The sequence below is a fragment of the Sphingobium sp. EM0848 genome (genome assembly GCF_013375555.1).
Classification (GTDB): Bacteria; Pseudomonadota; Alphaproteobacteria; order Sphingomonadales; family Sphingomonadaceae; genus Sphingobium.
This window is the reverse complement of the sequence record NZ_JABXWB010000005.1, coordinates 1-57,671: the sequence shown is the minus strand read 5'-3', so window position 1 is coordinate 57,671 and position 57,671 is coordinate 1. Positions and strand designations below refer to the sequence as shown.

Genomic DNA, 57,671 nt, shown 5'->3' with positions numbered 1-57,671 from the left:
TGACCAGGAAATAGGAGACATCATGTGCCCAATGCGCGACCTGCACGCACTGCCAGTCGAGCAGCCGTACCTCGCCGTCGGGCAAGGCATAGACCTGCCCGAAATGCGCGTCGCCATGGCACAGCGCCCATGGCGCGCAGGGCCAATAGTCATCCTGCAACTTCGTATGGGTGCGGAACAGGAGATCGCGGTCGCGGATCGAGGGATCGACCAGTGCGAAACGCTGGCGGCTCGCATAATCCTGCCAATGTTCGGGGTTCCAGACCCAGTCGAGTACGTCGGCCGCGCGGTAGGAGCCGCCATTGCGCAGCCAATCGATTTCGGCCAGTTCCGGCGCCATCCAGGAAGCAGCCTGATAACGGGCGATGCTGCGCAGGCCGCTGGCCACCATTTCGATGCTGCCGCCCTTGACCGGGTCAGCGAATTCAGCGCCGATCTTGCACAGATCGTCCAGCACCAGCGCGCTGTTCCCCTCCGAATCGGTGTCGGCGAACAGGCAGTCGGGTGTACGTGTTTCATATTTGCCGCCCAGCATCCGATAGAACAGGGTTTCCCCGGCATAGACCTGATCGGAGCCTATTTCATGGCTGTGCGGTTCAAGACCCGTTTTCACCCATACGACCTGTGCGGGGGTGCCATCGCCATAAGTGAGTTCGGCCTGTACCTTCGTCGCCGTGCCGTGAATGACGTTCAGGATGCGGGCGTTGGCAACGGGCCGGTCGAGCACGGAATCGAACCAGCCCGTGTCGATCTGATCGATGGCGGTTGGAATTCTCCTGATCGCGTGCATATCGCTCTCCCTTGATATTCAGGGTTATGGGATGTGCCTTCGTTAATCGAATGATTATGTCTTTGATGTGGGCGTGGCAAGGGGATATTTAAGGGAATAATGGTACGTCAAAACCATTGCCGCATCGTAGACCAGCCGCTAGGGACATGGCATTTATGTCGAGCCTGTTTCCCAATCCGCACGAAGGCGCCCCCTCATGAGCGCGCCCACACTTTCGCTCCGGGGTGAGCCTTTGCCGGAATTTGCTGTCGCGCCGCGTCAGCCGGCCGGGCCATCACCGGTCCGCCGTCCAGGTTCCGTCCGCCGAACCTCCACCCTCTATGTGGACTGGCCGGATGGGCGTGGCGGACGCGCTTTCCTGCACGGTCGGGCGCGGGACATACTGACCCCGGTTTCGGGCGGTGTTCCCATCGCGCTGGCCGAAGACGCGATGGAGGCACAGGCGGAAAGTCGCGTGATCTGCAGCGTTGCGGCCGACCCGCCGCGCACCGGGCTGGAGGCGCTCGTCGGAGCGCGGGCAGGCGGCCATCTGCGGCAAGCGATCGACGATGTGCTGCATGAGGAAAGGGTGGCCGGATCGCCGCTCTATCTGTTGCTGGATGACATGGCAGGCACTACGCTGATCGCGGGCTGGGCATGGACGCAATGGCGAGACGAAGGGGTGATTGCCGAGCAGCGCGCGCATCGTCATGAGCGTGTGCCGCAGATGGCGAGTGTGTGCATCGGCTTCCGCCCCGGATCTAGCGCGCTCGATCTGAGCCGGGCAGAGGATATCAGCCCCACGCTGGTGCCGCCAATGGAGCGGGCCGATGATCCGGCGGGCTGGCATGACTTTCCGGTACTCCAAGGACCCAATCTGCGGCGCGCTCGCCGGATCGATGTGTGGCGCGAAGCGGGGCAGGTGCAGATCGACGCCACCTTTCAGGACAGTGGCGCGCTGCCCGAAGGCGGACGCAGCGGCCTGCATGAATATCGCATCCGTGCCGTTGCGGACAGGGCGGGCGAGAAACTGCTGTCCATTGAAGCCATCCCACAGATATTGCCTTTTCCGGAATGCCCGGCGGCAACGGTGAACCTGTATACGCTGCTCGATACACCGCTGGTGGAGATGCGGATGACCGTGCTGTCGATGCTGCGTAAGACGGCGGGCTGTACCCATCTCAACGACGCGCTGCGTGCACTGGCGGAGGTGCCGCGTCTGGTGTCGATGCTCCCGGCCGAGATTTAGCGCATTTTGAGGACGATGCGGCCCGCAACCTGACCGCTGAAGGCAGCGTGGAGGGCTGCGACATAGTCGGTCAGCGGGTAAACTTGCGCAATGGGCGGGCGCAGCTTCCCCTCGGCATGGAGGGCGAACAACGCCTGCATGTTCGCGGCCTGCACGTCCGGCTCATATTCGCCGAACTGACGGACGTCGACCCCGATCAACGCCGCACCCTTGAGCAGTGCCAGATTGACCGGCAGTTTCGCGATGCCGCCGCCCGCAAAACCGATGACGAGCAGGCGGCCTTTCCACGCCAGCGAACGGAAAGCCGGTTCCGTGGCCTCGCCGCCGACGGGATCGAGAACGATATCGACCGGCCGTCCATCGTTGGCGGCCTTCACATCGTCGCGCCAGTTGGGCGAACGTGCATCGATCGCCGCATCTGCTCCGGCGGCCAACGCCAGGGCGCGCTTTTCCGGGCTTGAGGCCGACGCAACCACCCGCGCGCCGAGCGCCTTGCCGAGCTGGACAGCGGCGCAGCCAACAGCGCCGCCCGCGCCCAGTACCAGCAACGTTTCCCCCGATTGCAACTGTCCGCGCTGGACCAGTGCGTGATAGGCGGTGCCGTAGCTGACGCGGAACACCGAGGCCTCCTCGAAGGACATGGTTTGCGGCAGCACCGTGATCGAGCGTGCGGGGAAATTGGTTGCCTGCCCAAAAGCACCGATGAAGGCTGCGGCGCATACGCGCTGACCGATCAGGGCGGGATCGACCGCGTCACCCACAGCTTCGACCACGCCCGCGCATTCAGTGCCGAGAACAAAGGGCAAAGGCGGCTTGAGTTGATATTCGCCCTTGCCAACCAGCACGTCGACATAGCTGATGCCTGCTGCCTCCACTGCGATTCGAACTTCACCCGCTTGAGGTGCGCCGGGATCGTGTGGGCGCAGCTCCAATTGCTCGGGCGCGCCGAAGGCGGTGACGGTGATGGCAAGGGGGGCATCTGTCATGCGACGGAACTCCGGGCGCGGATGGGGCGATGTTGGATAGAAGAAATTAATCAATCGTTGCAAGAATTAAAGTGCAATGGAGGCTTGTGACCGCTATCGATCAGCCTTTGAACGCCGAGGCCCAGCCTCGCATTTCGCTGACGAAGATTTCCGGCTGCTCCCAGGCGGCGAAATGGCCGCCTTTCGCCGGTTCGTTCCAGTAGATGAGATTGGGATAGAGCCGCTCCACCCAGCGCCGCAGCGGACGGATCGATTCATGGGGAAACAGGCTGATCCCGACCGGCAATTCGAGCGCGGGGTAGCGGACCTGATGAAAGCTTTCCCAATAGAGCCGGGCGGAGGATGTGCCGCTGTTGGTAAGCCAATAGAGGGTGACATTGTCGAGCAGAGCGTCCAGACTCATGGCCTTGCGCGGGTCGCCGTCGCAATCCATCCAGAAGCGATATTTGTCGTAAATCCACATCGCCTGCGCGACCGGGGAGTCGGCAAGGCCGTAGCCCAGCGTCTGTGGCCGGGTCGATTGTTGCGTGGAATAGCCGGTGTTCCATCGTTTGTGGTCGGCGATGGCGTCGAAAATCACCTGCTCCTCTGCCGTGGGATCGGTGATGTCCTGCGGTACGGCGGCGATGAGGTTGAGGTGGATCGACTGGACGCGATCAGGATGGCGCTGCGCCAGCATCACGGTGACGGGCGACCCCCAGTCGCCGCCCTGCGCCAGACAGCGGTCATAGCCGAGGCGGTCCATCAGCATGGCCCAGGCATCGGCGATCCGTTCCACGGTCCAGCCGGTTCCGCTCGGCTTGTCCGAAAAGCCATAGCCTGGCAGCGCAGGAATGATGACGTGAAAGGCGTCGTTCGCCGTGCCGCCATGGGCTTCGGGGTCGGCGAGGCCGGCGATGCAGTTCAGAAATTCCAGCACTGATCCGGGCCAGCCATGGGTCAGCAGCAGGGGCTTGGCCTGGGGGTGGCGGGAGCGGACATGGAAGAAATGGATGCCGAGGCCGTCGATTTGGGTGCGGAACTGCGGCCATGCGTTAAGCGCAGCCTCGCAGCGGCGCCAGTCATAGGCGGTCCGCCAGTGATGGACGACCATCTTTGCCGTTTCCAGCGGCACGCCTTGCTGCCAGTCCTCGACCGTTTCCGCGTCGGGCCAGCGGGTGCGCTCCAGCCTTGCACGCAGGTCGGTGAGGTCGGCCTCGGTTATGGCGATGGTGAAGGGGGTGATGGCGTCGGTCATGAAGGTTCGCGCCTGTGATCATCGTCCTCGCGCAAATGGGAACCCCTCTCCGTAGCTCGCACTTGGAAAGATGGCAGGAGATGGGTCCCCGCCTATGCGGGGACGACGGTGATTATTTCTTAGGCCGGGACTGCCTGCTTGGTCCCGCTGCCCTCGCTGGCCGTGGCGGGCGTGCCGTCCAGCACCGCCTTCACTTCCAGGAAGGCCTCGAACCCATGGTCGCCCCATTCGCGGCCATTGCCCGACTGTTTGTAGCCGCCAAAGGGCGCCATCGGATCGGGGCGGGGCTGGTTGATCAGCACCTGACCGACGCGCAGCCGCTTGGCAACGCTGGCGATCGTTTCATGGTCCTTGCCCTGGATATAGCCCGCAAGCCCATAGGGCGAGTCATTGGCGATGGCGACCGCTTCGTCGATATCCTTATAGGGGATGATCGAGATGACCGGCCCGAAGATTTCTTCGCGGGCGATGGTCATGTCGTTGGTGACATTGGCGAAGACGGTCGGCTGGACGAAATAGCCCTTGTCGATGCCTTCGGGACGGCCGGGGCCGCCCGCCACCAAAGTCGCGCCCTCGGCTACGCCCTGTTCGATCAGGCCCTGAATCTTGTCGAACTGCGCTTTCGACGCGACCGGGCCGACATCGGGATTCTGGGTCGGATCGCCCACGCTGATCTCCCCCGCAGTGGCGCGGGCGACCGCGATCACCTCGTCCATCCTGTCGGCGGGCACCAGCATGCGGGTGGGGGCGTTGCAGGACTGGCCACTATTGGCCGTAACCGCGCGAATGCCGCCGCTGACCGCCTTTTCGATATCGGCGTCCGGCAGCAGGATATTGGCGGACTTGCCGCCCAGCTCGGTGTGGACGCGCTTGATCGTGGGCGCGGCGTTGCGCGCGACCTCGATCCCGGCGCCGGTCGAGCCGGTGAAGGACACCATGTCGACATCGGGATGGCTGCTGAGCGCCGCGCCGACCACCGGGCCAAGGCCATGCACCATGTTGAACACGCCCGCCGGCACGCCCGCCGCTTCCATGACTTCCGCCCAGATGGTGGCGGAGAAGGGCGAGACTTCGGACGGCTTCAGGACCATAGTGCAGCCGCAGGCGATGGCGGGCGACACCTTGGCCGCGATCTGGTTGATCGGCCAGTTCCATGGGGTGATGAGCGCGCAGACGCCGATGGGTTCCAGCTCCACGCGATGGCCGCCGCGCTCATGGTCGAAATGATAGGTCTTCAGCACTTCCAGCGCAGTCTTGAGGTGCAGTTGCCCGACCATGGCGTGCAGATTGGCGGCCAGGTGGCTGGGCGCCCCCATTTCCTCGGTGATGACCTTGGCCAGATCATTGCGGCGGGCCTTGTACGCGTCGATCATCCGCTCCAACAGGTCGATGCGTTCTTCGCGGCTGGTCTGGGAAAAGCTGTCGAACGCCTTGCGCGCGGCCTTGACGGCGATGTCGACATCCTGCGCATTGCCGAGGTTGATTTCGCCCACCGGCGCTTCGGTGGCGGGGTTGATGACCTGGTGGCGCTGGGGGCTGACCGGGTCGACCCACTGGCCGTCAATGTAGAATTTCAGCGATTGATGCATGGTCATCCTCCTTGCGCGCCGGACATGTCGTTTGTCCGGGGCGGACCTGTCGATGTTCTGGATTCTGTTTGCCTAACATAAATAGGTTCTTTAGGTCCGTAAAGGGGCAGCCCGCATAACTGCGTGCATCGTGCCGCCTGATCCTCTATCAGGGCGGTTGCAGACGAAGAAAGGGAGTGGGGATGGCGCGGCCATCGAAGCCGTTAATATCGAGGGAAAATGCGGTGGAAGCGGCGCTGGCCGTGATCGACGAGCATGGTTTGTCCGGTTTTGGCCTTGCTGCGGTGGCGCAGCGGCTGGGGGTCAAGGCACCCTCCCTCTATCATCATTTCGCCAGCAAGGAGGATTTGCTGTCCGAAGTGTCGCTGGCGCTGTTGATCGAGGGTGAGCTGCCGCCGTTCGAGCCGGACCCCGACTGGATCGAGCAGATCGTGCGGATCAGCACGTCGAGCTGGCGTTCGGTGCTGCGGCATCCCAAGGCCGCGACCCTGCTACTGCAATATATGCCGACCTCGCTGCTGATGGGCGCCTATGAGCATTGGGCACATTATCTGGCGGTCAATGGCGTGCCTTCGCGTTTGCATATCGTCATTCTCGACGGCACCGACAAGCTGACCTTCGGGTCGGTCCTGTTCACAGCGCAGCGCTGGATCGAGGGATCGGGCGGCATGAAGGTCGCGAAGACGGAACGGCTGCCCTATCTGTCGGAGGCCAGTGCGGCCATGACGATGAACGATGAGGAGCAGTTCTCGCGCTCGATCCGCGACTATGTGCGGGGCGTGCTGGCGGGCGACAGCGAGTCAGGAACCGAAGCGCTTGGAAAGGCGCAGCAGGATGCGCCGGCCGGGGTTGATCAGCGCAAGCGTGTCCGACGGGCGCGCTGAGGCCGTGCCGGTGCCAGAGCCAGTGAACACCTGATCGAGCGAGCGGTAGAAGCTGTAGCGGTTGGTGATGTTGCGGGCGATGAACTGCACCGACACCCCTTGCCGATCATCGTTGTAGAGGATGCCGGCGTCGAGCATCGCGTAGGGAGACTGCCAGCTGTCGGGCTTGCTCGTGCTTTGCGCATAATAGCCGCTGGTGAAGCTCAGGTCGGCGGAGAAGGACAGGCGGCGTTCGGCCGCGACCGGGAGCGTGTAGACCGCGCCGCCCTGCATATTCCATAGCGGGGCGCGGGAGAGGGGGCGGCCCGTCAGGTCCTGTGCACTGAATGCGCCTGACGCGCGGGGCATGAGCGTGCAGCCCTGCGCGATCGACTGGCCCGCATAGCAGGGCGCGATGAAGCGGGCATAGCGCGCGTCATTATAGGCGATGGCGGCGTGCAGTTTCAGCGGACCGCCATCGGCATAATGGGCTTCCAGCTCTGCCCCGGCGATGCGGGCGCGGCCGGCATTGACGACGCTCTGGTCGGAGCCGGTGCCGTCGGCGCGGGGGATGGTCGCGGTGACCTGAAGCCCGTCGGAAATATAGCGATAGACAGCCGCCATCGCCTTGAGCCGTCCTTCCATCAGCGCCGCCTTGGCCCCGCCCTCAAAGCCGCGCATCACCTGCTGATCGTAGGAGCGGTCGGTTGCCGGATCGCCGGTGCCCGCATTGAATCCGCCCGACAGGAACCCCCGGCGATAGCCGCCATACACAGTGAGCCGGTCGTTGGGCCGCCAGCTGAGCGTCGCTTCGGGCGACAGGTCGGTCCAGCTCCGCGACGGACGTACAGTCGGGATCAGCATGCCGGAGGGACCGTAGTTGGCGATCCGCTTGCGTTCATAGGATAGGCGCAAGCCGCCCGACAGTTCGAGATGGGCGGGCAGGGCATAGGTCAACTGGCCAAAGCCCGACCAGGCATTGCCGGTCTGGTCGTGACTTTCCCGCCGCCCGAGTATCTTGGGTGAGCGGCCGTCATAAAGCGTGCTGGCGAGATGATGGAGCGCGGCATGCTGATAGAAGCCGCCGATCATGAAGTTGAGCGGCTCGGCAAAGTCGCTGCTGATCCGCGCTTCCTGCGTGAATTCGCGGGTTCGCAGGCGCTGATAACCGGCGGTGATGAATTGGGCGAAGGCAGGTTCGGCCAGCACGAAGGAAGCCGAATGTTCCGACAGCAGCGCATAATAGCCGCTGGTAAGAGTGAGCGAGAGCGCTGGGCCGAGGCGCTGATGCACGTCCAGGCTGACGAGAGTCTGGTCCTGATTGGCAAAGGGTTCGGGCGCGGTCAGAGGCTCGACCGCCTCGAACAGCGGGCCGGAATTGGAGCGCGTCAGGTGGCTGTTGGCGGTGCAGTCATCGGTTTGCGGCGCGAGCTGAGAAAAGCCGAGCGGGCAGGCGATGGTCTGCATCGCAGATTCGCTGCCCGCCATCCGCACGCCATTGCGACTGAGCTTGAGGCGTGCGGTGAGCGGCCCGCCATCATCATATTTGAACGTCAACCGCCCGCCCCACATGCGGTTATAGGGTAGCCGCCGCCGGTCGGGAGAGAAGATGCTGCCTTCAGGATAGTCATTGTGGAAATAGCCGCCAAGCTGCGATCCGAACAAGGCCAGACGCGCGCCGATGGTATCGGTGAGGGGACCAGAGACAGTGGCTTCGATCCGGTTTTCCCGGCCGACAAATTCACGTTCGGCGCTGATATTGGCCTCAAAATGCGAACCGGGATCGCGGGTGCGCACGACGATGATGCCCGCCGGGCTGTTCTTGCCGAAATAGAGCGCCTGTGGGCCTTTCAATATCTCGACCTGCGCGGTGTCGAATTCGGCGACGCGGCGGATATTGGCACGGGATACCTGCATGCCGTCGATGTTGAAGGAGACCGCTTGATCCGCGAGCGGATTGGCTTCACCCACGCCAATGCCGCGGATCAGGATGATGCCGCCCTGTGGGCTGGCACCGACTTCGGAGACGACCAGTTGCGGGACCATCTGGACGAGATCATCCATCCGTCTGTAACCGCGCCGCTCCAACTCCGCAGCGCCGAGGGTCGTGGCGGTCACGGGGGTTTGCAGCAAATATTCCTCGCGACGCCGGGCGACGACGATTAGTTCTTCCTCGGGCGGGGGAGGCGGCAAGGGTCTGGCGATGGGAGAGGGAAGTGCGGGTTGGGGAGCGTGGGTTTGTAGGGGCGGACGGCGGGCGGGCAACGGGCGGATCACGATCGCGCCGGACCGCTCGACCGAAACGCCGAGTGGCGCGCCTCTGATCATCATCCGCACCGCGTCGATGGCGTTGCGCGCGCCAGTCACTGGTCGGGCCTGCAAGCCGCTGACGGCGGCGGGCGAAAAGAGGATATTGGCGCCGGTCGCGCGCGCCAATACTTGCAGCGCATGGTCCATTGGCTGGGCGGCGATATGGATCGGCGTTTCCGGCGCACGCTGGGCATGAGCGGTCCCGGCCGTGACGACACAGCATGCCAGCAGCCATGTGCCGTCCTTCCCCACGCTTCTCCCTGTCTTTGTCTTTTGACTTATGGCGCTGATGCTAGGCTGACCGACGCGCTTCTGCCAACAGGATTTTTAAACGCTTGATGAGGGGAATTGCCTGTCCTGCGTCTCATCAGTAGAGACATTATACCGACAGCCCTAAGGATTCTGACCGTTTCATGATCACTCCTTCCGCCAGAGCAGAAGCGGCCGTTTGGCTGGCGCGTCTGCGGTCCGAGGAGCGGACGGTGGCGGAGGAGGAAGCGTTTCGGGTCTGGCTGGCGGCGGATACGGCCCATGCCGCGGCGTTCGAGGATCTGTCGGCCGCTTGGGATTCTGCCGGGGCCTATACCCCGCCCGCCGAACCCGCGCCGCTGCACAAGCCGCTGACGCGTCGGGTTGCCATCGGCACCGGGGCGGGGCTGGTGGCTGCTGCGGCCAGCTATATCGCCTATGTCGGCATGGCCGGATCAACCCGTTATGTGACGCAGACCGGCGAACGGCGGCAGCTCACGCTGGAGGATCGGTCGCAGGTGACGCTGGACAGCGACAGCAGCCTGGAGGTCGCCTTTTCCGGCAGCGTGCGCCGGCTGACGCTGGAGCGTGGTCGTGCCTATTTCGACGTGGCCCATGACAGGGCACGGCCCTTTGTCGCGACGGCGGGCGGGCATGAGGTGATCGCGCTCGGCACCGCGTTCGAGATCGACCATGCCTCTTCCGCGCTGTCCGTGATATTGGTGGAGGGCAAGGTGGCGGTGCGCTCGGGCCTTGACGAAGCCTTCATGCGCGCGGGCGACCGACTGGTCTATGAGGGCAGCGCCGCGCCGCGCCGCGACCGGCCCGATGTCGCGCGACTGGTGGCCTGGCAGCGCGGGCAGCTGATCTTCGACAATGACCGGCTGAGTGATGCCATGGCGCAGATGGGCCGTTATTCCAGCCGACCGATGGTCATCGCCGATCCTGCTCTGGGAAACCGGCGGGTGAGTGGCGCTTTTTCCATATCTGAACCGGCCGCCTTTGCGCGGTCGGTCGGCGTGTTGTTGGACGCCCCGGTGGCGGTGACGTCGGCGCAAATCGTGATCGGCAGCGGTGAAAAAGAATCTATTCCGATGAGGTAAACGCGCTCTGCTGCGTCAGACAGGAAGAGGCCGAATCATAGGCCCGGCTGACATGCGGGAGCAGGAATGAGGATGATGGGAGAGGCAGCGACGGCTATGGCTCGGACGGTGCGCGCCTGTGTGGCGCCTATGGCGCTCGGCCTGTTGGCCGCCTGTTCGGTGGGTGCGCGGCAGGATACTCAGCGGGAGCCGTCTTCCGCCGTCGACACAATGCTGGGCGATGAGGCGGATGGCGCCAACTGGCCACTTTATGGCCGGACCTTCAGCGCCAATCATTTCAGTCCATTGAAGCAGATCGATACCAGCAATATCGGGCAATTGGGGCTTGTCTGGTCCTATGATCTGCCCGACACCGGCAGTCTCTATACCTCGCCCATCGCCGTCGATGGCGTGCTTTATTTCGTGCAGGGCTATAGCATCCTTCACGCCATCGATGCGCGGACGGGCAAGCTGCTCTGGAAATATGATCCGCAGGTCTGGAAGGTCGCGGGCGTCAAGCAGCGCGCCGCATGGGGGAGCCGGGGCATCGCCTGGTATGACGGACGGATTTATGCGGGGACGATCGACGGGCGCTTGATCGCGGTCGACGCTAAAACCGGCAAGTTGGACTGGGAGACCCAGACCACGGAGGGACCGAATGACGGCCGCTATATCACCGGTGCGCCATGGGTGTTTCGCGGCAAGGTGATGATCGGCCATGGCGGGTCGGATTTCAATCCGGTGCGTGGTTATGTCTCGGCCTATGATGCGAAGACCGGCAAGCGGGCGTGGCGCTTCTATGTCGTGCCCGGCGATCCCAAAAAGGGCTTTGAGGATGAGGCGATGGCGATGGCCGCCAGGACCTGGACCGGGGAGTGGTGGAAAGTTGGCGGCGGCGGCGCTCCGTGGAACGCCATGGCCTATGATCCCAAATATCACCGCGTTTATATCGGCACCGGCAATGGCGGCCCGTGGAATGCGAAAGTGCGCAGTCCCGGCGGCGGTGATAATCTGTTCCTGTCCTCCATTGTCGCGCTGGATGCCGATACGGGCAAATATATCTGGCATTATCAGACCAATCCGGGAGAGACCTGGGACTATAATGCGGCGATGGATATCGAGCTGACGACGCTCACTATCGACGGAAAGCCGCGCGACGTCCTTCTCCATGCGCCCAAGAACGGCTTTTTCTATGTCATCGACCGGGCGACCGGAAAGCTGATCTCCGCCGAAAAGTTCGTGAAGGTGAACTGGGCGTCGCGGATCGACCTCAAGACTGGACGGCCGGTGGAAAATCCGGCGGCGCGCTATCCGGGGCCGGAAGGGGCGGTGGTCATGCCGGGGCCGATGGGCGGGCATAATGTGCAGCCCATGTCCTTCAGCCCTTTGACCGGCCTTACCTATATTCCGGCGCAGGATACCGCGAATTTCTACACCGACGCGGGGGTCGACCGGCAGCATTGGAAGCCGGTCATGGGCCGCATGGGCTATAATGTCGCGATCACTTTCGCCAAGCCGCCCAAACCCTTGCCCAAGCGCGAGACGTTCCTGCTCGCCTGGGACGCGGCGAAGCAGCGGGCGGCCTGGCGCGTGCCGCTGCCGGTCAATTCGGGCGGCGGGGTGATCAGCACCGGCGGCAACCTGTTGTTCGCGGGCAGTTCGGAGGGGCGGTTCATCGCCTATGATGCGCGCAGCGGCAAGACGCTCTGGTCCTTCGACGCGCAGGCGGGCATTTCTTCCGAGCCGATCACCTATACGGTCGGCGGGCAGCAATATGTGACGGTGCTGGCGGGCTATCGCGGCATTGTCGACGGATCGCCCTGGGACTATCGGACGCAGCGCCGCCGTGTGCTGACCTTCGCGATTGGCGGCAAGGCCGTGTTGCCGCCCGCGCCGGAGCCTCAGAAGAAGCAATTTGTCGACTATGCGGGCTTCGCGCTGGATGAGGCCAAGGCGGGGCAGGGGGAAAAGCTCTACGGAGCGTCGCGTTGCACCAGTTGCCATGGCGTGGCGTTGCAGGCCGGGGGCATGGCGCCGGACCTGCGCGAATCCGGCATAGCGGGGTCAGCGGAGGCTTTTGCGCAAGTGCTGCATGAGGGGCTGTTGCGGGAGCAGGGCATGCCGGCTTTCCCCGAACTGACGTCGCAAGAACTGGAGGCGCTGCGCCATTATATCGTCCGCACCACCCGCAAGGCGGCTTCGGGTGCTGACGAAGGGCCGCATGACGAGGAACTCAGGCACTAACAGGAGAGCGGAGCATGACCGATCTGACGGGCAAGGTGGCGCTGGTGACGGGCGGGGCGTCGGGCATCGGCCGGGCGTCCGCGCTGGCGTTGGCGCAGGCGGGAGCAGCCGTCGCCATCGCCGATCTCAGCCCCGAAAATGGCGAAGCCGTCGTCAAGGAGATTGAGGCGGCGGGCGGGCGGGCGATCTTCATCGCGACCGACGCCACCGACGAGGCGCAGGTCGCGCATATGGTGGAGCGCACCGTCGCAGAACTGGGTGACCTCAATATTGCATTCAATAATGTCGGGCGGGGTGAAGTCGGGGCGACCATTGTCACGACGACTTCGGAGAAATGGGACTGGATTTTGGCGACCAGCCTAAAATCCACCTGGCTGTCGATGAAATATGAGATTCCGGTCATGCAGCAGGCGGGTGGCGGCTGTATCGTCAATATGGCATCCACCGCCGGGATCAGTCCGCAGATCGCTGGCTCCCCCGCTTATTCGGCTGCGAAGGCGGGGGTGGTGCAACTGACCCGCTTTGCCGCCAAGGCGCATGCGGCCGACAATATCCGGGTCAACAGCGTGGCGCCGGGCCTCACCTCCACGCCGATGGTCGAAGCCTGGTTCACCGAAGAGATGAAATATGAGGTCTATAGCAAGGACCAGTTCACGCACCGGCTGACCCGGCCTGAGGAAGTCGCGGCGGCGGTCGTCTTCCTGGCTTCGCCGGGCGCGTCGATGATCACGGGCGTCAATATCCCGGTCTGCGGTGGGCTGCCCTGACCGAACAGCAAGTACAATAGGAGAGAGCATCATGTCTGAGGTCGATCCCGAACTGTTGCCATTGGTCGAGCGGATGCCGACCCGGCCGTTCGCCGTCGAGACGCTGGCCGAAGACCGGGAGACGATGCGCGCGCTCTGGGCCGCCTATGTCCGCCCGACCGATGACGGCGTGAAGCGGACGGAGCGTTTCATCCCCGGTCCCGATGGCGCGCTCCGCGTGGTGATCTTCGAACCGGAGGTCCGCGCGGGCGTGACGCCGGCGATGCTGTTCATTCATGGCGGCGGTTTTGTCGGCGGCACGGCCGACAATGGCGAACCGTTCAACCGCCGGATCGTCGCGGAACTGGGCATCGTCATCGTCTCGGTCGACTATCGGCTGGCGCCTGAAACGCGCTATCCGGGGGCGATCGAGGATTGCTATGCCGCGTTGCTCTGGATGGTTCGGGAGGCGGGAACGCTCGGCATCGATCCCCGGCGCATCGCGGTCGAGGGGGTGAGCGCAGGCGGCGCGTTGGCGGCGGCGCTGGCGTTGATGGTGCGGGACAGAGGCGAGGTGTCGCTGGCCTTCCAGTCGCTGATCTACCCGATGCTCGATGACCGCAGCGCGAAGGCGGCGCCGGATGGCGTGACGGGCAAGATCGGCTGGTTCTGGGAAAGCAACGCTTTCGGCTGGACCAGTCTGTTGGGCGCGGATGTTGTGGGTGGATCGGATGTTTCACCCTATGCCTCGCCCGCGCGGGCCACGGACCTTGCAGGACTGCCGCCGACTTATATCGGCGCGGCGGCGCTGGACATGCTGGTGTTCCAGAATCTCGACTATGCCAAGCGTCTGATCGCAGTTGGCGTTTCGACGCAGGTGGAAGTCTATCCCGGTGCCTTCCATGGCTTCGACGTCGGGACCAGCACCATCGCCGAAAATTTTAAGAAAAGCCGCCTCGCCGCGTTGAAGCGCGGCCTCGGGCTGGCGTGAAAGGACTATTCATGATCGACGAGAACAAACCCCTGGCCGGCAAGGTCGCGATCATCACCGGCGCGGGACAGCCGGTTTCGATCGGGCGCTCGCACGCCATGGCCTTTGCCCGCGCGGGGGCAAAGGTGGTGGTGAACGATAATGGATCGCCGCTCGATGGCGTCGGGACGGATGCCTCGCTGGCAGACATGGTAGTGCGGGAAATCCGCGACGCGGGCGGCGAGGCTGTCGCCAGCGTCGAAAGCGTGGCGACGACCGAGGGCGCCAATGCCATCGTCCAGACCGCGCTCGACGCCTTCGGCAAGGTCGACATATTGGTCAATAATGCGGGCAACCAACGCTTCGCCCGCATCTATGAAGCGACCGACGAGGATTTCGACAGTCTTGTCGCGGTGCATCTGAAGGGCACGTTCAACATGACCCGTGCCGTCTCGAAGCCGATGATGGCGCAGCGATACGGTGTGATCCTGAACACGGCCTCGACCGGAGGCCTCGGTTTTTACGGCAATTCCATCTATGCGGCGGTCAAGGAAGGGACAGTCGGTTTCACCCGTTCCGTCGCCCGCGATCTCGGGCCACATGGCATCCGTTGCAACGCCATCCGCCCCGGCGCGGTGTCGCGCATGCGAGCCGATCCCAAGGCGTCGGAAATGGCGAATGAGGCGGAACTGGTCCATGGCTTTCCGACCGCCTGGAACCAGTTCATCGTCCGCGACATGGTGACGAGCACGAACGAAGCGCCGGAAACCGACCTCAATCCCGATCATATCGCCAATTTCGTGCTGTGGCTCTGTTCGGACGCGGCGGCGAACGTCAACGGCCTCACCTTTCGCGTCGCGGGGGGCGAGATCGGTCTGATGACCGACCCGGAAGTGAGCCGGTCGGTGTTCCGCGCGGGCGGCTGGGATTTCAAGGCGCTCAACCAACCGCAGGTGCGCAATTATCTGATCGGCGGTCTCGTCAATCGCTTTGCGGGCAAGGGCGGACAATGAAGATGGACATGCAGGCGCTGACGCCGGGTGGCATGACCATCGGGGAGGAATTCCGCCGGTCGTGGAAGCCGATGGTCGCGGTGGTCCTCGGTATCTGCTTCGGCAGCGTGCCGGCCTATTCGCTGGGCGCCTTCATCCAGCCTTTGACTCAGGAGTTCGGCTGGTCCGTGACGCAGATCACCGGCTGGATGCTGTGCTGGAGCCTTGGCGCGATCTGCTCGGCGCCGATCGCAGGCTATCTCGCCGATCGGGTCGGGGCGAAGGGCGTGGCGCTGGTTTCGCTCTTCGTGCTGGCGGGGATATTAGCGGCGACGGGCTTTGCCGTGGAGACGCTCGCGCAATATTATCTGAGCGGCTTTGCCATTGGCGCGATTGTTTCGGGCACCAGCGCTATCACCTATGGCCGAATCGTGAGCAGCCTGTTCTCGAGGGGGCTGGGAACTGCGCTTGGCATCATGTCGACCGGCATCGGAGCAAGTGCGATCATCGGGCCACGGTTGATGCAAGGGATCATCGACGCCTATGACTGGCGCACGGCGCTGTTTGTGGAGGCCGCCTTTCCGCTCATCATCCTGCCCCTGCTGGGCCTGTGGCTGCGCGAAGGGCATAGCGACCAGATGATCGCAAATCGCGCGCCCAAGGGAGAGGGATTCACGCTTGGCACGGCCCTTCGCATGCCCGTTTTCTGGATCATGTCGCTTGGCGCGTTGCTCTACGGCATTTGCGTTGGTGGCGTGTCGGTCAATCTGATGCCTTTCCTTGCGACGGAGGGGATCAGCCGCGCGGAAGCAGCTTCAGCGGTGGGATTGTTCGGCTTTGCGACAGTGACGGGGCGCTTTCTGACCGGGATAATCATCGATCGCGTTCATATCCATGCCTCTGTGCTGATGTCGATCGTGCTCGCCGCTGAGGCTCTGTCCTTCGTCCTGCTTGCTTATGGCGGTGGCGGGGTGGCGCTGCTGATTGCCTTGCCGATATTCGGTTTCGCGGTCGGGGCGGAGGCGGATTGCCTCGCCTATTGCACGGTGCGGATTTTCGGCCGGCGCTATTATGGCAGCATCTTTGGCATATTGGGCATCGTCATGCTCTATATCGGGACCGGGATCGGGCCTGTGCTTTTCAGTCTCTCGCAGGAAAAGCTTGGCGGCTACGGCATGGCTTTCAATATCTGGACGGGATTGGCGCTGTTGGCGGTCCCGCTCTTTCTTTGGGTGGCACGGGTGCCCTTTTTTGCCGGAGCGGACGAAGGCTATTGAGGCCAAAACTTATGCTTGCAGTATAATATGTAGTTGATTACTTAAATCTCTGGAGAGGCGAGAATCAACTATGACCTACGCGCCACAAGACCAATCGGCATGGCAACGCCTTTCGCGACGGGTAGGGCGCTGGACGCGCCGTCCCGCCATGGCGGAAGATCTGCTGCAGACGGCCTTCGTGCGGATGCTCAGCTATCAGGAACCAGTTGCCAATCCCGACAATTTTCTGATGCGGGTCGCGGGCAATGTCGCGATCGACCAGGACCGGCGAGAGCGCACGCGCCGCGCTGAGCCCCTATCCGTCGACCTGCATGAGATGCTGCGCAGCGACGATCCCCTGCCCGATGAGGCATTGGACGCGCGGCGGCGGCTGGAAGCGGTCACGGCGGCGCTCGACAGCCTGCCGGAGCGGACGCGTCGGATATTCCTGATGCATCGGCTCGACGGTTACAAATATCGCGAGATTGCTGAACTGGAAGCGATCAGCATCAGCGCAGTGGAAAAACATATCGCCAAGGCTGCCTTGTTCATTGGCGGCTGGCGCGATGCATAAATCTCGGCCTTTCGGGTCAGGGGAGGAATAGAGTTTGAGTGATTTTCGTCAGCTCGCGCGGGACTGGATTGCCGCGAACCTGCCGGCATCGATCCGCATCGCCATGCCCGAGGAGGAAATCCCCTGGGGCGGGCGCAAACCGACCTATCCCAATCCCGATACGAAGGCGTGGCTGGATGCGATGATCGCACAGGGCTGGACCGCGCCAACCTGGCCATCGGCTTATGGCGGCGCGGGGCTGGACGCGGCGCAGGCGATGATCTTGCAGGAGGAATTGCAGCGCGCGGGCGCGCGGCCGGCGCTTTTTTCCTTCGGGCTGTGGATGCTGGGGCCGGTGCTGCTGGAATATGGCACAGACGAGCAGAAGGCGCGCTTCCTTCCTTCCATAGTGCGGGCCGAAACCCGCTGGTGTCAGGGCTATTCGGAGCCGGGCGCCGGGTCCGATCTGGCCTCGCTGCGCACAAGGGCGGAGGACAAGGGCGACCATTGGCTGGTCAATGGGCAGAAAATCTGGACCAGCTATGCCGACAAGGCCGACTGGATTTTCGCTCTGGTGCGTACCGATATGGACGCGCCCAAGCATCTGGGCATTTCCTTTCTGTTGATCGACCTCCAGACGCCGGGCGTTTCGGTGCGGCCGATTGAGCTGATCTCCGGCTCTTCACCTTTCTGCGAGACCTTCTTCGACGATGTGAAGGTGCCCAAGGAGAATATGGTCGGTCCGCTCAATGGCGGCTGGACCATCGCCAAGAAGCTGCTGCAATATGAGCGGCAGAATGTGTCGGCGGTGGGCTTTGGCGGCGACCGCAGCGTGCGGATCGAGGATCTGGCGAAGCGTGCGGTTGGCGAGGTCGACGGGCGGATCGCTGACGGCGCGCTGCGGGCGCGGATCGCGCGGCATAATTTGTATGAGCGGGCCGTGGATGTCACCACGCGCCGGACGCAGATCGCTGCCGATAGCGGCGATGTTGGGGTGCTCACCTCGGTCGTCAAATATGCGTCGGCCAAGGCCCATCAGGCGCGGGGGGAACTGGCCGTCGAACTGCTGGGGCTGGATGGCCTGGGCTGGTCCGGCGACAATTTCGATGCCGGTGATCTCAATGAAACACGCAAATGGCTGCGGTCCAAGGGAAATTCGATCGAAGGCGGGACGTCGGAGATCAATCTCAACGTGATTTCCAAGCGCGTGCTTGGCCTGCCCGACTGATCCGAGGTTCCATTCATGACCGTTTCTGCTGAAGACCTTCAGATGCTTGCCGACACCGCTCGGGAGTGGGTGAGCGACAATGCGCCTGCGCGCGCCGGATTGGGGCGAGATCCGGCGCTTGGGGCCAGTCAGTGGCGCGGCGTCGCCGAAATGGGCTGGGCCGGGGCGGCCGTGCCGGAGGAAACGGGCGGCGCGGGTTTCGGCTTTGTCGGCCTTGGCGCACTGCTGGGCGAGATCGGGCGCGAGATTGCGGATATTCCCTTGCTCGCGAGCGGCATTGCTGCGTCGCTGGTGGCGCGTTTCGGGTCCGATGTGGCGCGCTACGAGACGCTACCGGGCCTGCTCAGCGGTGAGACGCAGGCTGCTCTGGCGATTGGGGAGGGCGCGCACCATGGCGGCGCTCTGTCGACGACGGCGACGCGGACGACGGGGGGCTGGGTGCTGAACGGCCGCAAAAGCTGGGTGCAGGGCGCGGCCAGCGCCGCTGTGCTGCTGGTCGCGGCGCAGGGTGACACGCCGATGCTGTTCCTGGTCGATGCGCAGGCGGTTCGTCATGAGGCGATTGACAGCGTCGACGGCCGTGCCTTCGCTCATGTGATCCTCGACAATGTCGCCGTGACCGATGATGCTCTGCTGGCGGGCGGCGGCGATACAGTGGCGCGTGCGGTTGATCTGGCCCGGATCGGCCTTGCCGCAGAAATGGTCGGCGCCTGTGAGCGCGCGATCGAAATCACAGTGGACTATCTCAAGACCCGCGAGCAGTTCGGCCGCAAGATCGGCTCTTTTCAGGCCTTGCAGCATCGCGCTGCGCAGATGCTGGTCGATCTGGAACTGGCGCGGTCTAGCGTGCAGGCGGCGCTGGCCGCTGCGGATGAAGATCGGCCCGATCTGGAGGAGTTGGCGATCCTCGCCAAATATATGGCGGGGGAGGCGATCCATCTCGCCAGTAGCGAGATGGTGCAGCTCCATGGCGGCATCGGCATGACCTCAGAGCATGTCGCGGGCAATTATATCAAATGGGCGCGGGTGAGCGAGGCACTGCTGGGCGGCAATGCTTTCCTTGGCGAACGCTACGCCACGATCAAAGGCTATTGACCGGGGAAAGAGCGATGACGTCGACAATCGATCAGAGCTTGCGTTGGTGGGCGGACAAGATTCCCGGTAACCGCGCGATCGTGGTCGGGGCAGATGTCACCACCTATGGCGAGTTCGAGCAGTGGACCGCGCGGATAGCCATGGATTTGCGGGCGCGGGGGCTGAAAGCCGGCGATCGGGTGCCGATCTTCGCGCCGAATTCGATGCTCTGGTGCGCCGCCGCGCTCGGCGTTATCCGCGCGGGCGGAACGCTGGTGCCGCTCAACTATCGCTATACTCAGGAGGAGGCGATATCGGTCGCCGCCGACTGCACGCCGACGATGATCTATGTCGGGGGCGACAAGGCGGGGATGCTGGCGGGGCGGGGCTATACGCTGCTGCCGATTGAAGACGTCGCCGCGCTGCGGCAGGGCGAGCCGGTCGATTTTGTGGGCGATCATGATCCTGATGCCGTGACCGTCATCGGCTATACCAGCGGCTCGACCGCACGGCCCAAGGGGGTGATGCTGACCCATCGCACCATGCTTGGCTATGCGCTGGAGGCGGTGATCAACTATCCCGAGCATCAGATGGGCGCGACGGCGATCAACGTCGCGCCGCTCTATACCAGCGCGGGCACGGTCCAACTGGTCGAGTTTCTGAACCTTGGTATGACCGACTTCATCGAGGCGGATTTCGATGCCGAGCGGGCGCTGCGCCTGCTGATCGAGGAGAAGGTGCAGATTTTTGGCGGCGTGCCGACTTTCTGGGAGCGGATCGCCGCCTGTCCCGGTTTCGCCGAGGCTGACCTGTCGCATATCAAATGGGCGGCGGTGGGCGGAGCACGGGTGCCGCTGGCGTTGCTGGAGACATGGCGGAGCAAGGGCGTGATCCTGCGCCAGCTCTACGGCTTGACCGAAGCGGGCGGTAATTCATCGGTCATGCCCGCGTCGGAAGCTGTCGAACATCCCGAACAATGTGGCCGGGGCGGCATCTTCACCAAGCATCGCATCGTCGACGAAAATGGCGAGGATGTGCCTGTCGGTACGCCGGGTGAAATCATCCTGCGCGGTCCGGGCGTGATGATCGGCTATTGGAACAATCCAGAGGCGACGAAGGACGCGTTCTTCGGTGACTGGCTTCGCAGCGGCGACATCGGCGTCATGGATGCGAAGGGCAATATGCAGCTTGTCGACCGTCTCAAGGACATCATCATCTCAGGCGGCCTCAATATCTGGCCGCTCGATATTGAGGCTGTAATTAATGAGATTGACGGCGTGGACGAAGTCGCAGTGATCGGTGCGTTCGACGAGAAATTCGGTGAGACGCCGATGGCCATCGTCCATGCCCGCCACCCCATTGCCGCGTCAGAGATTGTCGACCACTGCAACACACGCCTCGCAAACTATAAAGTGCCTCGTTATGTCGTGGTGCAGCAGGAACCGTTGCCGCGTTTGGCCACGGGCAAGATTTCCAAGCGTGACCTCAAGCAGCGCTACAAGGACGCGCATCTCACATTAGAGAAAGTGCGTTAAATCATGCGGTTGGCGGGCAAGGCCATTCTTTTGTCGGGTGGCACGCGCGGCATGGGCGAGGCGATGGTACGCGGGATCGTCGCCCATGGCGGTCAGGTCGTGTTCGGCGGGCGGGATCGCGAAGCGGGTGAGGCGATCGAAGCGGACCTCGGCGGGCAGGGCATCTATGTCCCGCTGGATGTGCGGCAGGAAAGCGACTGGGCGCGGGCGGTCGAGACGGCGACCACGCGCTTTGGCAAGCTGAGCGGCCTCGTCAACAATGCGGGCTTCGGGAAAAGCCGCCGCATCGAGGCTGTGGAGATGGCCGATATCGAGGAGATTATCGGCATCAACCAGATCGGCGTCTTGCTGGGCATGAAATATGCGATCCCGGCCATGCGGGACAATGGCGCCGGTTCGATCGTCAATATCGGCTCAGCAGCCAGCCTACGCGCCCATGCCGGTGTCTCCATCTACAGCGGCGCCAAGGCTGCGGTCGTCGGCATGAGCCTGTCCGCGGCGGCGGAACTGGCGCCGCAGGGCATCCGCGTCAATGTCGTCCATCCCGGCTATTTCGACACACGCCTGCTCGATGAATCCTCGCGCGGCATGGGGCGGACGATCGGTGTGGAGCGCACGCCTCTGGGCCGCGTTGCCGAACCGCAGGAGATCGTCGGAACGATCGTCTATCTGCTGTCGGACGAAAGCGGTTTTGTCACTGGCGCGCAGATCACGGTGGATGGCGGCCTCACCATGTGAGGCACGCCTATCCTCAACCTTGTCCTTCTGCCAGATCGACCACGATCTTGCCGAAATGCGCGCCACTGGCCTGATAGGCGAAGGCTTCGGCCAGTTCTTCGAGCGGAAAGCTGCGGTCGATGACCGGCCGGATGCCATTGGCTTCAATCGCCCGGATCATCGCGCGCTGATGGGCGCGGCCGCCGACGGTGATGCCGTGCAGGCGGATATTCCGGCCCATGATTTCGGCGGTCGGGATTTCTCCCACGACCCCGGCCAGCACGCCGATTAGTGAGATATGGCCGCCAATGCGGGTGGCCCGGATCGATTGCGTCAGCGTGCCCGCGCCGCCGATCTCGACGACCACATCCGCCCCATGCCCGTCGGTCGCCTCGATCACCGCGCGGCTCCATTCCGGGGTGTCGCGATAGTTGACCAGCGCATCGGCGCCCAGCGCCCGCAACTTCTCCAGCTTGACGTCGGATGAAGAAGTGGCCAGCACGCGCGCGCCTGCTGCCTTGGCAAATTGCAGCGCGAAGAGCGAGACGCCGCCTGTCCCCTGCGTCACGACCCAGTCGCCCGGCTTGACCCGCGCCTCCTCCATCAGTGCTCGCCATGCGGTGAGCGCTGCGCAGGGCAGGGTAGCTGACTCGGCACTGGACCAACCGGCGGGAGCAGCGGTGAACCAGTGCGCTGGAGCGGTCACATAATCGCGTGCAAAGCCCTGACCCCGATCGCCGGGAACGACTGTGGTGTAAGCTGGGTGAATGTCGCCATCCGCCCAATTTGGGAAGAAGACGCTGACGACCTGATCACCGACAGCAAAGCCCATTACGCCCTCACCGACTGCCTCGACGATGCCGGCGCCGTCCGACATGGGCGAAATGCCGTCCCGCGGCCCGAGGCGCCCGGTCACAACCGCATAATCATGGAAATTGAGCGAGGAGGCCTCGATCCGGACCAGGATTTCGCTCGGTCCCGGCGGATTGGATGCTTCCTGCGTCAATGCAAAGGGGCCGATGCCCTTGATGGCACCGAGGCGTAACACACGGCCGAACGCGCTCATCATTTGCCTCCCAATGCTGTCAGGAACTGGACTTCGGTGGGGCCGGTGAGCAGGCGCTTGAAGGTGCTGCGCTGCGATTCCGTCGCCGGATTGTTGATGTGAAAATCGAAAGCCTCGCGCGATGCATAGACTTCGAACAGGCGATAGACCCCGTCTTGCTTGCCTACGCGATAATAATCGAAGCGAAGCGTGTCGGGCTCCGTTTCCCGCAGAAAGGGCATCAGCGCATCAAGTGTCGCCTCAAATTCCGGGGCATCCTCGGGACGCACCGTCATTGTCACCAGGATCGTCACCATGCCTTCTGTCTCTCCGATTCTTTCTTATTTAATTAATCAAATATGATTGACATACGCCCGGCCATTGCCGTGCGCAATAAGGGCTTTGTCGCCGCCGCAAAGAGTGGGTTCCAGCCGAAGGAGAGGCGCCAAAGGCCTGCTTTTCAGCCATTTTTGGGCGAGATGATGAACTGGTGCGGCAAGGGTCCCTTCACCCGCTCAAAGCCGCTTGACCTGCCTGGTTGAATCAATCTAATGTGAATAGGATAAAGCGCCCTCAAGGAAGGGCGGCAAGGATGAGGGTAGAAGCCGTGAGCTATGATATTCTCCTGAAAAACGGCACCATCGTTGACGGCACAGGCGCCAGGCCCTTTGTCGGCGATATCGCGATCAAGAACGGAAAGATTGTCGCCATCGGCCCCAATATCGGTGCGCAGGCGGATGAAGTGATCGACGCCAGCGGCAAATATGTAACGCCCGGCTTCGTTGATCCCCACACCCATTATGACGGCCAGGTGACATGGGATCGTGACCTGATGCCGACCTCCGGCCATGGTGTCACCACCATCGTCATCGGCTCCTGCGGCATCGGCTTTGCGCCGGTACGCAAGGGTACGGAGGACTGGCTGATCACCCTGACCGAAGGGGTCGAGGATATTCCCGGCACGGCCCTCAATGTCGGCATTCCCTGGGGTTGGGAGAGCTTTCCCGACTATCTCGATGCGCTGAGCCGCAACAGCTATACGCTCGATATCGCCGCGCATGTACCGCACAGCTCGGTGCGCGCCTATGTGCTGGGCAAGCGCGCCGAAACGGATGAAGCTGCGACTGAGGCGGATCTCCAGCAAATGGCCGCTATCGTTTCCGAAGGGATTGCGGCGGGCGCCGTGGGTTTCGCTACGTCCCGCGTTACCATGCATCGCGGATCGGATGGCGGTGTGCTGCCGGGCACCAACGCGGCCGAGCAGGAACTGCTGGTTCTCGCAGAGGCCATGCGCGACGCGGGAGGTGGCGTGTTGCAGATCATTCCGTCGGGCATCACCGGCGGCGTCGAGGGTGAGGAAGGCGAGCAAACTATGGCCGGCATCGGCCATCTGCGCGACAAGCACAGCCTGTCGACCGAAATCCAGATGATGCGACGACTGCATCAGGCCACCGGCCAGCCGGTGACTTTCACCTTCGCTGAAGGGATTGCGCTGGGCGATGCCGAATATGAAAAGGCGCGCGGGATCATCGCTGACATCAAAGGTGCGGGCGAGCGCATTCATCCGCAATTCTCGCCCCGTCCGGTGGGCGGGCTGATCTCGCTCGACAGCTATCATCCCTTCACCGCGCGGCCGAGCTATGTCGCGATCACCGGTTTTTCGGTCGAGGAACGGGCGAGGAAAATGGCCGATCCGGCGGTCAAGGCCGCTATCCTGTCCGAAGCCGATATCGATCCCGGCAGCGACGATCCCTTCAAGCATATCAATGAGACATTGCAGCGCTCTATGGCTGCGGTCTACAGTCTGGAAGCGCTCGATTATGAGCCCGATCTGTCGCAATCCATGGCGGCGATCGGCGCGGCGGAAGGGCGCGGCGCGCTGGATGTCTGTTATGACAGGTTGATCGCGCAGGATGGCAAGGCGATCCTGATCTGGTTCTCCACCGGCTATGTCGATGGCGATCTGCGCAAGAAGGAACAATGTCTCACCGATCCGCAATATCTGATGGGCCTTGGCGATGGCGGCGCGCATGTGCAGTTCATTTGCGACGCCAGTTTCCCAACCTTCCTGTTGACCCATTGGGGTCGCGACCGGAAGCGGGGGCAAACCTATCCGATCGAGATGCTGGTGCGAAAAATCAGCAAGGATCCAGCTGATCTTTACGGTCTCACCGATCGCGGTGTCCTTGCGCCCGGTAAGCGAGCCGATATCAACGTCATCGACTATGATCGGCTGGCCATCGGGCGACCCGAACTGGTGCAGGATCTGCCCGCCGAGGCCAAGCGTTTCATCCAGGCGGCGACCGGCTATGACCTTACCATGGTCAATGGCGTGATCACCCGGCGGCAGGATCAGGCGACCGGCGCCTATCCCGGCAAGCTGGTCCGCCGTCGTCATAATGCCAAGATTGCCAATGACCACGAGGGTGCGCTGGTCACCTGACCGGCAGCCCTCGGCTATGACCTGATTTCATCAAGGGCATGGTCCCGCATCTGTTCGGAGCTGACCCTCTTCCGTGGTGGTAATGCTGTGGAAGAAATTCATCAATATTGGCTGACGTTCCGGCCATATAATTGGCTTACCGGAACCTGAAAGTCTCAAATACAACAATGTCGTGCAGCGTTATGTGCGCTGTTCGCGTCATTGCGTGGCGTAATCAATTCATATCTTGATATTTAATTGTGCTGATATTTCTAATCGGTTCTTGATTGAGTCTGTGAGTATAATTAACTAACCGATAAATTATATAAGTGATCAATCCAGGGAGAGTGAAGATGATTTACGACTTCGCTACTAGGCGTTCGGCCTTTCGCCAATTGACAGCTGTTTCCCTTATCGCGCTCAGTTGCGCCATTGTGGCGCCGGGCTGGGCACAAACCACGCCGGATCAGGCGGCCGCACCATCGTCGGACGACATTGTCGTCACCGCGCAGCGCCGCGAGGAGCGATTGACCGACGTTCCGATCGCGATCGCCGCCGTTACCAGCAACCAGTTGGCGGGGGCGGGCGTCACAGCCACCCAGCAACTGGGGCAAGTGGTTCCGGGCTTGCGGCTCGACCTGTCGGGTGGTTTCTCGCAGCCTACTTTGCGCGGCGTCGGCAGTTCCGTGGCGGGCGCGGGCCTGAATGCCTCGGTCGCAACCTATGTCGATGGCTTCTATCGGCCGAGCCAGTTGTCGAACAATTTCGATATTGCCGATGTCGAATCCATTCAGGTGTTGAAGGGGCCGCAGGGCACATTGTTCGGCAAGAATGCAACGGGTGGCGCCATTTTGGTGACGACGCTGGAACCGACCTTTGAACCGTCGATGAATGTCAAGATCAGCTATGGGCGCTTCAACGAACTGCGTACCTCAGCCGTCGTCTCGACGGGGATCACTGATACGCTGGCGGTCGGTTTTTCCGCCCAGCGCCGTCGTACTGATGGCTTCCAGTATAATCTGTACGCTGGCAGGAATGCCGACACGGCAGATAACTGGAACGTCCGCGCCAAGCTGCTGTTCAAGCCGACCGATGCTTTGTCCTTTCTGCTGACCTATGAGCATACCAGGATCAACGACAATTCGTCGGCGACATACAGCGCCTATCGGGGCTATTCGATGGCCAATGATCCCGCGCTGATTGAAACGCTGCTGCCCGGCACGCCGCAGCCAGTCGTCATCCCTCAGGTGCGGGGTACAGTGAACCTCAACGCGCCACTGGCGTTCAAGGTCAACGCCGATGGCATCACGCTGCGCACGCGGCTGGATCTGGGCAGCGCGACGCTGACTTCCTATACCGGCTATCGTGACGAGAGCGTTTTCATCTCGCAGGATTATGACGCGACAAACCTGACGCTGTTCCACGGTGTATTCGACCCACAGGAAAAAACTTTCACCCAGGAATTGAACCTGGCATCGAACGGCAGTGGACCGTTGCAATATGTCGCGGGTCTTTATTATTACCACGACAATTCCCGCTACCCCAGCTATCTCGCGACATTCAACGGTGGTGCGCCCCTTAACGTTTTCGACGCAGCCAACTATTCGGAATCCTATGCGGCGTTTCTCGACGGCACCTATAGTTTCAACGATAAATTGTTCCTGACGCTGGGTGGCCGATACAGCATCGACAAGATCAGGGACCGGTTCGCTGCTTTCCCGCCTTCGGCTTTTGACGGCGCCAGTACGACATTCCGCGCCTTCACCCCGCGGGCGGTGCTGCGTTATGCCATCGATAACAATATGAGCGTCTATGCTTCGGCCAGTCGCGGCAACAAGTCGGGCGTGTTCAACGCAACGGGATTCAGCAAGGACCCGGTCAAACCCGAAAAGATCGATGCATTCGAAGTCGGTTTCAAGACATCAAGGCCCGGATTCCGGTTCGAAACATCGGCGTTCCTGTATAATTTCCGCAATCTTCAGGTGAATCGTTTCACCAATACGGCTTCGATACTGGTGAATGCCGCAAAGGCGCGAATCTACGGCGCGGACGTCCAGTTGTCGGTCAAGCTGGCCGAGCCGCTGCGGATCGAGCTGGGTGGCGCCTATACCCATGCGCGCTATCTGGAATTCCCCGAAGCGCCGACCTATCTCGGCACAGGCTTCCCCGGCGATCCGATCCGGACTGCCAGCGTCGATGCGGGTGGCTTCCAGATGACCCGCGCGCCCGATTGGACCGGCAACGCGGCGATTACGTACGAAACCAAGCTCGCGGATGGGAAATTCCTCGCGACCGCCAGCTATTACCGCACATCGCGCTTCTTCTTCGATGCCGGGCATCAGACTGAGCAGAAGGGCTATGGCCTGATGGCGGCGCGGGTGAACTGGACGACGCCTGATGGTCACTACACCATCGGCGTTTATGGCGAGAACCTGACCGATACCAAATATCTGGCGCAGGTGCTTCAGGAACCGCAGGCCATACTCCAGCAATATGGCACGCCGCGAACCTATGGCGTCGCGTTCGAAATGAAGTTCTGATCAACCAGCGAAGGACAGAAATGAAAAGGCGCGCCGTCCCAAGGGGATGGCGCGCCTTTTCTGTCAAAAGCGGTAGGAAAGTTGGAGATGCACTTCCCGACCACGCTCGACAATGGCGTTGAGGTCGCCCGGTGCGCCGACGGCCGTGCCCGTGCCCGATCCCTGACGCGGCATGTCGTTGGCCGATGTCACGACCAGTTCATTGGTCAGGTTGCGGCCGATCAGCGCCACTTCCCAGCCCGCACTGACGCTGGATAGGCGCACGCCCGCGTCATAACGGGTGAAGCCGCGCTGGACAGCATCGGGGCGCAGAGCGTCGGAGAAATTATATTTTGAAGTATATTGCGCGCCCCAGTTGAAGCCGAGCCGCAGATCGTCGGACAACGGATAATCATAGTTGATGCCGAACTGGAAAGAAAAGCGCGGTGCCTTGGGTGGCGTGCGGCCTTCCAGGTCCTGCTTCTGATAGGCTGTTCCCGCCGCGTTCAGCACCTGATTGCAGCCCGCGGAAATGGTCTGTCCCGTGTAGCAGGTTCCCAGGAAGTCATGATATTGCGCGTTGTTATAGGCCGCAGCCGTGCGCAACTGGAGGCCCGGCGCGTTGGGAACATCCAGCATGGCTTCCGCTTCGATACCCTTGATCCGAAGCGTGCCGACATTCTGTACTTCCTGCGCCTGCGTCACCGCGTTGAAGACCTGCACTTGCAGATCGTCATAGTCATAATAATAGCCGGTCAGGTTGAAGCTCAGCATATTGGCGATGCGGGTTCGCAGGCCGACCTCGCCGCCCTTGGCCTTTTCGGAAGCAAAGTCGCCGGAGTCGGCCGTCGTCGTCGGCGTCACCGATATGCTGGTATTGAACCCGCCCGTCTTGAAGCCCTGCTTATAGGCCGCGTAAAGCGTCACATCCTGATTGGGTTTCCAGGTCAACGTGGCCTGAGGCGAGACATTGTCGTCGCGGAAACGGTGCGGAATATATTTGACCGCGAACAGATTAAGCCGGGTCGGATGGACGTAAATCTGGTTCACATAGGAATCGCGCTTCTGTTTCGAGTAGCGCGCGCCGCCCGCCAGTTCCAGTTCAGGCGCGATCTTCCATGTCAGTTCCGCGAAGGCCGACCAGGTTTCGTCGGTAAAGCCGTTGCGCAGGCGGAAAGTGTCATAACGGCCGGTCGCCGGATCGACGGGATCAGCGAAAACCAGTGAGTCGAAGTTGAAGTTAAGCTTGCCCTTGGCGTAATAGGCGCCCAATGTTGCATTGAAGGGACCGTCAAATGAGGTCAGCGCGCGAAGTTCCTGGCTGAACTGCCGGAATTTGATCTCCTGCCCGGAATAGATACCGAGTGTTGCGCCGCTGAAGCTGTTCGCGTCATGTTGTTTATAGGCATAATAGCCGGTGATCGACGTCAGGGTAACGGTGTCCAACGTCTTGTCGAGGCGCAGCGAAAGAACGCCTGACTTGTGATCGTCATAGGTTTCCCCGTCCTTGCGCTGGTAACTCATGGTGCTGGCGATCGGTAATGGAATGTTGGCTGTCGAAATCTCGCCGTTGATCCGGCAGTCGGCATAGGGATCGGCAACACCAAGGGTGAGTTGCGGAACGCTTCGTCCCGCACCGCAGCGGCGTTCGTAGAAGACGCCGGAATCCTTCATATGCGTGCCTGACGCCTTGAGCGTAGCGACGAAATCGTCCGCGTCATATTTCAGTGTCAGGCGGCCTGACAGGGCGCTGCCGTAGGGAACGCGGTCGGACGCAGGTTGGCGGAAGAAGCCGTTGGTCGTGTTGGCCTGCGCCACATTCTTGAAATAGCCGTCCATTTTCGATGCGCGCATGGCGAAACGGACGCCGAACCTGTCCGAAAGCGGGCTGGAAATCATCGCCTCGGCATAGCGTTCGTCGGCGACGAATTCATAGCCCGCCTTGACCATGGCTTCGAAGCTTTTGCCCGGATCGGCGGTGGTCATCGACACAACGCCGCCAGTGCTGTTCTTACCGAAGAACAGTGCCTGCGGACCTTTCAGGACTTCGACCTGTTTCAGATCATATTGGGTATTGATGATTTCACGCCCACGGGTCATGGCGATGCCATCGAGATTGAGAGCTACCGACTGATCGAAGCCGGAACTCAGCGAGGAAGACCCGACGCCGCGCAGGAAGATGCTGGCACCCGATCCCGATACCTGGCGGCCCACGACCATCAACGGCACCATTTTCGAAATGCCTTGAACGTCAGAAATAGCCTGTTTTTGTAGGGTGTTACCGCTGAGCGCGGTGACCGCCAACGGTGCATCCTGCAGGCGTTCTGCGCGCAGGCGTCCGGTGACGATGATTTCTTCGATCGTGGGTTCCTGCCCGGCCGGAGCGGCCTGCTGTGCCCATGCTTGCTGGCTGGCGGCAAGCGCCAGCAGTGCCGCGGTGCCTTGCAGCACCGCACACCGGTTGTACCGATTACGCATTATCCTCTCCCCTGTTGTGCTTGTTGAATAATGGCCTTTCTTTTATGATGACGTTCGCCGTGCCGCTTTCCTCAACGCCTGGGATCGACCAGCACTTTGGCGGCGCGCGGCTGGGTAAGCAGTTCTTCGAAAGTCGCAGGCACCTCGTCCAAACCGATGATGCGGCTGATCATGGGTGTGACGTCCAGTTCGCCCTCGCAGACGCGGTGCATGGTCTGACGGAACTCGTCGGCCGAATAGGCGATGACGAATTTCAGTTCCAGTTCCTTGTTGATCGCCATGGATGGCTCGATCTGATCGGGCGCCATACACACGCCGGCGATGATGATCTGCGCGCCTCTGGGGGCGGCGTCGATCAGCGCGTTCAACATGCCGGGCACGCCGACGCATTCGAACAGGATTGCGCGCTTTGTCTGGGTCTGCACGCGTGGATAGACGGTCGGGCCATAGGGCACGCCGGTCGCGATCCAGTGTCCGTGCGGATCGTGCTCCGCCGGATTGACGATGACGTCCGCGCCCAGTCTTTCCGCAATGGCACGCCGCTCGGCCACGAAGTCGGAGGCGATGACGGGCCCTAAGCCGCGTGCTTTCAGCTCCGCAATGATGGCAAGCCCGATCGGCCCGCAACCGATCACCATATAGGCGCTGTCGCCATGGTCGGCCTTGTTCACGGCATGGACAGCGACCGCCATCGGCTCGACCAGCGCCGCCTGTTCGCTGGGGCAGCCATTGGTGACCGGCAGCAGCATGCTTTCGGTCAGCACCATATATTCGGCATAGCCCCCCGGATAGCGGTTGGAAAAGCCGACGCCTTCTGCGCCCTTGTCATCGAAATTGACCGCGAAGGCACCGACGAGGGCACCTTCCTTCAATGTTTTTTCCGTATTCGGCCCGAACTCCACAATCTCGGCACAGAATTCATGGCCCAGCACCACATCCTTGTTCGGATCGATGCGGCCCGTCAGCAGGCCTGCGCGGCGGCCATAGTCGATAAAGGGTTCGAAATGGTGGACGGCATGAAGATCGGACCCGCAAATGCCGCAATGCAAGGTGCGCACCCGGACCTGCCCGTTCTGCAAGGGGGGGAGCTCATAATCGTCAACGATGATGGCTGGGCCACGACGAATGGCTGCGCGCATGCGCCCTCTCCCTCTTGTTTATTCGGTCGATGTCTTTATGAGTTCACATTAATCGATCAATGAAGGTTGGCGCAAGCCCTCCGGATAACTTATCAGGAAAGCGCCGCCATGCACGGCGACGGGAGATGACAGAATGACCGCATCCGCCACTGACGCGCCGACTCTGGCCCATCCCGACAAGCTGTTCATCGGTGGACGCTGGGTGCGGCCTGCCAGCGATCGGAAGCTTCGCCTGGTGAACCCGGCCAATGAAGAGCAGTTCTTCGAAGTGCCCGAAGCCTCAATCGGGGATATGCAGGCAGCGGTCGCGGCGGCGCGTCAGGCCTTCGACAAGGGGCCGTGGCCCCGCATGACACCCGCCGAGCGCGCGGCGAAGATGCGGGCCATCGGTGCGGCATTGGCCAAGCGCTCCGAAGCGCTCGACAAGGCGTGGACTGCGCAGATCGGCACGCCGGTGATGATCGCCAAGGGATCAAGCGCTGGCGGACCGGGGATACTCGACTATTATGCGGGTGTCGCTGAAAGCTATGCCTTCGAGGATCTGCGCCAGTCGAACGGCTATATGTCCAAGGTCGCCATTGTCGTGAAGGAGCCGGTCGGCGTTGTTGCCGCCATCGCGCCCTGGAACGGGCCGCTGATGACCATGCTGTCGAAGGTCGCCCCGGCGCTGGCCGCGGGCTGCACCGTGGTCTGCAAGCCCGCACCGGAAACGCCGCTGGAAATGTTCCTCCTTGCCGAGGCCGTGGAGGAAGCCGGACTGCCTGACGGCGTCCTCAACATCCTGCCGGCCGAACGTGAAGTGTCGGATCAACTCATCAGCCATCCGGGGATCGACAAGGTGTCCTTCACCGGATCAACTGCGGCGGGGCTGCATATCGCCTCGGTCTGCGCTTCGCGCATGGCGCGCTACACCATGGAACTGGGTGGCAAGTCGGCGGCGATCGTACTCGACGATTTCGACCCGGCCAAACTCGGCCCGATGTTGGCGCCACTCGTTACGATGATGAGCGGCCAGGTGTGCATCAACAACAGCCGCGTGCTGGTGCCGCGCGCGCGTCATGACGATTATGTCGAAAGCCTCGCCACGTCTATGGCAGCGATCAAGGTCGGCAATCCGCTGGAGGAAGGCGTCTATATGGGACCGGTCGCGATGAAGCGGCAGATGGAGCGGGTCCAATATTATATAGACAAGGGTCGCTCCGAAGGCGCTCAGGTTGCGACTGGCGGCGGCCGTCCTGCCGATCTCAACCAGGGCTATTTCATCGAGCCGACCCTCTTTACCGGCGTCGATAATGGCATGACCATTGCCCAGGAGGAAATCTTCGGCCCCGTCACCGCCGTCATCCCCTATGACAGCGAGGAACAGGCGGCGGAAATCGCCAATGCCAGCGATTTCGGCCTGTCGGGCGCCGTCTATACCGAGGATACCGACCGTGCCTATGCCATGGCCCGACATATTCGGACCGGCCATTACACCCAGAATGGCCGGGAATTCGACCTGACCAATCCGTTCGGCGGTTTCAAGAAATCCGGCGTCGGGCGTGAGGGCGGGCCGGAGGGCATGGACCCCTATCTGGAGATCAAGACCGTCTTTCTGCCGCAAGCGCCGAGCCATTTGTGACCATGGCAGTCATATCGTAGCATAGGCGGGCAAGGACGCCATCAAAGGCTGAACAGTTCACAGAAGGGAGAGAAGCGTCATGCTGACCGTGCATCATCTCGTCGCTTCGCAATCGGACCGGATCGTCTGGCTGTGCGAGGAACTGGGTCTCCCCTATGAACTCAAGCGCTATGAACGCGATTCCGTCACCAATCTGGCTCCGCCGGAATATCGCGCGCTGCATCCCTTTGGCACCGCACCCGTCATTACCGATGGCGAGCTGGTGCTGGGCGAGTCGGGCGCGATCATCGAATATCTGTGTGACAAGGCGGGGGGAAAGCTGACGGTCGGACTGGGCGCAGCCAATTATGCTGACTATCTCTTCTGGTTTCACTTCGCCAACGGCTCCTTCATGCCCGCGCTGATGGTCGATGTGTTGCTGCCGATATTGGGGGTCGATACGAAGGAAGGCATGGCCGCCCTGTTTCGCGAGCGGTCGGATCGGGCCCATGCCATGCTGGAGGAGCGTCTGGGGGCTGTGCCCTATCTGGCGGGCGATGACTTCACGGCAGCCGACATCATCACCCTGTTCCCGTTGACGACGATGCGCCTGTTCGCGCCGCGCGATCTGTCCGCCTATCCCCATATTCTGGCCTATCTCCATCGCGTCGGGGAACGTCCCGCCTATCGCCGCGCCATGGAAAAGGCCGATCCCGGCATGCCTCTCAATCTCGCATGACAGGGCGTGTCACATCGCGCTTCGGCGCACAATCGACCGCGCTGGAAGTGATCGAGGGCATCGACCTGGCCGGCCGCGCGACCATCGTTACCGGCGGGGCATCGGGCGTCGGCGTCGAAACGGCGCGGGCGCTGGCCCATGCCGGGGCGTCGGTGTTGTTGGCGGTGCGCGATTTGCAGGCCGGTACCCGTATCGCTGCGGTCATCAATGTGGAGGTTGGCGCGGACAGGGTTTCGGTCGACTTTCTGGAACTGGGCAGCCTTGCCTCGGTACGCGCCTTCGCTGAGCGCTGGGGCGAGCGGCCCTTGTCCTTGCTGATCAACAATGCCGGGGTCATGGCCTGCCCTCAGGGGACGACCGAGGATGGGTTCGAAACCCAGTTCGCGGTCAACCATCTGGGGCATTTTCTGCTGACGACATTGCTGGTTCCTGCCCTGGAAAAAGGCGTGCCCTCGCGGGTCATCGCCGTCTCGTCCTCCGCTCATGCTCTGTCCGATGTGGATTTCGACGATCCCGACTTTCGGAAACGGCCCTATGACGCCTTCCAGGCCTATGGCCAGTCGAAGACCGCCAATGCCCTATTCGCGCTGGAGTTTGATCGGCGCCACAGGGATCGCGGCATACACGCCTTTTCGCTGATGCCGGGCGTGATCCAGACCAATCTCGGCCGGCATGTACCTGATGCTGACTGGTCCGCCATCGAGCATCTGACCAAGACGGTCGAGCAGGGGGCGTCCACCTCGGTCTGGGCGGCAACCGCGCCGGAACTGGAGGGGAAGGGCGGCCTTTATCTCGAAAATTGCGCCGAGGCGGAGGTCTTTGTTCGAGGGATGCCGCGAGGTACTGGAGTCATGCCCTATGCGCGCGATCCAGATGCGGCGCGACGGCTTTGGGCGCTGTCGGAGGAGAAGGTTGGACTGGCCGTCGGCTGAACGCGCTTAGCGCCTTCGTGGGAGTGCGACTGAGCCTATATGCCGGCCCCTACCACCTCATGCTCATCGACATAGAATAGCGTCGAATCCTTGGCATCGATGAACTTCGCCTCATCGGCCAGCAGGCGACGACCGGCGGCCCGACCTTCCTTCGAGGCGCCCGCCGCGATGATGTCGTCCACGCTGTCCCACCACAATTCGGCAATGCCATCATAAGGTTCGACGCCGCACCCGCGTGCATCGACGGCGGGCGTGATACGCGGGTCGGCAAAGGCATGGCTTTGCACATAGCGCCGAATGCGCAGCAAGGACGCGGCCTCCCGCACCAGCGGCGCGTGCACTTCGCGCCAATGGCGTTGGAACTCGGCCTGCGACAGGCTTGGCAGGCGTCGCAGACAGAAGACCATCTTGATCATGGTCAGCGCACCCGCGGCGGTAAAGCTTCTGTTCCGGCATATTGCTGGCGCAGGACCGGTTTGGAAATCTTTCCGGTGGCGAGGCGCTGGAGCGGCTCGGCATGGACCGCGACATAGCGCGGCACCTTGTAGCTCGAGAGATTGGCATTGCAGTGCTCTACCAGCGCCGTCACCGAAATCTCGACCTTGCCATGGACGATGGCGAAGGGGGTTTCGCCGAATTTCTCGTCGGGCGCGGCGATCACCGCTGCTTCCTCGATCCCCGGATATTCCATCAGCACCCGCTCGATCTCCGCCGCGGAGATGTTGAGGCCGCCCGAAATGATGATATCCTTGAGGCGATCGACGAACCGCAGAAGGCCGCTCTCATCAATGACGCCCAGGTCGCCGGTGCGAATCCAGCCGCCCACCATGGTCTTGGCGGTCGCCTCGGGATCGTTCCAATAGCCGAGCATGCTGCCCGGTCCACGCATCACGATCTGGCCCATCTGATTGGGGCCGAGGAAATTGCCTTCCTCGTCGATGATGCCGATGTCGCGCAGCGGGCCGCCAAAGCCGCATTTGTCGGGATGGTCGAGCGCCAGCCGGGGCGGCGTCACCGTGCCCCAGCCGCCCATCTCGCTTTGCCCATACATCTGCCGGACGCGAACGCCCTTGTCCGCCCAGGCGCGCAGCAATTTGGGCGCGACCGCTGCGCCGCCGGTGAAACTCACCTGGATGCAGGACACATCGGCGTCGGCAAATTCCGGCAGGTCTGCGATCCGCTGGAGGAAGATTGGTGCTGCGCAGAAGATGGAGATGCGATCGCGCACGATCGCTTCCAGCACTTCGGCCGCGTCGAACTTGTCGTCGATATAGGCCGTGCCGCCCTGGATCAGGCTGTGCAGCATCTGCATCCCGCCCGCCGTCGTGTTGAAGGGCGCTACGATATACATTTTGGGATCGAGGTCGGAAACCGGGTCCTCGAAACGGAAGGCCGATACATGGTCGATCAGGCTGTGGTTGGAGAACATCACGCCCTTGGGCCGCGCCGTCGATCCGCTGGTGGTGACGATATAGGCGAGCGCGTCGGGATCGACCTCCTGCTGCACGTCGCGGGCTTCGCCTTCACCCTCAACATTGCGCAGGGCCGCGATCTGGGAAAAGCTGATGCGCAGTGGTGCCCTCACCGGATGGCCGTGGCGGTCCACCAGCGGCCCCATGTCGGTGAGTTTCGCCTGCGCTTCATCGTCGCTGACGAGAATGATGGGGCTGTAATCGCCCAGCAAATAGGTGACTTCCGCCATCACCATCTTGTTGCTGAGGCCCGCGAACACGCCGCCGCAGCGCAGGGTAGCGATGGCCGCCACGCACCATTCGATGCAGTTGATGCCGTGGATGCAGACGCGGTCGCCAGCGCCGACCCCCGCATCGGTGAAGCGCGCGGCGACCCGGCCGACCCAGGCGTTGAAATCGGCGTAACTGACCTGATCCGCACCCTGTTTGATGCAGGGCAGTTCCGGCTTTTCTTGCGCCCACCAGCGGATCATGCTGTTGATCGTGTTCGGCACCCGTCGATCTCCTTGGGAGCGTGGGGACGCGCGAGTCCCTTGCTCTTATCTATTCGATTAATCAATATCTCTCTAAGCGGTTTTCGTGGGACGGATCAACCGCTAACATCACCGGAAGAGCGAAAGGCGCCGGACAGCGCCATGGAGAGGGCAAAAGCCATGTATCTGACACAGATGATCCACCGAAATCTCCAGCAGATGCCAGATACGGTGGCCATCATCGACGGCGATGACAGCTGGACATGGCGCAGCTTCACCGACCGAGTCGCGCGGTTGGCGGGAGCCTTGCAGGGGATCGGCATGCAGCCTGGCGACCGGGTCGCCCTGTTGGCGCGCAACGGCCATGCGTTTCTCGAATATCTGTTCGGCACGCTCTGGGGCGGGGGCGTCATCAACCCGGTCAATATCCGCTGGTCGGCGGCGGAAATGGGCTATTCGCTGGAGAATTGCGACACGCGCATCCTGATCGTCGATGCTGCCTTTGCAGCCATGGTGCCGGCGATTCGTGAAGCAGCGCCGGGGCTGAAGCAGGTGATCGCCATCGACGTGGCCGTGGACGGCGCGCTGGATTATGAAAGCGTTCTGGCCGCTGCCGATCCGGTGCCGGATGCGCTGCGGGCGGATGATGATCTGGCGGCGGTCCTCTATACCGGAGGCACCACTGGCTTTCCCAAGGGCGTGATGCTCAGCCATCGCAACCTGATGAGTTCGGCCCTCGGCGCCCTTGCGACCGAGGAGGCACGGTCGGGCGAGCGCTATCTCCATTGCGCGCCGCTTTTCCATGTCGGTGCGCTGTCCGGGCTGTTCCTCTCGATGCTGTCGGGCAGTACCCATGTCATGGTGCCAGGCTTCGAGCCGGAAAGCACGTTGGCGGTGATGGAGCGCGAGCGCGTCACCGATTTCTTCATGGTGCCGACGATGATCCGCATGCTGATCGATCACCCGCGCTTTGCCGGGATGGATATGGGGCAGGTGCGCAATATCCGCTATGGTGCGTCCTCCATTGATGACGCTCTGCTCGATCGGGCGCTGACGGCCTTTCCCAATGCGCGGTTCTCGCAGGCCTACGGCATGACTGAGTTGTCCCCGATCTGCACCGCTTTGTCGCCCGCTGATCACAGCGTAGAGGCGCGGGCGCAGGGCAGGGGGCGGTCGGCCGGGCGCGCGACGCTGGTGGTGGAACTGCGGATCGTCGATGGCGAGGACAGTGAAGTGCCGCGCGGCACTGTGGGCGAAATTTGCGCGCGGGGCAGCACGGTCATGCTCGGCTATTGGGGCATGCCGGACGCGACGGCAGAGGCGTTGCGCGGCGGCTGGATGCATACCGGCGACATGGGTTGGATGGACGATCAGGGCTATGTCACCGTGGTCGACCGGATGAAGGATGTCATCATCACCGGCGGCGAAAATGTTTATTCCGCCGAGGTCGAGCGCGCGCTCAGCACTCATCCGGCGGTGGGACAGGTGGCGGTGATCGCGTTGCCCTGTCCGCGCTTTGGCGAACAGGTCCATGCCGTGGTGGTTTTGCGCGAAGGAGCGATGGCAGACATGGCGGACATGCAGGACCATGTCCGCGCCCGCATCGCCGGTTATAAGGTGCCGCGCGGCTTCAGTTTCGTCCACAGCCTGCCGCTGTCGGCTGCGGGCAAGGTGCTGAAAAATGTCCTGCGGGAACAGATGCAGCGGGCCATGGCGGAACAGGGCTGAAGGAGGCAAGGCATGACGATATTGGAGAAACTTCCCTGGATTCAGGCGCATATCGATCTGTACAAGAGCGATCCTGAAAAGGCGCATTATTTCCAGTCGCCGGGAACGGAAGAGCCGAAACCTTCCCTGCTGCTCACGACCATTGGTCGCAAGTCCGGGGAGAAGCGGGACGTACCGCTGATTTATGGCAGGAAGGATGATCGCTTTGTGATCATCGCGTCATTGGGCGGCGCGCCGGATCATCCGGTCTGGTTCAAGAATCTGCAAGCCCATCCCGAAGCCGAAATCCAGGTCGGCAAGGATCATCTCCATGTCCGTGCGCGCATCGCACAAGGCGCCGAGCGTGCGGAACTATGGGAGATCATGGCCGCTATTCTGCCGCAATATCGGGATTATGCGAAAGCGACCGAGGGCATTCGCGAAATTCCGGTGGTTGTACTGGAAAGAGGCTGACCTTCAGAGCGACTGGCCGTCATCGATGGTGAAGGACGATCCGGTGACGGCCCGTGACGCCTCCGAGCAGAGATAGAGCAGCGCCACGTCGAGGTCGCTTTCCTCCATCAAGCGGCGGCGCGGGAAGCCGTTGATCTGCTTCAACCCGCCTTCCGTGTCGAACCAGTCGCCCGACAGTTCGGTGCGGATATAACCGGGGCAGATGGTGTTGACGTTGATCCCCTGCCGGGCCCAGTCGCGCGCCAGCACTTTGCCCATCTGCTGCACCGCCGCCTTGGACGCGCTGTAGGCGGCGAGGCCCGGCGACACATGGTTGGCTGTGATCGAGGAATTGACCACGATGCGGCCATGTTGCTTTTCCTTGGAATTGTCGGCCATCAGGCGGCGCGCGCCCTCGCGCACGGTCAGGAAGACGCCACGGATGTTGACGGCGCTCAGCTGATCGAACTCGTCGACGGCCAAGTCGGTCGCCAGGCCTTCCGAATTCATGCCGGCATTGGCGACGATGGTGTCGACCACGCCGAAAGCCTGTTCCGCTGCGTCATAGGCGGCGATGGTCGAGGCTTCGTCCGACACATCCATGGCGACCGCAATGGCCTGTCCACCGGCCGCGATGATCTCTGCCTTCAGCTTTTCCAGCCGGTCGGCGCGGCGGGCGGCGAGCACCACCCTGGCGCCCGCCGCCGCAAGAATGCGGCTCCAGCGGTCGCCAATACCGGAGGACGCGCCCGTCACCAGCGCAACGCGACCGCTGAGGTCGAAAATGGGAGCTTTGGCCATGGATGCTTTCCTTATGCGGGTTCGAGCGAGGCGGCGACTGCCGTAGGATCGTAGGCCCGCAGCGCGTCGTAACGGCCTTCCCGCACGAGATGCGCCCAATCGGCATTGGCGATGATCGCCCGCCCGACCCCGGCCAGATCGACCTCGCCTGCCTCCAGCATTTGCCGCAGCGGCGCGAGATTGGCGATGGTGACTGCGCTGACCGGCGCGCCTGGCGTGAAATTGGCGGGGTCTTCCAGGCTGACCGATCCCACCGTCATGACGAGCTTGCCTGTCAGCTTCTTCGCCCAGCCCGCCAGATTGAGGTCGCTGTCCTCGAAAGCCGGTTGCCAGAAGCGGCGGGTAGAGGCGTCGAACACATCGACGCCCGCATCGGCCAGCGGTTGCAGGATGCGCGCCAGCTCGTCCGGCGTCGCCGCGATCTGAGCTTTGTAATCGTGGCTCTTCCACTGCGAGAAGCGGAAGAAGATCGGGAAATCCGGCCCGACCGCCGCACGCACGACGCTGACCAGTTCGACGGCGAAGCGGACGCGGTTTTCCAGAGTGCCGCCATAGGCGTCCTGACGCCGATTGCTCTGGTGCCAGAAAAACTGGTCGAGCAGATAGCCATGCGCGCCATGGATGGCGAGGCCGTCGAAGCCCAGTGCCTTGGCATCCGCAGCCCCCTTGGCGAAGGCGGCGATGACATCATCGATATCCCTGGCCTCCATTTCACGGGCCGGGCGGTGCTTTTCGCTGGGCGGGGCGCCGACAGCTTCCTCGGTGATGGCGGAGGCGGAGATGGACGGCTCGTCCGGATTATGCGCCTTGTCGCGCAGTCGCGAGAGGCCAGTGTGCCAGAGTTGCGGGATGATCTGTCCACCCTCGGCATGGACCGCGTCGACCACCTCGCGCCAGCGGGCGAGCGCAGTGTCGCCATAGAAGTGCGGCACGGTCTGCGAATAATGGGCGACCGGGTGATCGACCACCGTGCCTTCGGTGATGATAAGGCCCACGCCGCCCGCCGCCCGCCGGCTATAATAGGGAACAACCTCTTCCTTCAACACGCCGCCGGGCGCGTGAAAGCGCGTCATCGGCGCCATGACGACGCGGTTGGAAAGCCGCATCGTGCCGATGCTCAGAGGTTGGAAAAGGGGATCGCTGCTCACGGACGGCTCCTTGGCTCAGTCGTGGAATATGGTGGTGTCGTGCAACGGCGCGCGGTCGGTCCGGGTGCGGTTGGCGGGATGGTCCGGTTCTTCGTAGCCAAAAGCGATACCGAACAGTATGCGATGCCCCTCCGGCACGCCCAGCGCCTCACGCACGACATCGGCGTAATGGCCGAGCGCGCCTTGGGCACAGGAGCCGATGCCATGGGCGGTCAGCGCCAGCATCAGAGACTGGGTGTACATGCCGCAGTCGGCGGCCTCGCGGATCTGCGCCCATTCCGGCATCAGGATGAAGGCTGCATGCGGGGCATCGAAGAAACGGAAATTGCGCAGGAAGGATTCGGTGCGTGCGGGCAGGTCATCGCGGGCCACGCCGGTCGCTGCGAACAGGGCCTTGGCCGCTTCGACCTGACGGTTGCGATATTCGCCGGGATAGGGGCCGGTCAGCGGATAGTCCGGCGAAACGGCCGCTCCGCCGCGCACATGGTCGTGCAATGCCGTGCGTACCCGTTCTGCGCTCTTGCCCGAAACGACATGCACGATCCAGGGCTGGACATTGCAGTTTGACGGCGACTGCGCGGCCATGGAGAAGATGCGATGCAGTATCTCTGCAGGCACCGGATCGGGGCGAAAGCCGCGCACGGAGCGACGCTCATGCAACAGCTTGTTCAGGGTTGCGACAGGATCGGTCATAGCCTTGCCGTAAGAGAGAGGAGGGGCGATGTCGAGACGGCCATCATCAAAATTAATGGACCGATGAAATTTTTCGTATCAAGGCATTTCATTGGCGAAGATGGCAGAGCTGCTGGGTGCGCCGGGGCCGCCGGTCACCAGGCAGGTCCGGGCATCCGGCACCGGATTGGCGGAGTCTCCGCGCAACTGCCGGATCGCTTCGATCACTACATCCATGCCGTGGATGAAGCCGCCCGCCAGATTGCCGCCAGCCGTATTGACCGGCATTTTGCCCGACGGCGCGATCAGATTGTCGAAACGGATATCCTCGGCGGCTGCTTCATAGCTGGTGAGGCCGAATTCGATCAGTGCCAGCACCGACTGATAGCTGAAATTCTCATAGATCTGGGTGACGTCGATGTCCTTGGGCCCAAGCCCGGTCTGTTCCCAAAGTCTTCGCGCCGTGACACTGAAACCATTGCGCGAAAAGTCCTCATCATTTTCCAACAGGTCGCCCCAACCCGCCGGCGCGCCGAAATTGGCGCCGAGCATGTGGATGGGCTTTGCCTTCAAGTCGCGCGCATGCTCGGCCGACACCAGCAGAACGGCCGCCGCGCCGTCGCTCTCGCGCGAGCAGTCATAGAGGTGGAACGGCTCGGCAATCCAGCGTGATTGACGATAATCCTCGATGTCGAAGGGCCTGCCATAGGCCAGCGCCTCCGGATTGCGCGCGGCATGATAATAGTCGGCCTGCACCAATGCCTCCACCGCCGCCGGAATGAAGGGACATTGTTTCGCCAGTCGCCGCGCCCGGATCGCGAAAAGCGGTGCAATCGCCATCATGCCGACACCGGCATAATGCTGGTTCACATGATGCTCGCTGACCGCCGTGGCGAGTCGCCCGGTGCTGCCCTCCACCAGCGCGCGGAAGACGATCACAGCCTTGGCATGGCCGGTCGCGATGGCCATGGCCGCCAGCTCGAACCCGCCGAGCAGCCCGCCGCCGCCGCCGCTCCAGACCTGGGTGGCGAAATGCAGTTCCTTCGTGCCGAGTTCCGGCATCAACCGGGGCGGCTCGTTGCTGCGGTCGTCGCCATAGGAAACGAAGCCGTCCACCTCGGACGGGTGCAGGCCCGCATCCTCGCACGCCTTGACGATCGCCTGAACCAGCGCCTTGCGCTCGCTAAGGGGCGACTGGCCGCGCTTAAATTGCAGCATGCCGATGCCCGCGACCGCCGCCTTGCCATAGATACCCTTGGCCATGATATTCTCCCTCTTGTCGGTCAGGCCAGGCGCCAGCGGATGGATGGAATGTCGATGCTGCCGAAGCGGGTCGTGCTGGCGCGGCCGACAAGCGGCAGATCGAAATCGAGTTGGGTTTCATCGCCTTCGAAGAGGCCGAAGAGTCGCCTGTTTCCGGCCTGCGGCAGAGCGGCGAGCACCGTAATATAGGGCGCGGCGATCCCGTCCGTGCCGCCAAAGGCGTAGTGGACCTTGGTCCAGCTGAAGACTACCGCCTCAAACGGAAGCTCGCGCCATTGCGGTTCATCGGTGCCGCACCGGCCGCAGCGCGTCACGGCAGGCCATTTCCAGTCGCCGCAGCCCTGACAGCATTGCATCGACAAGCGCCCATCGGACAAATTCGCCCAATAAGGTGCGTCCGCGCCATCTGTGGAAGTGCCCGCCATTTCGCCTCTCTCCAGCTTTGTTGGCTATTCCTAACATGATTTGGTTTACAGGAGGAAGCGGCTATGCTTATTAATTTCATCACTCAGCTAAAAAAGCTGCCGACCGCCCTTGAGGAGAGACGCTGATGGCCCGCATTCCCTATCCCGATCCCGCCAGCCTGGACCCGGAGATCGCTGACCGGCTGGAACGGATGGGCTCGCTCAATGTCAATCGCATGATGGCCCATGCGCCGACTCTGATGGTCGCCTATTCGAAGCTGGGGGCGGCGCTGTTGCGCAAGGGCGCGCTGGAACCGCCCCTGCGTGAGCTGGTCATCCTGCGGATCGGCGTGCTGTGCGAGTCCGACTATGAATGGTATCAGCATGTCAGCGTCGGGCGTGCCGTCGGCCTTTCCGATGACAAGATCAATACCATGAAATCCGGTGATTTTTCCCTGCTGACCGAGCGCGAGAAAATCGCCGTCGCCTATGCCGAGGATATCAAGAAGCTGGGCCGTGTCAGCGACGCGGTCTTCGACAGGGCCAAAGGGGAATTCACGCCAGGCGAACTGGTCGAGCTCAATCTGGTGTCCGGTTTCTACATTATGACCGCTGGCCATCTGCTGACGCTGGAGATCGAGAAGGAAGACACGCCGCCTTTGGGAGAGACGATGAAGGCGCATAATGTCGCCTGAGCTTTTCCGCATTGCGAAATATCAATTAATCATGCAATTGAAATATGCCGCGAGCGACCGGATGCTCCACATATCCCTGGAGTCATCGATCGCCGCAGCATAGGATGGAGAGAGACTTGGACTACGAAGCCCTTCGCACCGGACCCGCTGACGCGCCCTATTGGCAAGCCCTGTCGGAAGGGCGGCTGGAAATGCAGAAATGCCAGGGTTGCGGCAAATGGACCTGGCCTGCCGTGTCGCGCTGTGGCGAATGCGGTACCTGGGAGCCGGAATGGCATGCGGTGGAATTGAAGGGCAAGCTGTTCAGCTGGACCCGCACCTGGCATCCCTTCGCCGGGACGGAGGGTATCGGCACGCCCTATGTGACTGTGCTGGCCACTCTGCCCCAGGCTGGGGACCGGCGACTACTGGGCCTGTATGAAGGCAATGAGAGCCTGCTGGCGCTCGACCTGCCGCTGGTCGGCCGGATCGCGACCACGCGTTTCGGGGATCAGGACATTCCCGCCATCCGCTGGCTCCCGGCCTGACGCGCACTCCCCACGGAAAAGGATTTTGAACATGGCGAATGGTTTGATGGGGAAGGTGGCAGCGGCCGGCGTCGGCGTGCTGCAATATAAGCGCGCCGGTGCCCCTTATGGCGAGCGTGGTGTGCTGACGCGGGCGATCGTCGCGGCCTGCGAGGATGCGGGACTAGATCCCGCCGATGTCGACGGTTTCGTCTCCTATGGCGACGACCATAACCAGCCCGACCGGCTGATGCCGGAACTGGGGACGAAGGAATTGCGCCTGTCGACTGCGGTCTGGGGCGGCGGTGGCGGCGGCCTGCTGGGGGCGTTCGAGCTGGCCGCCATGGCCATCGCGACGGGCCAGTGCAAGGCGGTTGTCGTCTATCGCGCGCTGGTTCAGGGTAATAGCGGCCGCCTGTCCACAGCGGTCATGGCGCACCATGTGAACAATCACTTCATCGCTGCGGGCATGATGTCGCCCGCGCAAATCTGTGCGATGCGGGCGATGCGCATGGCGTTGCAGCATAATCTGCCTCAGGAAAGCATCGAACAACTGGTGCTGGCCGACTATTATCACGGCTCGCGCAACCCGGAGGCGGTGTCCTACGGCCAGCAATTCGATATCGAGACTTATCGCAATGCGCGCTGGATTGCCGAGCCGCTCCGCCTGTTCGACTGTTCGCGCGAGAATGACGGGGCGGGCGCGATCCTGCTGGTGTCGGCCGAGCATGCGCGCGACCTCAAACAAAAGCCGGTCTATCTGCTGGCCGCCGCGATCGGCGCGGAAAAGGGCTGGGGCGACCTGCTCGAAAATGACGATGATTATACGTCGACCGGGTTCGAGCCGATTGCGCGCCGCCTGTGGGAAAGCACCGGCCTTGGTCCCAAGGATATCGACGTCACCCAGCTCTATGAGAATTTCACCTATCAGGGTGTGTCTTCGCTGGTCGGGCACGGCCTCATCAGCTGGGAAAGCGCGGTCGAGGATCTGAAGTTCGACAACCTCATCGCGCCGTCGGGCAAGCTGCCGCTTAACACGTCGGGCGGCAATCTGGCGCAGGGCTTCATCCATGGCATCAATATCGCCATCGAAGCGGTGCGCCAGTTGCGCGGGCAGTCGGCCAATCCGGTGCCGGATGCGAAGACCTGTCTGGTGTGCGGCGGCCCCGGTTCGCCGATCAACAGTTCGGCCATTTTTGCCAACCAGATTCCCTAAGCGGAAGCCGGGAGATGGCCGATCCGTTCCCCGAGCAGATGGCGGCACTGGTCGACCGGATCGTTCCCGGCGCTGAACTGGCCCATATGCGGCGCCTCAGCGGTGGGGCGAGTCAGGAGACCTGGGCCTTTGAGGCGCAGGGGGCGGAGGTCGCGCAAAAGCTGATCCTGCGGCGCGGCACGCCCGGAGCCGAGCTGCATCCAATGGTGGCGGGGTTCGCTGTGGAGGCAGCGGCGATCAGGGCGGCGGCGGCGCAGGGCGTGCCCTGCCCGCATATCCGTCATGAGCTGGAGCCGGGCGACAGGCTGGGCGAGGGCTTCGTCACCGATCATGTCGACGGCGAGACTCTGGCCCGCCGCATCCAGCGCGATGAGGAGTTTGCGGCCGCGCGGGAAACGCTGGTGGCGTCCTTCGGAGCCATATTGGCGAAGGTTCATCGGGCGCGTGCCGATGATCTGCCGCCCATGCGCATCGCCGGCATTGCGCAGACATTGCGTACTATCCGGGCGGCGCTGGACGCTGATCCGACAGCGCGGCCGGTGTTTGAATTGGCGCTCGCTTGGGCAACGCGCAACGCCCCGCCGGAACCTGACCAACTGGCGCTGATTCATGGCGATTTCCGGCTGGGCAATATGATCGTGGGGCCGAATGGCATCGGTGCACTGCTCGACTGGGAACTCGCGCATCTGGGCGATCCGGCAGAGGATTTGGCCTGGATCAGCCTGCCTCCCTGGCGCTTTGGCAGGATGGATCAGCCGGTCGCCGGGTTGGGGCAGCGCGCTGCGCTATTCGATGCTTATACGAAGGTCAGCGGAGAAGTCATTGATCCAGCGCGGGTTCATTGGTGGGAAGTCATGGGCAGCCTGCGTTGGGGCCTGTTCTGCGCCGAGATGCTGACGCGCTTTCGTAGCGACGATCCCTCGGTCGAACGCGGCATGATCGTGCGGCGCATTTCGGAAAGCGAGATCGACCTGCTGGCGGCCATCGAAGGAGGCGTCGATGCTCGATGATCCCCGGCCGGAGGAATTGCTGGTCGCCATAGCCCGCTTGCTGCGGGAGGACGTTGTTCCGAAATTGTCTGGCGCAACGGCTTTCCAGGCGCGCGTCGCGGCCAATGCGCTGGACTTGATAATGCGGCAGATCGCGGGTGAGGCCACTATCGACGCAGAAGAAAATGTGCGCCTCGCCGCGCTGCTGGGGCAGGATGGCACGACCGCCGATCTCAATCGCCTGCTCGCCGCGCGGCTGCGGGAGGGGGTGGTGGAGGCCGCCCTACCCGGCCTGATGGACCATTTATGGGAAACGACATTGGCGAAGATCGCGGTCGACCAGCCCGGCTACGCCAGCATCGCGCAGGCGCGGGCGATCCGGGCCGCCAGACAGCAGGAGAGGAAAGCCCCATGAATTTCGATCTGCCCCAGGAGCTTGTCGACTATCTGGCCGAGCTGGACCGTTTCATCGAGGCGGAGATCAAGCCGCTGGAGGAGGCGGACGACAATATCCGCTTCTTCGACCATCGCCGCGAACATAGTCGCACCGATTGGGACAATGGCGGTCTGCCGCGCAAGGAATGGGAAGAGCTGCTGCACAAGGCGAAGAAGCGCGCCGACAGGGCCGGGCATTTCCGCTTCGCCAATCCGGTGGAATTTGGCGGCCAGGGCGGCTCCAACCTTTGGATGACGGTGATCCGTGAGCATCTGGCGGCCAAGGGGCTGGGCCTTCACAACGACCTTCAGAACGAACATTCGATCGTCGGCAATCAGCCTTTGGTGGTGATGTTCCGCGATTTCGGGACGCAAGCGCAGAAGGAAGAATTCATCCCCGGCCTGCTCTCCGACGAGATTTTCGTCTGCTTCGGTCTGACCGAGCCGGATCATGGTTCCGACGCAACCTTCATGGAAACGCGGGCGGTGCGGGAGGAACGCCATGGCGTGCCCGGTTGGCGGATCGACGGGCGGAAGATGTGGATCACCGGCATGCACCGCGCGACGCATTGCGCGGTTTTTGCCCGGACCGAAGGCGAGGATGGTGATGCGCTGGGGATCAGTTGCTTCCTCGTCCCGGTGCCCTCCGAGGGACTGGTGGTCGAGGAATATCTCTGGACCTTCAACATGCCGACGGATCATCCCCGGCTCAGCCTGACCAATATCTGGGTGCCCGAAACGGCGATGTTCGGGAAGGCAGGCCATGGCCTTCCGCTGGCGCAGGCGTTCGTGCATGAAAATCGCATCCGTCAGGCGGCGAGTTCACTGGGGGCGGCGGTCTATTGTATCCAGGAATCCGTTAAATATGCGACGGAGCGCAAACCCTTCGGCAAGCCGCTCGCCGCCAATCAGGGCATTCAGTTTCCTCTGGTGGAACTGGCGACGCAGGCGGAGATGCTGCGCCAGCTTATCTACAAGACGGCCTGGGAAATGGATCAGATGCCGCATCCCGAAGTCGCCAAGCGGCTGTCGGACAAGGTGTCCATGTGCAACTATTATGCGAACCGTCTGTGCTGCGAGGCTGCGGACCGGGCAATGCAGGTGCATGGCGGCATCGGCTATTCGCGGCATAAGCCCTTCGAACATATCTATCGCCATCATCGCCGTTACCGCATCACCGAAGGATCGGAGGAGATTCAGATGCGCAAGGTTGCGGCCTTCCTCTTCCGCTTTGCCGGGCCGAACAAAAATAAGCTGTTCGATTAATTAATTATACGATTGACCTATGTTTCCTGCAGTGTAACAATAAAGAAAAGAAGGAGTGAGGGGCATGTCAGCGCGCGTGCAGACTGACATAGTGGATCATGTCGCGCATGTGCGCATGACCCGCGCCGACAAGATGAACGCCCTCGACACTGCGATGTTTGACGCGCTGGTGCAGGCGGGCGATCAATTGGCCGGCAATAACGATGTGCGTGCCGTTGTACTATCCGGGGATGGGCGGGGGTTTTGCGCGGGTATCGACCTCTCCAACCTCGCCAACAGCGAGGGGCGGGGCCGGACCCGGATCGATATCAGTTCGCGCGCCTATGGCGGCATCAACATTGCCCAACAAGCCGTGATGCAGTGGCGCCGTCTTCCGGTGCCGGTGATCGCGGCTGTGCAGGATGTCGCCTTTGGCGGCGGTTTCCAGCTCGCTCTGGGTGCGGACATGCGTTTTGTTGCGCCCAGGGCGCGGCTCGCGCTGATGGAAATCAAATGGGGCCTGATCCCGGATATGGCGGGCATGCTTTTGCTGCGCGATCTGGTGCGCCCGGATTTGGCCGTTGAATTACTGGCCAGCGGGCGCATCTTCGATGGCGAGGAAGCCGCCCGTCTTGGCCTTGCTACCCGCGTTTGTGCCGATCCGCTCGCCGAGGCGCTGGCCTTTGCGCGAGAAATTGCGGGCAAAAGTCCCGATGCGATCCGCGCTGGAAAGCGGCTCCTGTCGATCGGGGACGATGCGCTGAGCGTCTGTATACTCAATGCTGAGGCAGCCGAACAGCAGGCCTTGCTTGGTACCGTCAATCAGATTGAAGCCGTGCGCGCTGGCATGGCGAAGGAAATCGCTCGTTTCGGTCCGCCCTCGGCTGCGCCGGATTATGATTGAGTGGGCCGGGGAACAATCATGCGATCTGTGAGGCAATCGAGTAAAGCTGCTGTGGCCAAAATGTCCACGGCAACTGAAAAGATATCGTCCCGCGCCATACTTTTAAATGCTGCGGCCGAGTTGATGATAGAACGCAATAGCATTGAAGTTTCCCTGAATGAAATTGCGCAGAGGTCGCAGCTCAACTCGGCGCTGGTGAAATATTATTTCGGCAGCAAGAATGGGTTGATGCTGGCGTTGTGCGAAAATGTCCTTGGCGCGGGGCTAGAGCAACTTAAAGGGCTGGTCGAAATGGACCTGCCCGTGGTCGAGAAGCTGAAGCTGCATATCAAGGGCATCATTAACGTCTATTTCCGCTATCCCTTTGTGAACCGACTGATCCACGCAATGCTGATGGAGCAGGAACTGGCGATCAGGGTGTCCGAAACCATTTCCAAGCCTCTGGCCGAGACGCAACGCTTATTGTTACAGGAAGGGATGGAGAGCGGTCAGTTCAAACGCATCGATCCGATGATGTTCTATTTCATCGTCCTTGGCGCGTGCGATCAGCTTTTCTTTGGCCAGCATGTGCTGAACCATGCTTTCGGTATCGATCGGATCGATGAGGTGTTGCGGCGTGACTATACCAATGCGCTGCTTGATCTGGTGTTGGGCGGCATATTGACCGACACGGGCAAGCGGGCCTGATCATCGTAAAAACTGGAGAGGAAAATGAGTGTTATAAGAGGATCGGTGCTGGGCGCCTGGTCGCTGCTCAGCCTGCGCCGTTTTCGCAATGGCGAATTTTACCGCTATCCTATGGGGGAGGGGGCGAGCGGACGGTTGATCTACGATGACGGCGGCTTGATGTGCGCGTTCCTGATGAGTCCGGAATGGGTAGCGGGCACCGCCGCGCAGTCCTGGTCGACCTTCCTCGCTTATTCGGGAGCCTGGGATGTCGAAGGGACGACGGTATCGCATCGGCTTGACGCCTGTTCGATCAGCGACCTGATTGGGCACACGCTGGAGCGTTACATCAGCTTCACGGCGGAGGGGCATCTGATGTTGACGACCGATGGCCACGTCACCGCCGATGGCGTCAAATCGCATGACGAACTGATCTGGGTCCGGGCTGCGGCCTGACTCGTTTTGGGAATGTAGTCGCATCTAAGTAAATGCGTCATTCCCGCGACCCGAAGGGCGGCGCCAGCCAATGCGGGAACCCATCTCCTGACCTTGCGCCAGGCGCAACTTGCGGGAGATGGATCCCCGCCTTCGCGGGGATGACGAAGAAAAGAAGATATTTTTGAAAGAATAATCGTTCGGAATGCGGTCAGGCCCTCGCCACCATCTCTTCGATCATCTCATGATAATGCTCCATGGCCACTTCCATGCCGCCGATCATCAACTCCTTGACCACGCCCGTCGTCAGGCCTTGATAGGTAGCCGCCGACGCAGAGAAATCCTCCGGGAAGGCGAGACCGTCGGTCAGCTCCAGTGACTTTTCCCACTTCTGGCGCAGTTTCTCGCTCTGCGGATTGACGTTGGTCAGCATGAAATTGTGGACGATCGTCTTGCCGACGCCCTTGGGCTGCATGACCAGCATATTGCAATAATCCTGACTGCAAATGAAGGCGACATTGGGCAGCAGCGTATAGACATAGGTGACGACCCGACGAAGATCGTCGACCGACTCCTCATTCTGGGCCAATATATCCTTTGTGAAGCCGACCCGCGCTGACGTCTGGCGCAGATGGGAGCCGAGCCGGTCGACCTGCACCACCGTATCCTCATAAAGCGGACCCACGGTTTGTACGTGCAGGCGGATGACGTGATAGCCCTCCAGGAAGGTGTCGAGAATCAATTTCCAATTGCCTTCGACCTCATGTTTGCGTAGCGCGAACATGTGCATGTCAGCGACACCCAAGGCATCGAAATCAGCTACCAGTTCATCCGAGACATGGGAGAAGTCGTCATTGGCTTCATGATCCATCTTGACCCAGATGATCCCGCCCTTCTCGACGCAGGGTAGCTTCACCATGCCGAGTTCCGACTTGTCGAGTTCGCCGAACACTTCGCGACGGGGGACGGCCATCAATTTACCGCTGAGGTCATAACTCCAGGCATGATAGGGGCAGATCATCAGGCGGCCCTTGGCCGGCTCGTCATTTTCGGTCACGCGTGATCCACGATGACGGCAACTGTTCACCAGCGCATGGACCTTGCCATCCTTGTCACGGGTCAGGATCACCGACTGGCCGAAACCGTCGCGGCACACGAAGGAGCCCGGCTCCGCCAGCAAGGCGGATGGAGCCAGCGGTAGCGGCAGCGTCATGAACAGTTTGCGATGCTCCTCATCGAACCGATCCTCGTCAATATAGAGGCTGGAGGGCAATTTGGTCGTGAAGGCCGGCCACACCGCTTCATTATTGTTGGGCAGCGAACGCGCTGCGGCGATCTGGCTGGCGCTCGGTTTGCGCGGGGGGCGCACTTCATGAGCCTTTACCTCGGTCGACGCTGTACTTTCCTCTGGCACAACAGTGGCCATCTGTACCCTCCTCCTGTTTGTGAGGATGATTCTATTCTAATTAGATTAGTTTTGCAAGCCGCTTCGCCACATTGGTTCAGGCGTGCCGTGTCGATAGCCCGCCATCGACCGGAATCACTGCCCCGGTAATATAGGAGGAGGCGGGCAGCGCCAGGCTGAGCGTCACATGCGCGACTTCCATCGGGTCGCCATAGCGGCGCAGCGCCGTGCGGCGCCGGGCGAAGGTGGCGCGGTCTTCCTCTGTCAGATGGTCGGTCATGCCGGTGAGGATCGGGCCAGGGCAGAGGCAATTAACGGTGATGCCATGGCGGCCCAGCTCGACCGCGAAGGAGCGCGTCAGGCCGATCACGCCGGCCTTGGCTGCGGAATAGGCACTCAAACCGGCGCTGGCGCCCAGCGCTTCGGTCGAGGCGATATTGATGATGCGCGGCGCGTCCGAAGCCATGAGGAAGGGAATGGAAGCGCGGATCACGGCCTGCTGCCCGGTGAGCGTGATTGCGAGATTGCGGTCCCAGTTCGCGTCATAATCGGGAGCGTCGAACGGCACTTTGGCGGAAATGCCCGCATTGTTGACGATGATGTCGAGGCCACCCAGAGCCTGCGCGATTTCCGGAACGATGCGCTGGATGGCTTCCCGGTCGCCCGCGTCGAGCAGCCATGCCTGCGCGTCATGGCCTTCGTTGCGAATAGCTTGCGCGACTTCCTCGGCGCCCTGAGCGTCGATGTCGGTCAGGGCGACTTTCGCGCCTTCGCGGGCGAATAGCCAGGCTGTGGCCCGGCCCATGCCGCTTGCCCCGCCCGTCACCAGCACGCGGCTTCCGCGCACTGAACGGCTCAGATCCAGAATCGGCATTTTCCCGAATCCCATCTTTCTCTCTCCTTGTTGACGGATAATCTTAATTGATCGAATAAGGAGAAGAAAAGAGGCTGGCGCAAGACTCAATATCGGCTGGCGTCCGCCATTGATTGATGCGGAGTGGGTGATGGAAAGTTTCGACTATGTGATCGTGGGTGCGGGATCGTCGGGCTGCGTATTGGCGAACCGTCTATCCGCCGATCCTGCGGTCAAGGTGCTGCTGATCGAGTCTGGGCCGCGCGACACCCATCCCTTCATCCACATGCCCAAGGGGATCGCCAAGATCATGGCGAACGTCAACTTCCTTTGGCTCTACATGACGAAGCCCGACCATTATACGGCTGGCAATGCCGAGCCTTGGGTGCGCGGCAAGACGTTGGGCGGATCGAGCGCGGTCAATGGCATGATGTATGTGCGGGGGCAGGATGCCGATTATGACGAGATGGCGCGCATCGCTGGCGACGACTGGAGCTGGAAGCATATCGGTCAGGCTTATAAGGAACTGGAAAATCATGAGCTGGGGGCCGCGCCGACGCGGGGTGACAAGGGCTTTCTGCGCCTGACCGTGCCCAAACGCGACCGGCTGATCGATGCGGCCATCGCGGCGGGCGAGAAATTGGGCCTCACCCGGAAGGTCGACGTTAACGATCCCCAGGATGTCGAGCGGGTCGGTTATGCGCCCCGCAACGTCTATAAGGGCAAGCGGCAGAGTTCGGCGGTGGCTTTCCTTCGGCCGGTGCAGAGCCGCGACAATCTGACCGTCATCACCGATTTTGTGGTCGACAGGCTGCTGATGGACGGAAAACGGGCCGTGGGTGTCGTCGGCATGAGGGCGGGCGCCCCCGTCAGCTATGGCGCCACGCGGGAGGTGCTGCTGTGCGCCGGGTCGATGGGATCGCCCGCCATCCTCCAGCGCAGCGGCATCGGTGCCGCCGACCATCTGCGCTCGGTCGGCGTCGATGTGGTGCATGACAGCCCCAATGTCGGCCAGAATCTGCGTGAGCACCGCGCCATCGTCATGCAGTTCCGTGCCGATGATGGCGCTTCGGAGAATAAGGAATATCGCGGCCTGCGTCTCGTCCGCAATGTGCTGCAATATTATCTGCTGGGCGGCAGCGGGCGCATGGGCAATGCGACCTATGAGGCGGGCGCCTGGTTCAAGACGCGGCCCGATGCGCCCCGGCCCGATGGGCAGTTCCTGCTCGCGGGCTTTACCATGGATTATAGCTCGCCTGCTCTGGCAACGGAAAAGCATGGTGGCTTCCAGATCTGCGCCTATCTGTTGCGGCCGCGGTCGCTGGGGTCGGTGATGATCCGCTCGGCTGATCCCAACGCGTTGCCGGAGATCGTTCCCAATTATCATCTCGATCCCTATGACCGGCAGACGATGATCGATGTCGTGCGCTATGCCCGCAACTATGTGAAGCAGTCGCCGCTCAGCGATCTGGTTCAGGAAGAGACGCGGCCCGGCGCCCGATATGAAAGCGATGATGAGATTATCGCCGCCTATGATCAGATGGGCAATGGAGCCTATCACGCCACCGGCACCTGTGCGGCGGGCCGGGATGAGGCGGCGGTCTGCGATACCCGGCTTCGGGTGCGCGGGATCGACGGCCTGCGGGTGATTGATACCTCGATCATGCCGTTCATCGTCGCGGGCAATACCAATGGTCCGGCGACCGCCATTGCCTGGCGGGCGGCGGACCTGATCATTGCGGATAATGGATAAAGGCAGGGGCAGGGGCGTTGGCCCCCGCTTCATTGCACGATCGCGGGTTGGGTCTTTCTCGCCGCGTCGCCCAGGCTCCCGAAGCAGAGGCCGGCTGTCAGCAGCAGCCCTACGGCGATCAGGATCGCGGCGGTATAATTGCCGGTCCTGTCGTAGAGCGTGCCGAACAGCAACGCGCCCAGGCCAAGGCTGGCGGCGGCACACATGGCAGAGGTGCCGAACAGCGCGGCGAAATTGGCAAGGCCGAAATGGCGTGACAGAAGGAAAGCTTGCAGATCGCCCTCCGCCCCCATGGCCGCGCCGAGCAGCAGCACGACCAAGGCGCAGAGCAGGGGCGAGGGCACTTCGGTCAGCAGCAGCGCGGCGCCCGTTGCGGCTCCGGCCATCACCAGCATGCACACCAGCGAAGGGCGCAGCGCGTCGAGCAGCGCGCCCACTGCCACCCGGCCGATCACCACCATCAGCACGAACAGCGACATCAGCGAGGCGGCGAGCGTGGTCGAGAGGCCTCGGCTGACCAGCAGTGGGGAAAGCTGGTTGAGAAAGCCTCCCAGAGCCAGAGTGGAACAGATGACGCCCAGGATGATCTTCCAATAGGTGGCGGTGCGGATGGCCTGCCTAATGGTCGTGCCGTCATGCGCATGGCCGCTGGTTCTCGCCGTTCCAGATGGTTTGCCGCGTGTCGCGAGGAGGGCGCTCGGCAGGCCGATCAGCAAGGCGCAGCCGCCCAATATTGCATAGCCCACCCGCCAGCCATGATCGGCAATCGCCGCCGTCAATATCGGTGCCAGCGGCACCAGCAGCACAGCATTGCCGCTGAGCAGGATACTGAGCGCCACGCCGCGCCGTCGCTGGAAACGGGCTGCGATGAACGGGCCAAAGACAACGCCGCTGGTCGCCGAACAGAACAGGGCGATCAGCAGCATGGTGGCGTAAAATACCGGCAAGCGGGCGGGCAGCACGGTCAGTGCCAGACAGAGCAGCCCATAACCCACAAGGCCCACCGGCGCGACCCGCCTGACGCCAAGCCGGTCTGCGAGCATACCGATCAGCGGCATCATCGCCGCCGTTCCCAGCATGTAGAGCGTCGCCCCGAAAGCGATGGCGCTCCGGCTCCATCCCTCCCCAGCTTCCAGCGGCAGGATGAAATAATTGGTGGTGTAGCTGAACAGCGCTGCGCCAGTCCCGGCCGCTGTGGTGGCGCCGGTCAGTGCGGGCCAGTGTTGCGCGAACTCGCCTTTAGCCTTCATGATCGCTCTCCGTTGGGTTCGAACGCAGTCGAGGCCATGGTCTCCCGACTGCGCTCGAAACCATGGTTCACTCTATCGCGCCCCGAATTTGAAACCCACCGTCACACCATAGCTGCGCGGCATGCTGCTTACTTCCTGAAAGGTTGTGGCGAGCGGCAGGATCAGTTCGGGGTGGATGTCGTTGGTAAGGTTCCGGCCCCACAGCCGCACGAAATAGCGATCGTCCGGTCCGTTCCATGTCGCCGACGCGGTCAACGCCTCATAGCTGGGCACATGGGCGAAGATGCCGCCAGCGGCCGTGTCGAACCCATCATTATAGTAGAGCGACGACGACAGGGTCAGGCGCGAATTCCCCATCGGCAAATCATAGTCGAAGCCGATATTGGCGGTGAGCTTTGGCGCGATGATCAGGTCCGATCCCGACGCGTCCAGCCGATAGGTGCAATTGCCGCCCAGTTGCGGCAGTGTGGCGATCGCCTTGGCCTGGTCCAGCGTGACCTGCGCGGCCGCTCCCGTCGGGCAGGTGGCGGCGGTGCGCGGCAGGAATAGCGCGGCGCTCTCATACTTTTTATATTTCGAATTGAGCAGGTTGATGCCGCCCCGGATCGTAAGCTGCCGCGTCGGCGCCGCGACAAAATCGACGTCTAGGCCGTAAAGCCGCGCTGCTGCCGCATTTTCGGTCACACTGGTCGAACCGGCCGTGACCAGCGACACCTGAATATCCTTATAGTCATAATAGAAAGCGGCGATGTTGAGGCGCAGTTTGCGGTCGAACAGTTCCGACTTCAGGCCGACTTCGAACGCATCGATTTCTTCCGGGTTCACCGGCACCTGCGCGTTGCTGATAATGCCTGCGTTTAGCGACCCGCTCTTGAAGCCACGCGTATAGCTGGCATAGCCCATGATGTCGTCGCTAAAATCATGGTCGATCGCCAGACGCCACGTCAGCTTCTTGAAGGTCTTGGAAAGATCGACCGTCGCATTCTGCACGGCGCCGAACGGGTCGCCGCTGCCTGCGTCCAGCTCGATCCCGGCGCCCGGCGCGGGGGTGCCGTTGATCAGATATTGCGTCCCCTTCACTGCCTTCTTCTCGATGCTGTAGCGCAGGCCTGCGGTAATGCGCGTGGTCGGAGCAATATCATAGGTGCCCTGACCGAAGATCGACCCGGTGTTGGTGGTCACGATGGCGCTGCGGGCCAGCGCTACCCTGCCCGTTATCAGGTCCGAGGGGCGAAATTCGAAGGGCAGATTCTGTTGCAGCAGATAGGGTTTGGGGAATTTGTCGTACCCGTCGCGGAAACGCAGATAATAAAGGCCCGCGATCCAGCGGAACGGTCCGTCATTCTTCTGCAATTGCAATTCCTGCGAGAATTGGCGGCCGATCTGCCCGGTTGACAGATGCAGGATATTAGCAGGCGAACTGTCGAGATCGAAGAAATTGAAGGCGTCCATATGGACATAGCCGGTGATCGAGACGAGATCGATGCCGCCCAGATCGGCATTGACGTTAAGTGTCGCTCGCGCCGTCTTCACCGTGGAGATGGCGTCCTCCGCACTGGTCGCGGCCTCACGCGGGCCGGTGGGCGCGAGGAAGCCAAGTCCTGCCGCCGTCGAGATCGTGCCCGGCTCGGCATGGGCGGACATGAAGGTCGGATCGTCGAGATAGCTATAGCCGCCTGTCAGCGTCGCGGTCAGCCGGTCGGTCGGCATCCATTTGAGTTTCAGCATGCCGTTAAGGCTCTTGACCGGCGCCTGATCCTTGTTGCGATAGACGTCGCGAATATAGCCGTCGGACCATTTACCGGAAAAAGAGACAGCGGCGAGCAGCGTATCTGTGACGGCGCCGCTGGCATAGGCGCGGCTGGTCTTTTCATCGAATCGGCCATAGCCGAATTCGGCGCTGATGGCGGGATCGACGGTTGGGTCCTTGGTGACGATGTTGATCGCACCGCCAGTTGCGTTGCGGCCGAACAATGTGCCTTGCGGGCCTTTCAGCACCTCGATCCGCTCGATCGCGCCCAGATCCATCACATTGCCCGGTTTGGGGCCTTGATAGACACCGTCGATATAGAGGGCGACGGAGGCCTCCGACCCGCTGGCGGTCTGGTTGGTGCCGACGCCCCGGATGAAGGGCGAGAAGTTATTCGCGGTCTGGAACGTGACGAGGCCGGGCGAGGCGGCCTGCAACTCGGTTGTGTCGCTTATACCGCTAGACGTCAGCGAATCCGATGTGAGCGCGGTAACGGAAATAGGTACATCCTGAAGATTTTCCGCCTTGCGCTGCGCAGTGACGATGATGTCGTGCAGTCCGCCTTGGTTGTTGCCTTCATCCTGCGCTATCGCCGGCATGGCTATCAGCATCGCTGCGAGCGATACGCCCGCGCGAATACACCCCTGTTGCAT

Annotated in this window: 50 protein-coding genes (1 of these 50 running past the window's edge); 30 read left to right on the top strand and 20 right to left on the bottom strand. The window is 62.2% G+C overall.

The window, feature by feature from the left end; translation table 11 throughout:
• A protein-coding gene (locus HUK73_RS18480; protein ID WP_176593357.1) for a phosphotransferase crosses the window boundary here: on the bottom strand, nt 1–790 show its 5' portion. Its footprint begins 263 nt before the window's first position; 790 of the gene's 1,053 nt are visible here — the first part of the coding sequence; its start codon is at nt 788–790; its stop codon lies off the left edge, out of view.
• A gap of 196 nt (nt 791–986) precedes the next feature.
• On the opposite strand from HUK73_RS18480, the gene HUK73_RS18475 reads away from it, so the two are divergent.
• Nucleotides 987–2,018, top strand: coding sequence for a DUF2889 domain-containing protein (locus tag HUK73_RS18475; RefSeq protein WP_176593356.1), 1,032 nt, complete (start codon nt 987–989; stop codon nt 2,016–2,018).
• On the opposite strand, the gene HUK73_RS18470 is transcribed toward HUK73_RS18475, so the two are convergent.
• The 3 genes from HUK73_RS18470 to HUK73_RS18460 form a co-directional block, all read right to left on the bottom strand.
• Nucleotides 2,015–3,004 carry an NADPH:quinone oxidoreductase family protein gene (locus HUK73_RS18470; RefSeq protein ID WP_176593355.1) on the bottom strand — a complete coding sequence of 330 codons (990 nt, stop codon included), beginning with the start codon at nt 3,002–3,004 and terminating at the stop codon, nt 2,015–2,017. The two genes, HUK73_RS18475 and HUK73_RS18470, sit on opposite strands and share 4 nt — an antisense overlap.
• 100 nt (nt 3,005–3,104) lie before the next feature.
• Entirely contained in the window at nt 3,105–4,241 is a 1,137-nt protein-coding gene (locus HUK73_RS18465) for an epoxide hydrolase family protein (protein WP_176593354.1), read from the bottom strand.
• Between the two features lie 119 nt (nt 4,242–4,360).
• Nucleotides 4,361–5,830 (bottom strand): aldehyde dehydrogenase family protein, encoded by a 1,470-nt coding sequence (locus tag HUK73_RS18460; RefSeq protein ID WP_176593353.1) that lies wholly within the window; start codon nt 5,828–5,830, stop codon nt 4,361–4,363.
• Between the two features lie 182 nt (nt 5,831–6,012).
• Between HUK73_RS18460 and HUK73_RS18455 the strand changes: the two genes are divergently transcribed.
• The gene (locus HUK73_RS18455) at nt 6,013–6,714 is read left to right on the top strand and encodes a TetR/AcrR family transcriptional regulator (RefSeq protein ID WP_176593352.1); all 702 of its coding nucleotides are present in this window, start codon (nt 6,013–6,015) and stop codon (nt 6,712–6,714) included.
• Here the strand turns inward: HUK73_RS18455 and HUK73_RS18450 are convergent.
• On the bottom strand, nt 6,631–9,255 hold the full coding sequence (locus tag HUK73_RS18450; protein ID WP_176593351.1) for a TonB-dependent receptor domain-containing protein: 2,625 nt from the start codon (nt 9,253–9,255) through the stop codon (nt 6,631–6,633). The two genes, HUK73_RS18455 and HUK73_RS18450, sit on opposite strands and share 84 nt — an antisense overlap.
• A gap of 161 nt (nt 9,256–9,416) precedes the next feature.
• Here HUK73_RS18450 and HUK73_RS18445 point away from each other — a divergent pair, with 161 nt between their 5' ends.
• The 11 genes from HUK73_RS18445 (at nt 9,417) to HUK73_RS18395 (ending at nt 21,670) form a co-directional block, all read left to right on the top strand.
• Entirely contained in the window at nt 9,417–10,355 is a 939-nt protein-coding gene (locus HUK73_RS18445) for a FecR family protein (protein ID WP_176593350.1), read from the top strand.
• Between the two features lie 72 nt (nt 10,356–10,427).
• On the top strand, nt 10,428–12,578 hold the full coding sequence (locus HUK73_RS18440; protein WP_255326425.1) for a PQQ-dependent dehydrogenase, methanol/ethanol family: 2,151 nt from the start codon (nt 10,428–10,430) through the stop codon (nt 12,576–12,578).
• A gap of 14 nt (nt 12,579–12,592) precedes the next feature.
• On the top strand, nt 12,593–13,345 hold the full coding sequence (locus tag HUK73_RS18435) for an SDR family NAD(P)-dependent oxidoreductase (protein WP_176593349.1): 753 nt from the start codon (nt 12,593–12,595) through the stop codon (nt 13,343–13,345).
• A gap of 31 nt (nt 13,346–13,376) precedes the next feature.
• Nucleotides 13,377–14,315, top strand: a complete 939-nt coding sequence (locus tag HUK73_RS18430; protein WP_176593348.1) for an alpha/beta hydrolase — start codon at nt 13,377–13,379, stop codon at nt 14,313–14,315.
• An 11-nt stretch (nt 14,316–14,326) separates the two neighbouring features.
• On the top strand, nt 14,327–15,307 hold the full coding sequence (locus tag HUK73_RS18425; protein ID WP_176593347.1) for an SDR family NAD(P)-dependent oxidoreductase: 981 nt from the start codon (nt 14,327–14,329) through the stop codon (nt 15,305–15,307).
• On the top strand, nt 15,304–16,563 hold the full coding sequence (locus HUK73_RS18420; protein ID WP_176593346.1) for an MFS transporter: 1,260 nt from the start codon (nt 15,304–15,306) through the stop codon (nt 16,561–16,563). Before HUK73_RS18425 ends, HUK73_RS18420 begins: the two co-directional genes overlap by 4 nt.
• Nucleotides 16,564–16,633: 70 nt before the next feature.
• Nucleotides 16,634–17,116 (top strand): RNA polymerase sigma factor, encoded by a 483-nt coding sequence (locus HUK73_RS18415; protein WP_176593345.1) that lies wholly within the window; start codon nt 16,634–16,636, stop codon nt 17,114–17,116.
• Nucleotides 17,117–17,150: 34 nt separating this feature from the next.
• A complete protein-coding gene (locus tag HUK73_RS18410) occupies nt 17,151–18,323 on the top strand; it encodes an acyl-CoA dehydrogenase family protein (RefSeq protein ID WP_176593344.1) in 1,173 nt (390 codons plus the stop codon).
• 15 nt (nt 18,324–18,338) lie between these two features.
• Nucleotides 18,339–19,418, top strand: coding sequence for an acyl-CoA dehydrogenase family protein (locus HUK73_RS18405; protein ID WP_176593343.1), 1,080 nt, complete (start codon nt 18,339–18,341; stop codon nt 19,416–19,418).
• Nucleotides 19,419–19,432: 14 nt separating this feature from the next.
• Complete coding sequence (locus HUK73_RS18400) at nt 19,433–20,932, top strand: class I adenylate-forming enzyme family protein (protein WP_176593342.1); 1,500 nt, start codon at nt 19,433–19,435, stop codon at nt 20,930–20,932.
• 3 nt (nt 20,933–20,935) lie between these two features.
• Nucleotides 20,936–21,670, top strand: coding sequence for an SDR family NAD(P)-dependent oxidoreductase (locus tag HUK73_RS18395; RefSeq protein WP_176593341.1), 735 nt, complete (start codon nt 20,936–20,938; stop codon nt 21,668–21,670).
• 13 nt (nt 21,671–21,683) lie between these two features.
• Here the strand turns inward: HUK73_RS18395 and HUK73_RS18390 are convergent, their stop codons facing one another.
• Together HUK73_RS18390 and HUK73_RS18385 are read right to left on the bottom strand one after the other, a co-directional pair.
• Complete coding sequence (locus HUK73_RS18390) at nt 21,684–22,718, bottom strand: NAD(P)-dependent alcohol dehydrogenase (RefSeq protein WP_255326424.1); 1,035 nt, start codon at nt 22,716–22,718, stop codon at nt 21,684–21,686.
• Nucleotides 22,715–23,011 carry a putative quinol monooxygenase gene (locus tag HUK73_RS18385; protein WP_176593340.1) on the bottom strand — a complete coding sequence of 99 codons (297 nt, stop codon included), beginning with the start codon at nt 23,009–23,011 and terminating at the stop codon, nt 22,715–22,717. Before HUK73_RS18385 ends, HUK73_RS18390 begins: the two co-directional genes overlap by 4 nt.
• Nucleotides 23,012–23,286: 275 nt before the next feature.
• Between HUK73_RS18385 and HUK73_RS18380 the strand changes: the two genes are divergently transcribed.
• Nucleotides 23,287–25,137, top strand: coding sequence for an amidohydrolase family protein (locus HUK73_RS18380; protein ID WP_176593339.1), 1,851 nt, complete (start codon nt 23,287–23,289; stop codon nt 25,135–25,137).
• Nucleotides 25,138–25,511: 374 nt separating this feature from the next.
• Nucleotides 25,512–27,656, top strand: coding sequence for a TonB-dependent receptor (locus HUK73_RS18375; RefSeq protein WP_176593338.1), 2,145 nt, complete (start codon nt 25,512–25,514; stop codon nt 27,654–27,656).
• A gap of 63 nt (nt 27,657–27,719) precedes the next feature.
• Here HUK73_RS18375 and HUK73_RS18370 read toward each other — a convergent pair whose 3' ends face one another.
• Together HUK73_RS18370 and HUK73_RS18365 are read right to left on the bottom strand one after the other, a co-directional pair.
• Nucleotides 27,720–30,113: a TonB-dependent receptor gene (locus HUK73_RS18370; RefSeq protein ID WP_176593337.1), complete on the bottom strand. Its 2,394-nt coding sequence runs from the start codon at nt 30,111–30,113 to the stop codon at nt 27,720–27,722.
• A 71-nt stretch (nt 30,114–30,184) separates the two neighbouring features.
• Nucleotides 30,185–31,252: a zinc-binding dehydrogenase gene (locus HUK73_RS18365; RefSeq protein WP_176593336.1), complete on the bottom strand. Its 1,068-nt coding sequence runs from the start codon at nt 31,250–31,252 to the stop codon at nt 30,185–30,187.
• Nucleotides 31,253–31,385: 133 nt separating this feature from the next.
• On the opposite strand from HUK73_RS18365, the gene HUK73_RS18360 reads away from it, so the two are divergent.
• The 3 genes from HUK73_RS18360 (at nt 31,386) to HUK73_RS18350 (ending at nt 34,523) form a co-directional block, all read left to right on the top strand.
• The gene (locus HUK73_RS18360; protein WP_176593335.1) at nt 31,386–32,873 is read left to right on the top strand and encodes an aldehyde dehydrogenase; all 1,488 of its coding nucleotides are present in this window, start codon (nt 31,386–31,388) and stop codon (nt 32,871–32,873) included.
• 79 nt (nt 32,874–32,952) lie between these two features.
• A complete protein-coding gene (locus HUK73_RS18355) occupies nt 32,953–33,591 on the top strand; it encodes a glutathione S-transferase family protein (protein ID WP_176593334.1) in 639 nt (212 codons plus the stop codon).
• Nucleotides 33,588–34,523, top strand: coding sequence for an SDR family NAD(P)-dependent oxidoreductase (locus tag HUK73_RS18350; protein WP_176593333.1), 936 nt, complete (start codon nt 33,588–33,590; stop codon nt 34,521–34,523). The genes HUK73_RS18355 and HUK73_RS18350 overlap by 4 nt, the downstream gene beginning before the upstream one ends.
• A gap of 35 nt (nt 34,524–34,558) precedes the next feature.
• Here HUK73_RS18350 and HUK73_RS18345 read toward each other — a convergent pair whose 3' ends face one another.
• Nucleotides 34,559–34,939, bottom strand: a complete 381-nt coding sequence (locus HUK73_RS18345; RefSeq protein WP_176593332.1) for an EthD domain-containing protein — start codon at nt 34,937–34,939, stop codon at nt 34,559–34,561.
• A 2-nt stretch (nt 34,940–34,941) separates the two neighbouring features.
• A complete protein-coding gene (locus HUK73_RS18340) occupies nt 34,942–36,489 on the bottom strand; it encodes a class I adenylate-forming enzyme family protein (protein WP_176593331.1) in 1,548 nt (515 codons plus the stop codon).
• 141 nt (nt 36,490–36,630) lie between these two features.
• Between HUK73_RS18340 and HUK73_RS18335 the strand changes: the two genes are divergently transcribed.
• The gene (locus HUK73_RS18335) at nt 36,631–38,196 is read left to right on the top strand and encodes a long-chain fatty acid--CoA ligase (protein ID WP_255326423.1); all 1,566 of its coding nucleotides are present in this window, start codon (nt 36,631–36,633) and stop codon (nt 38,194–38,196) included.
• Nucleotides 38,197–38,208: 12 nt separating this feature from the next.
• Nucleotides 38,209–38,649 (top strand): nitroreductase family deazaflavin-dependent oxidoreductase, encoded by a 441-nt coding sequence (locus HUK73_RS18330; RefSeq protein ID WP_176593330.1) that lies wholly within the window; start codon nt 38,209–38,211, stop codon nt 38,647–38,649.
• A gap of 3 nt (nt 38,650–38,652) precedes the next feature.
• On the opposite strand, the gene HUK73_RS18325 is transcribed toward HUK73_RS18330, so the two are convergent.
• From HUK73_RS18325 to HUK73_RS18305, 5 genes are all read right to left on the bottom strand, one after another.
• A complete protein-coding gene (locus tag HUK73_RS18325) occupies nt 38,653–39,429 on the bottom strand; it encodes an SDR family NAD(P)-dependent oxidoreductase (RefSeq protein ID WP_176593329.1) in 777 nt (258 codons plus the stop codon).
• 11 nt (nt 39,430–39,440) lie between these two features.
• On the bottom strand, nt 39,441–40,577 hold the full coding sequence (locus HUK73_RS18320) for a 12-oxophytodienoate reductase (RefSeq protein ID WP_176593328.1): 1,137 nt from the start codon (nt 40,575–40,577) through the stop codon (nt 39,441–39,443).
• Nucleotides 40,578–40,592: 15 nt separating this feature from the next.
• On the bottom strand, nt 40,593–41,270 hold the full coding sequence (locus HUK73_RS18315; RefSeq protein ID WP_176593327.1) for a nitroreductase: 678 nt from the start codon (nt 41,268–41,270) through the stop codon (nt 40,593–40,595).
• Between the two features lie 78 nt (nt 41,271–41,348).
• The gene (locus tag HUK73_RS18310) at nt 41,349–42,512 is read right to left on the bottom strand and encodes a transporter (RefSeq protein WP_176593326.1); all 1,164 of its coding nucleotides are present in this window, start codon (nt 42,510–42,512) and stop codon (nt 41,349–41,351) included.
• A 20-nt stretch (nt 42,513–42,532) separates the two neighbouring features.
• Entirely contained in the window at nt 42,533–42,937 is a 405-nt protein-coding gene (locus HUK73_RS18305) for a Zn-ribbon domain-containing OB-fold protein (RefSeq protein ID WP_176593325.1), read from the bottom strand.
• Nucleotides 42,938–43,062: 125 nt separating this feature from the next.
• Between HUK73_RS18305 and HUK73_RS18300 the strand changes: the two genes are divergently transcribed.
• From HUK73_RS18300 to HUK73_RS18260, 9 genes are all read left to right on the top strand, one after another.
• Nucleotides 43,063–43,611, top strand: a complete 549-nt coding sequence (locus tag HUK73_RS18300) for a carboxymuconolactone decarboxylase family protein (protein WP_176593324.1) — start codon at nt 43,063–43,065, stop codon at nt 43,609–43,611.
• Between the two features lie 116 nt (nt 43,612–43,727).
• Nucleotides 43,728–44,138 carry a Zn-ribbon domain-containing OB-fold protein gene (locus tag HUK73_RS18295; protein ID WP_176593323.1) on the top strand — a complete coding sequence of 137 codons (411 nt, stop codon included), beginning with the start codon at nt 43,728–43,730 and terminating at the stop codon, nt 44,136–44,138.
• A gap of 31 nt (nt 44,139–44,169) precedes the next feature.
• The gene (locus HUK73_RS18290) at nt 44,170–45,333 is read left to right on the top strand and encodes a transporter (RefSeq protein ID WP_176593322.1); all 1,164 of its coding nucleotides are present in this window, start codon (nt 44,170–44,172) and stop codon (nt 45,331–45,333) included.
• A 14-nt stretch (nt 45,334–45,347) separates the two neighbouring features.
• Entirely contained in the window at nt 45,348–46,343 is a 996-nt protein-coding gene (locus HUK73_RS18285; protein ID WP_176593321.1) for a phosphotransferase family protein, read from the top strand.
• Nucleotides 46,333–46,737 (top strand): DUF6285 domain-containing protein, encoded by a 405-nt coding sequence (locus HUK73_RS18280; protein WP_176593320.1) that lies wholly within the window; start codon nt 46,333–46,335, stop codon nt 46,735–46,737. Before HUK73_RS18285 ends, HUK73_RS18280 begins: the two co-directional genes overlap by 11 nt.
• Complete coding sequence (locus HUK73_RS18275) at nt 46,734–48,023, top strand: acyl-CoA dehydrogenase family protein (RefSeq protein WP_176593319.1); 1,290 nt, start codon at nt 46,734–46,736, stop codon at nt 48,021–48,023. The genes HUK73_RS18280 and HUK73_RS18275 overlap by 4 nt, the downstream gene beginning before the upstream one ends.
• A 64-nt stretch (nt 48,024–48,087) precedes the next feature.
• Nucleotides 48,088–48,906 (top strand): crotonase/enoyl-CoA hydratase family protein, encoded by an 819-nt coding sequence (locus tag HUK73_RS18270; protein WP_176593318.1) that lies wholly within the window; start codon nt 48,088–48,090, stop codon nt 48,904–48,906.
• Between the two features lie 18 nt (nt 48,907–48,924).
• A complete protein-coding gene (locus HUK73_RS18265) occupies nt 48,925–49,593 on the top strand; it encodes a TetR family transcriptional regulator (RefSeq protein WP_369805562.1) in 669 nt (222 codons plus the stop codon).
• Between the two features lie 24 nt (nt 49,594–49,617).
• Nucleotides 49,618–50,028: a lipocalin-like domain-containing protein gene (locus tag HUK73_RS18260; RefSeq protein WP_176593317.1), complete on the top strand. Its 411-nt coding sequence runs from the start codon at nt 49,618–49,620 to the stop codon at nt 50,026–50,028.
• 190 nt (nt 50,029–50,218) lie between these two features.
• Here the strand turns inward: HUK73_RS18260 and HUK73_RS18255 are convergent, their stop codons facing one another.
• Nucleotides 50,219–51,433, bottom strand: coding sequence for an aromatic ring-hydroxylating dioxygenase subunit alpha (locus HUK73_RS18255; protein ID WP_176593316.1), 1,215 nt, complete (start codon nt 51,431–51,433; stop codon nt 50,219–50,221).
• A gap of 76 nt (nt 51,434–51,509) precedes the next feature.
• Nucleotides 51,510–52,286 carry an SDR family NAD(P)-dependent oxidoreductase gene (locus HUK73_RS18250; RefSeq protein ID WP_176593315.1) on the bottom strand — a complete coding sequence of 259 codons (777 nt, stop codon included), beginning with the start codon at nt 52,284–52,286 and terminating at the stop codon, nt 51,510–51,512.
• A gap of 130 nt (nt 52,287–52,416) precedes the next feature.
• Between HUK73_RS18250 and HUK73_RS18245 the strand changes: the two genes are divergently transcribed.
• Nucleotides 52,417–54,018 carry a GMC family oxidoreductase gene (locus HUK73_RS18245; RefSeq protein WP_176593314.1) on the top strand — a complete coding sequence of 534 codons (1,602 nt, stop codon included), beginning with the start codon at nt 52,417–52,419 and terminating at the stop codon, nt 54,016–54,018.
• 29 nt (nt 54,019–54,047) lie between these two features.
• Here the strand turns inward: HUK73_RS18245 and HUK73_RS18240 are convergent, their stop codons facing one another.
• A complete protein-coding gene (locus HUK73_RS18240; protein WP_176593313.1) occupies nt 54,048–55,268 on the bottom strand; it encodes an MFS transporter in 1,221 nt (406 codons plus the stop codon).
• Nucleotides 55,269–55,340: 72 nt separating this feature from the next.
• A partial coding sequence (locus HUK73_RS18235; RefSeq protein WP_176593312.1) for a TonB-dependent receptor occupies nt 55,341–57,671 on the bottom strand: 2,331 nt, incomplete at its 5' end.

Bases quoted from the DNA above. Each gene is read 5' to 3' on its own strand.
- HUK73_RS18310 (WP_176593326.1), bottom strand. From the start codon at position 42,512: ATGGCCAAGGGTATCTATGGCAAGGCGGCGGTCGCGGGCATCGGCATG.
- HUK73_RS18290 (WP_176593322.1), top strand. From the start codon at position 44,170: ATGGCGAATGGTTTGATGGGGAAGGTGGCAGCGGCCGGCGTCGGCGTG.
- HUK73_RS18465 (WP_176593354.1), bottom strand. From the start codon at position 4,241: ATGACCGACGCCATCACCCCCTTCACCATCGCCATAACCGAGGCCGAC.
- HUK73_RS18355 (WP_176593334.1), top strand. From the start codon at position 32,953: ATGCTGACCGTGCATCATCTCGTCGCTTCGCAATCGGACCGGATCGTC.
- HUK73_RS18275 (WP_176593319.1), top strand. From the start codon at position 46,734: ATGAATTTCGATCTGCCCCAGGAGCTTGTCGACTATCTGGCCGAGCTG.
- HUK73_RS18435 (WP_176593349.1), top strand. From the start codon at position 12,593: ATGACCGATCTGACGGGCAAGGTGGCGCTGGTGACGGGCGGGGCGTCG.
- HUK73_RS18455 (WP_176593352.1), top strand. From the start codon at position 6,013: ATGGCGCGGCCATCGAAGCCGTTAATATCGAGGGAAAATGCGGTGGAA.
- HUK73_RS18405 (WP_176593343.1), top strand. From the start codon at position 18,339: ATGACCGTTTCTGCTGAAGACCTTCAGATGCTTGCCGACACCGCTCGG.
- HUK73_RS18250 (WP_176593315.1), bottom strand. From the start codon at position 52,286: ATGCCGATTCTGGATCTGAGCCGTTCAGTGCGCGGAAGCCGCGTGCTG.
- HUK73_RS18335 (WP_255326423.1), top strand. From the start codon at position 36,631: ATGGAGAGGGCAAAAGCCATGTATCTGACACAGATGATCCACCGAAAT.
- HUK73_RS18400 (WP_176593342.1), top strand. From the start codon at position 19,433: ATGACGTCGACAATCGATCAGAGCTTGCGTTGGTGGGCGGACAAGATT.
- HUK73_RS18260 (WP_176593317.1), top strand. From the start codon at position 49,618: ATGAGTGTTATAAGAGGATCGGTGCTGGGCGCCTGGTCGCTGCTCAGC.
- HUK73_RS18240 (WP_176593313.1), bottom strand. From the start codon at position 55,268: ATGAAGGCTAAAGGCGAGTTCGCGCAACACTGGCCCGCACTGACCGGC.
- HUK73_RS18345 (WP_176593332.1), bottom strand. From the start codon at position 34,939: ATGATCAAGATGGTCTTCTGTCTGCGACGCCTGCCAAGCCTGTCGCAG.
- HUK73_RS18315 (WP_176593327.1), bottom strand. From the start codon at position 41,270: ATGACCGATCCTGTCGCAACCCTGAACAAGCTGTTGCATGAGCGTCGC.
- HUK73_RS18385 (WP_176593340.1), bottom strand. From the start codon at position 23,011: ATGGTGACGATCCTGGTGACAATGACGGTGCGTCCCGAGGATGCCCCG.
- HUK73_RS18460 (WP_176593353.1), bottom strand. From the start codon at position 5,830: ATGCATCAATCGCTGAAATTCTACATTGACGGCCAGTGGGTCGACCCG.
- HUK73_RS18365 (WP_176593336.1), bottom strand. From the start codon at position 31,252: ATGCGCGCAGCCATTCGTCGTGGCCCAGCCATCATCGTTGACGATTAT.
- HUK73_RS18430 (WP_176593348.1), top strand. From the start codon at position 13,377: ATGTCTGAGGTCGATCCCGAACTGTTGCCATTGGTCGAGCGGATGCCG.
- HUK73_RS18270 (WP_176593318.1), top strand. From the start codon at position 48,088: ATGTCAGCGCGCGTGCAGACTGACATAGTGGATCATGTCGCGCATGTG.
- HUK73_RS18245 (WP_176593314.1), top strand. From the start codon at position 52,417: ATGGAAAGTTTCGACTATGTGATCGTGGGTGCGGGATCGTCGGGCTGC.
- HUK73_RS18395 (WP_176593341.1), top strand. From the start codon at position 20,936: ATGCGGTTGGCGGGCAAGGCCATTCTTTTGTCGGGTGGCACGCGCGGC.
- HUK73_RS18420 (WP_176593346.1), top strand. From the start codon at position 15,304: ATGAAGATGGACATGCAGGCGCTGACGCCGGGTGGCATGACCATCGGG.
- HUK73_RS18380 (WP_176593339.1), top strand. From the start codon at position 23,287: ATGAGGGTAGAAGCCGTGAGCTATGATATTCTCCTGAAAAACGGCACC.
- HUK73_RS18280 (WP_176593320.1), top strand. From the start codon at position 46,333: ATGCTCGATGATCCCCGGCCGGAGGAATTGCTGGTCGCCATAGCCCGC.
- HUK73_RS18475 (WP_176593356.1), top strand. From the start codon at position 987: ATGAGCGCGCCCACACTTTCGCTCCGGGGTGAGCCTTTGCCGGAATTT.
- HUK73_RS18390 (WP_255326424.1), bottom strand. From the start codon at position 22,718: ATGATGAGCGCGTTCGGCCGTGTGTTACGCCTCGGTGCCATCAAGGGC.
- HUK73_RS18305 (WP_176593325.1), bottom strand. From the start codon at position 42,937: ATGGCGGGCACTTCCACAGATGGCGCGGACGCACCTTATTGGGCGAAT.
- HUK73_RS18360 (WP_176593335.1), top strand. From the start codon at position 31,386: ATGACCGCATCCGCCACTGACGCGCCGACTCTGGCCCATCCCGACAAG.
- HUK73_RS18440 (WP_255326425.1), top strand. From the start codon at position 10,428: ATGATGGGAGAGGCAGCGACGGCTATGGCTCGGACGGTGCGCGCCTGT.
- HUK73_RS18330 (WP_176593330.1), top strand. From the start codon at position 38,209: ATGACGATATTGGAGAAACTTCCCTGGATTCAGGCGCATATCGATCTG.
- HUK73_RS18425 (WP_176593347.1), top strand. From the start codon at position 14,327: ATGATCGACGAGAACAAACCCCTGGCCGGCAAGGTCGCGATCATCACC.
- HUK73_RS18415 (WP_176593345.1), top strand. From the start codon at position 16,634: ATGACCTACGCGCCACAAGACCAATCGGCATGGCAACGCCTTTCGCGA.
- HUK73_RS18445 (WP_176593350.1), top strand. From the start codon at position 9,417: ATGATCACTCCTTCCGCCAGAGCAGAAGCGGCCGTTTGGCTGGCGCGT.
- HUK73_RS18265 (WP_369805562.1), top strand. From the start codon at position 48,925: ATGCGATCTGTGAGGCAATCGAGTAAAGCTGCTGTGGCCAAAATGTCC.
- HUK73_RS18255 (WP_176593316.1), bottom strand. From the start codon at position 51,433: ATGGCCACTGTTGTGCCAGAGGAAAGTACAGCGTCGACCGAGGTAAAG.
- HUK73_RS18300 (WP_176593324.1), top strand. From the start codon at position 43,063: ATGGCCCGCATTCCCTATCCCGATCCCGCCAGCCTGGACCCGGAGATC.
- HUK73_RS18470 (WP_176593355.1), bottom strand. From the start codon at position 3,004: ATGACAGATGCCCCCCTTGCCATCACCGTCACCGCCTTCGGCGCGCCC.
- HUK73_RS18370 (WP_176593337.1), bottom strand. From the start codon at position 30,113: ATGCGTAATCGGTACAACCGGTGTGCGGTGCTGCAAGGCACCGCGGCA.
- HUK73_RS18325 (WP_176593329.1), bottom strand. From the start codon at position 39,429: ATGGCCAAAGCTCCCATTTTCGACCTCAGCGGTCGCGTTGCGCTGGTG.
- HUK73_RS18285 (WP_176593321.1), top strand. From the start codon at position 45,348: ATGGCCGATCCGTTCCCCGAGCAGATGGCGGCACTGGTCGACCGGATC.
- HUK73_RS18350 (WP_176593333.1), top strand. From the start codon at position 33,588: ATGACAGGGCGTGTCACATCGCGCTTCGGCGCACAATCGACCGCGCTG.